General features: G+C 72.6%; 42 protein-coding genes and 1 pseudogene (1 of these 43 only partly in view). 18 read left to right on the plus strand and 25 right to left on the minus strand.

Going from position 1 to position 48,651, the window contains the following annotated elements; translation table 11 throughout:
- Together IE332_RS07195 and IE332_RS07200 are read right to left on the minus strand one after the other, a co-directional pair.
- Positions 1 to 287 carry the 5' portion of a carboxymuconolactone decarboxylase family protein gene (locus IE332_RS07195; RefSeq protein ID WP_189914302.1) on the minus strand. Its footprint begins 127 nt before the window's first position, so 287 of the gene's 414 nt are visible here — the first part of the coding sequence; it begins with the start codon at positions 285 to 287; its stop codon lies beyond the left edge, outside the window.
- Entirely contained in the window at positions 284 to 949 is a 666-nt protein-coding gene (locus IE332_RS07200; RefSeq protein ID WP_189914303.1) for a class II aldolase/adducin family protein, read from the minus strand. Before IE332_RS07200 ends, IE332_RS07195 begins: the two co-directional genes overlap by 4 nt.
- A gap of 161 nt (positions 950 to 1,110) precedes the next feature.
- Between IE332_RS07200 and IE332_RS07205 the strand changes: the two genes are divergently transcribed.
- Positions 1,111 to 1,503: a MerR family transcriptional regulator gene (locus IE332_RS07205; protein ID WP_189914304.1), complete on the plus strand. Its 393-nt coding sequence runs from the start codon at positions 1,111 to 1,113 to the stop codon at positions 1,501 to 1,503.
- Between the two features lie 85 nt (positions 1,504 to 1,588).
- On the opposite strand, the gene IE332_RS07210 is transcribed toward IE332_RS07205, so the two are convergent.
- Together IE332_RS07210 and IE332_RS07215 are read right to left on the minus strand one after the other, a co-directional pair.
- On the minus strand, positions 1,589 to 2,077 hold the full coding sequence (locus IE332_RS07210; RefSeq protein WP_189914574.1) for a phosphoribosyltransferase: 489 nt from the start codon (positions 2,075 to 2,077) through the stop codon (positions 1,589 to 1,591).
- 100 nt (positions 2,078 to 2,177) lie between these two features.
- Complete coding sequence (locus IE332_RS07215) at positions 2,178 to 5,003, minus strand: hypothetical protein (protein WP_189914305.1); 2,826 nt, start codon at positions 5,001 to 5,003, stop codon at positions 2,178 to 2,180.
- A 395-nt stretch (positions 5,004 to 5,398) separates the two neighbouring features.
- Between IE332_RS07215 and IE332_RS07220 the strand changes: the two genes are divergently transcribed.
- From IE332_RS07220 to IE332_RS07250, 7 genes are all read left to right on the plus strand, one after another.
- Entirely contained in the window at positions 5,399 to 6,322 is a 924-nt protein-coding gene (locus tag IE332_RS07220) for an alpha/beta fold hydrolase (protein WP_189914306.1), read from the plus strand.
- Positions 6,310 to 7,551, plus strand: a complete 1,242-nt coding sequence (locus IE332_RS07225) for a hypothetical protein (RefSeq protein WP_189914307.1) — start codon at positions 6,310 to 6,312, stop codon at positions 7,549 to 7,551. Before IE332_RS07220 ends, IE332_RS07225 begins: the two co-directional genes overlap by 13 nt.
- Positions 7,548 to 8,357 carry a class I SAM-dependent RNA methyltransferase gene (locus IE332_RS07230; RefSeq protein WP_189914308.1) on the plus strand — a complete coding sequence of 270 codons (810 nt, stop codon included), beginning with the start codon at positions 7,548 to 7,550 and terminating at the stop codon, positions 8,355 to 8,357. The genes IE332_RS07225 and IE332_RS07230 overlap by 4 nt, the downstream gene beginning before the upstream one ends.
- A gap of 268 nt (positions 8,358 to 8,625) precedes the next feature.
- Positions 8,626 to 9,450, plus strand: coding sequence for a M55 family metallopeptidase (locus IE332_RS07235; protein WP_189914309.1), 825 nt, complete (start codon positions 8,626 to 8,628; stop codon positions 9,448 to 9,450).
- Positions 9,451 to 9,786: 336 nt separating this feature from the next.
- Positions 9,787 to 10,680 (plus strand): ABC transporter substrate-binding protein, encoded by an 894-nt coding sequence (locus tag IE332_RS07240; RefSeq protein ID WP_189914310.1) that lies wholly within the window; start codon positions 9,787 to 9,789, stop codon positions 10,678 to 10,680.
- Between the two features lie 44 nt (positions 10,681 to 10,724).
- A complete protein-coding gene (locus IE332_RS07245; protein ID WP_189914311.1) occupies positions 10,725 to 11,525 on the plus strand; it encodes an amino acid ABC transporter permease in 801 nt (266 codons plus the stop codon).
- Positions 11,518 to 12,312, plus strand: a complete 795-nt coding sequence (locus IE332_RS07250) for an amino acid ABC transporter ATP-binding protein (protein WP_308437534.1) — start codon at positions 11,518 to 11,520, stop codon at positions 12,310 to 12,312. Before IE332_RS07245 ends, IE332_RS07250 begins: the two co-directional genes overlap by 8 nt.
- A 121-nt stretch (positions 12,313 to 12,433) precedes the next feature.
- Here the strand turns inward: IE332_RS07250 and IE332_RS07255 are convergent, their stop codons facing one another.
- Positions 12,434 to 13,297: a glutathione S-transferase C-terminal domain-containing protein gene (locus IE332_RS07255; RefSeq protein WP_189914312.1), complete on the minus strand. Its 864-nt coding sequence runs from the start codon at positions 13,295 to 13,297 to the stop codon at positions 12,434 to 12,436.
- Positions 13,298 to 13,712: 415 nt separating this feature from the next.
- Between IE332_RS07255 and IE332_RS07260 the strand changes: the two genes are divergently transcribed.
- The gene (locus IE332_RS07260; RefSeq protein ID WP_189914313.1) at positions 13,713 to 14,381 is read left to right on the plus strand and encodes a class I SAM-dependent DNA methyltransferase; all 669 of its coding nucleotides are present in this window, start codon (positions 13,713 to 13,715) and stop codon (positions 14,379 to 14,381) included.
- Here IE332_RS07260 and IE332_RS07265 read toward each other — a convergent pair.
- Positions 14,382 to 14,585 (minus strand): annotated as a pseudogene (locus tag IE332_RS07265) (NAD(P)-dependent oxidoreductase); the annotation flags it as partial. It lies immediately after the preceding gene.
- 250 nt (positions 14,586 to 14,835) lie between these two features.
- Here IE332_RS07265 and IE332_RS07270 point away from each other — a divergent pair.
- Both IE332_RS07270 and IE332_RS07275 read left to right on the plus strand, forming a co-directional pair.
- Complete coding sequence (locus tag IE332_RS07270) at positions 14,836 to 15,846, plus strand: permease (RefSeq protein ID WP_189914314.1); 1,011 nt, start codon at positions 14,836 to 14,838, stop codon at positions 15,844 to 15,846.
- The gene (locus IE332_RS07275; RefSeq protein ID WP_189914315.1) at positions 15,843 to 16,727 is read left to right on the plus strand and encodes a TIGR03943 family putative permease subunit; all 885 of its coding nucleotides are present in this window, start codon (positions 15,843 to 15,845) and stop codon (positions 16,725 to 16,727) included. The genes IE332_RS07270 and IE332_RS07275 overlap by 4 nt, the downstream gene beginning before the upstream one ends.
- Positions 16,728 to 16,731: 4 nt before the next feature.
- On the opposite strand, the gene IE332_RS07280 is transcribed toward IE332_RS07275, so the two are convergent.
- The 5 genes from IE332_RS07280 to IE332_RS07300 are packed head-to-tail and all read right to left on the minus strand — an operon-like array spanning position 16,732 to position 21,483.
- Entirely contained in the window at positions 16,732 to 17,883 is a 1,152-nt protein-coding gene (locus tag IE332_RS07280; RefSeq protein ID WP_189914316.1) for a GTP-binding protein, read from the minus strand.
- Between the two features lie 12 nt (positions 17,884 to 17,895).
- Positions 17,896 to 18,783 (minus strand): metal ABC transporter permease, encoded by an 888-nt coding sequence (locus IE332_RS07285; protein ID WP_229928391.1) that lies wholly within the window; start codon positions 18,781 to 18,783, stop codon positions 17,896 to 17,898.
- Positions 18,780 to 19,685 carry a metal ABC transporter permease gene (locus tag IE332_RS07290; RefSeq protein WP_229928392.1) on the minus strand — a complete coding sequence of 302 codons (906 nt, stop codon included), beginning with the start codon at positions 19,683 to 19,685 and terminating at the stop codon, positions 18,780 to 18,782. Before IE332_RS07290 ends, IE332_RS07285 begins: the two co-directional genes overlap by 4 nt.
- Entirely contained in the window at positions 19,676 to 20,524 is an 849-nt protein-coding gene (locus tag IE332_RS07295) for a metal ABC transporter ATP-binding protein (RefSeq protein WP_229928393.1), read from the minus strand. The genes IE332_RS07290 and IE332_RS07295 overlap by 10 nt, the downstream gene beginning before the upstream one ends.
- Complete coding sequence (locus tag IE332_RS07300; protein WP_189914317.1) at positions 20,521 to 21,483, minus strand: metal ABC transporter solute-binding protein, Zn/Mn family; 963 nt, start codon at positions 21,481 to 21,483, stop codon at positions 20,521 to 20,523. The genes IE332_RS07295 and IE332_RS07300 overlap by 4 nt, the downstream gene beginning before the upstream one ends.
- A 564-nt stretch (positions 21,484 to 22,047) precedes the next feature.
- Between IE332_RS07300 and IE332_RS07305 the strand changes: the two genes are divergently transcribed.
- The gene (locus IE332_RS07305; protein WP_444542935.1) at positions 22,048 to 24,057 is read left to right on the plus strand and encodes a putative Ig domain-containing protein; all 2,010 of its coding nucleotides are present in this window, start codon (positions 22,048 to 22,050) and stop codon (positions 24,055 to 24,057) included.
- Between the two features lie 57 nt (positions 24,058 to 24,114).
- Here the strand turns inward: IE332_RS07305 and IE332_RS07310 are convergent, their stop codons facing one another.
- The 3 genes from IE332_RS07310 to IE332_RS07320 form a co-directional block, all read right to left on the minus strand.
- A complete protein-coding gene (locus IE332_RS07310; RefSeq protein ID WP_189914318.1) occupies positions 24,115 to 25,059 on the minus strand; it encodes an alpha/beta hydrolase in 945 nt (314 codons plus the stop codon).
- Between the two features lie 142 nt (positions 25,060 to 25,201).
- Positions 25,202 to 26,206, minus strand: coding sequence for a magnesium and cobalt transport protein CorA (locus tag IE332_RS07315; protein WP_189914319.1), 1,005 nt, complete (start codon positions 26,204 to 26,206; stop codon positions 25,202 to 25,204).
- Positions 26,207 to 26,311: 105 nt separating this feature from the next.
- Entirely contained in the window at positions 26,312 to 28,345 is a 2,034-nt protein-coding gene (locus IE332_RS07320; RefSeq protein ID WP_373313682.1) for an APC family permease, read from the minus strand.
- Positions 28,346 to 28,531: 186 nt separating this feature from the next.
- Between IE332_RS07320 and IE332_RS07325 the strand changes: the two genes are divergently transcribed.
- A complete protein-coding gene (locus IE332_RS07325) occupies positions 28,532 to 28,828 on the plus strand; it encodes a cupin domain-containing protein (RefSeq protein WP_189914320.1) in 297 nt (98 codons plus the stop codon).
- 170 nt (positions 28,829 to 28,998) lie between these two features.
- Positions 28,999 to 29,799, plus strand: a complete 801-nt coding sequence (locus tag IE332_RS07330) for a DUF2182 domain-containing protein (RefSeq protein WP_189914321.1) — start codon at positions 28,999 to 29,001, stop codon at positions 29,797 to 29,799.
- Between the two features lie 14 nt (positions 29,800 to 29,813).
- Here IE332_RS07330 and IE332_RS07335 read toward each other — a convergent pair whose 3' ends face one another.
- The 3 genes from IE332_RS07335 to IE332_RS07345 all read right to left on the minus strand — a co-directional run bounded on the left by IE332_RS07335 (position 29,814) and on the right by IE332_RS07345 (position 31,974).
- Complete coding sequence (locus IE332_RS07335; RefSeq protein ID WP_189914322.1) at positions 29,814 to 30,377, minus strand: TetR/AcrR family transcriptional regulator; 564 nt, start codon at positions 30,375 to 30,377, stop codon at positions 29,814 to 29,816.
- The gene (locus IE332_RS07340) at positions 30,374 to 30,736 is read right to left on the minus strand and encodes a DUF1304 domain-containing protein (RefSeq protein WP_189914588.1); all 363 of its coding nucleotides are present in this window, start codon (positions 30,734 to 30,736) and stop codon (positions 30,374 to 30,376) included. The genes IE332_RS07335 and IE332_RS07340 overlap by 4 nt, the downstream gene beginning before the upstream one ends.
- Before the next feature lie 122 nt (positions 30,737 to 30,858).
- Entirely contained in the window at positions 30,859 to 31,974 is a 1,116-nt protein-coding gene (locus tag IE332_RS07345) for a serine hydrolase domain-containing protein (protein WP_189914323.1), read from the minus strand.
- 86 nt (positions 31,975 to 32,060) lie between these two features.
- Between IE332_RS07345 and IE332_RS07350 the strand changes: the two genes are divergently transcribed.
- A complete protein-coding gene (locus IE332_RS07350; protein ID WP_189914324.1) occupies positions 32,061 to 32,942 on the plus strand; it encodes an AraC family transcriptional regulator in 882 nt (293 codons plus the stop codon).
- A gap of 78 nt (positions 32,943 to 33,020) precedes the next feature.
- On the opposite strand, the gene IE332_RS07355 is transcribed toward IE332_RS07350, so the two are convergent.
- The 8 genes from IE332_RS07355 to hemA are packed head-to-tail and all read right to left on the minus strand — an operon-like array spanning position 33,021 to position 42,952.
- Positions 33,021 to 34,262 (minus strand): MFS transporter, encoded by a 1,242-nt coding sequence (locus IE332_RS07355; protein ID WP_189914325.1) that lies wholly within the window; start codon positions 34,260 to 34,262, stop codon positions 33,021 to 33,023.
- A 3-nt stretch (positions 34,263 to 34,265) separates the two neighbouring features.
- The gene (locus IE332_RS07360; protein ID WP_189914326.1) at positions 34,266 to 35,270 is read right to left on the minus strand and encodes an MDR family NADP-dependent oxidoreductase; all 1,005 of its coding nucleotides are present in this window, start codon (positions 35,268 to 35,270) and stop codon (positions 34,266 to 34,268) included.
- A 55-nt stretch (positions 35,271 to 35,325) separates the two neighbouring features.
- Positions 35,326 to 36,663, minus strand: a complete 1,338-nt coding sequence (locus IE332_RS07365; RefSeq protein ID WP_189914327.1) for a hypothetical protein — start codon at positions 36,661 to 36,663, stop codon at positions 35,326 to 35,328.
- On the minus strand, positions 36,663 to 38,660 hold the full coding sequence (locus IE332_RS07370; RefSeq protein ID WP_229928394.1) for a phenylacetate--CoA ligase family protein: 1,998 nt from the start codon (positions 38,658 to 38,660) through the stop codon (positions 36,663 to 36,665). The genes IE332_RS07365 and IE332_RS07370 overlap by 1 nt, the downstream gene beginning before the upstream one ends.
- The gene (locus IE332_RS07375; RefSeq protein ID WP_229928395.1) at positions 38,657 to 39,865 is read right to left on the minus strand and encodes an ATP-grasp domain-containing protein; all 1,209 of its coding nucleotides are present in this window, start codon (positions 39,863 to 39,865) and stop codon (positions 38,657 to 38,659) included. Before IE332_RS07375 ends, IE332_RS07370 begins: the two co-directional genes overlap by 4 nt.
- Before the next feature lie 11 nt (positions 39,866 to 39,876).
- Positions 39,877 to 40,836 (minus strand): 3-oxoacyl-ACP synthase III family protein, encoded by a 960-nt coding sequence (locus tag IE332_RS07380; RefSeq protein WP_189914329.1) that lies wholly within the window; start codon positions 40,834 to 40,836, stop codon positions 39,877 to 39,879.
- Entirely contained in the window at positions 40,833 to 41,711 is an 879-nt protein-coding gene (locus IE332_RS07385) for a TauD/TfdA dioxygenase family protein (RefSeq protein ID WP_189914330.1), read from the minus strand. Before IE332_RS07385 ends, IE332_RS07380 begins: the two co-directional genes overlap by 4 nt.
- Positions 41,708 to 42,952, minus strand: a complete 1,245-nt coding sequence (gene hemA / locus IE332_RS07390; RefSeq protein ID WP_189914331.1) for a 5-aminolevulinate synthase — start codon at positions 42,950 to 42,952, stop codon at positions 41,708 to 41,710. The genes IE332_RS07385 and hemA overlap by 4 nt, the downstream gene beginning before the upstream one ends.
- Before the next feature lie 568 nt (positions 42,953 to 43,520).
- Between hemA and IE332_RS07395 the strand changes: the two genes are divergently transcribed.
- The 3 genes from IE332_RS07395 to IE332_RS07400 all read left to right on the plus strand — a co-directional run.
- Positions 43,521 to 46,406, plus strand: coding sequence for an AfsR/SARP family transcriptional regulator (locus IE332_RS07395; protein WP_189914332.1), 2,886 nt, complete (start codon positions 43,521 to 43,523; stop codon positions 46,404 to 46,406).
- A gap of 155 nt (positions 46,407 to 46,561) precedes the next feature.
- On the plus strand, positions 46,562 to 46,696 hold the full coding sequence (locus IE332_RS41805; RefSeq protein ID WP_268256537.1) for a hypothetical protein: 135 nt from the start codon (positions 46,562 to 46,564) through the stop codon (positions 46,694 to 46,696).
- A 52-nt stretch (positions 46,697 to 46,748) separates the two neighbouring features.
- Positions 46,749 to 48,651, plus strand: a 1,903-nt coding sequence (locus tag IE332_RS07400; RefSeq protein WP_189914333.1) for an ABC transporter substrate-binding protein, incomplete at its 3' end; no start/stop codon positions are given.

The raw sequence follows: 48,651 nt of genomic DNA on the forward strand, positions 1-48,651 counted from the left end.
ATGGAGGCTCCGGCGTGGAGTGCGCCCCGGGCGTGGATCCGGGCGGGGTGTTCGCGGCCGAGGGCCAGCAGCTGCCCGAAGTGGACGAGCTGCTGCACCCGCGCTCCCAGCGGACTGTCGGTCAGCACGATGTGGCGCAGTTCCGCGATCGCCTCCTCGGTCGGCAGCCGGCCGAACTCCCGGGCCAGGCGCAGCCGTTCCCGCACCCCGCCGGGGACGGTGCCGAGGGTTGAGCGGTAGCGGTCGCTGACGGCCTCGGTGCGGGCGGCGAGGGTGTCGTCCGTCATGACGCGACCCGCGCGATCGAGGCGCGCACGGCCTCCTGGGCGCCCGGGGGGAAGTCCACGGCCCCGCCGATCGCCGCGGCGGCGATCTCGGCTTCGGCACTCTCCTCGATCGCCACCACGAGGTGGGCGGCGGCCGCGGAGTCCGGGCCGAACACCAGCAGGCCGTGGTTGGCCAGCAGGACGGCGGCCGTCGTCGGGCGCTGTCGCAGCACCTCGGCGATGCCACGCACCGACACATCCGATCCGCGGGGTCCCCAGGGAACCACGGGGACGTCCTCGGCCTGTCCGAAGCGCAGCATCGGCTCCGTGCGGCAGGGCAGTGGCCGGTGGGCCACGGCGAAGGCGGTCGCGGAGGGCGAGTGGGTGTGGATGATCGCGCCCACGTGCGGCCGGGCCTCGTACACGGCGCTGTGCATGGCGATGATCTCGGCGCTGACGGACCGCAGCTCGCCTTCGAGGACCTGCCCGTCGAAGCCGACGGTCGCCAGCTGTTCGGGCCTCAGGCCGCGGACGAACCCCGGTGTCAGCAGGAGCCGCCGACCGTCGAGCCTGGCGCTCAGGTTGGCGTGCCCGGAGTGGGACATCACTCCGGCCGCGAACAGCCCCTCCGCGGCTTCCACCAGCTGCTCGGCGCGTTCTTCCCGTATGTCCCGGTCGCTCATGACGGTACCTCCAAGTGTCCTGCCAGCGGCTTTCGTTCGCCGCTGTCCTCGTGCCGGCCACTCTTCTACTTGAACTAAGGTTCAAGTCAAATGCCACGTCACACGCCACGCCACATGCCACGTCACGTGCCCGGATCGACGAGGAACAGGAGGAGCGGAACATGCGCATGACGATCGGCCGGCTCGCCGAGCTCACCAAGGTGCCCGCATCGGCCATCCGGTACTGGGAGCGCCACGGCCTGCTGCCCGCACCCGAGCGCGAGAGCGGGCAACGGCGCTACCCGCCGGAGGCCGCCGAGCGGATCACGGTCCTGCGCACCTGCCAGCAGGCCGGGCTGAGCCTGGCCGAGATCGGGGAGTTCCAGCAGGAGCAGCCGCGCCGCGAAGCCATGATCCGCGCCAAGCTCACCGAGATCCGGCAGCGCATGGTCGATCTCGACCACGCGCAGCAGCTCCTGACCCACGCCCTCAGGTGCGGCGAGGAGGACATCGTCGACTGCCCGAAGTTCCGGCAGCAGATGGCCGCCTGGCAGGCGCCCGATCCGGCGCCGTGAACCACCGGCACCACGCTTCGGACCGCTGCGCTTCAGGCTTCCGCGTACCGGCGGCGGTGACCGCCGCCGGTACGCGGCGGCTCCGTCAGGCGTCGGGCACCTGGCCGCCGCGCTGGCCGACCGGCGGCTCCGTCGACCACGGGAAGTTGATCCAGTCGTCGGTCTTCTTCCACACGTACTCGCAGGTCACGAGGGAGTGCGACTTCTCGTAGATGACCGCGGACCGCACCTCGGCGACGTGCTCGAGGCAGAAGTCGCGGACCAGCTTCAGCGTCTTGCCGGTGTCCGCGACGTCGTCGGCGATCAGGACCTTCTTGTGGGTGAAGTCGATCGCCTGGGGGACGGGCGCGAGCATGACGGGCATGTCGAGGGTGGTGCCCACACCGGTGTAGAACTCGACGTTCACCAGGTGGACGTTCTTGCAGTCCAGCGCGTACGCCAGGCCGCCGGCCACGAAGACGCCGCCGCGGGCGATGCTCAGGATGAGGTCGGGCTCGTACCCGTCATCGGCGATCGTCTGCGCGAGTTCGCGCACCGCCCGGCCGAATGTCTGGTAGTCCAGCGTCTCTCGCATGTCAGTCACAGCGTTAGTCTCCTTGGCAGCCGGCCGGGCGGCGCGCACCGGCGCGCCGAGGAGCGAAAGCCTCTCACGGGCCCTGCCGCCGGCCCGGCCGTCACGTCTGTTCGCCCGCGCGCAGTTCGGTGGCGATCTGGCGCCGGCCGGCGATCAGGGTTTCCAGCACCACCCCGAGGCAGACCAGCAGCGCCAGGCCCACGGTGGGCAGCAGCACCGGCAGCAGCACGGGGGTGACGGCCTCTCCGACCTCGGCGCCGACCAGCGTCGAGATGTCGAAGGCACCGCCCAGCAGCGCGACCGCCGCCGCGGCGACCAGGCCGCCGCCGACGGCCGCCGCCAGGGTCTGCGGCAGCGCCTCGGCGACGATCAGCGCCAGCCCCTGCCGGGGCCGCAACCCCATGGTGCGCAGCCGGGCCAGCACGGCGGTTCGGTCCGGCGCGGCCCGGAAGAGCGTCAGCAGGACGGCGAGCAGGGCGAATCCGCCGCCGGCGGCCGCCGCGTACCAGAACAGCCGCCCGGCCGCGTGCTGCAACGGGTCGTCTGCGAGAGCAGCGGCGGCCTCCCGGCTGCTGTGCACCGTGTATCCCGCGGGCAGGCCGTGGGTGGCCTTGCCGACGGCCGCGGCCTCGTCCGCGATCAGCTTGGCCAGGCCGGTCGGCTGGGCCCCGCCGTTCTGCCGGAGGATCGTCCTGACCCCCTCGGGGTCGACGTCGCCGACGGCGAACCACTCGTTCACCCGCTTGGCGTCCGGCAGCCGCTCCCAGGCGGGGCCGGCGGGAACGACGACGAACGGCTTGCCGGGGTCGGGCAGTGCGGGAGTGGCGCCGACGGTCCCGGCGACGGCGACGCGCAGGTCGTTGCCGTTGGGCGTGCGCACCTGGGACGACCCCGCGGCCAGGCGCTCGGCCAGGTCGGGGCTGACCAGCGCGGGCACCGGGGTGTCCCGGCCGCCGGGGGTGCCGGCGAGCTTCGCAGGGTCGAACCCGCCGACTCCGAGGGTCCGGGCGATCTCGGCGTACGCCGCCGGATCGACCACCATCACCAGGTAGGCCTCGGTGATGGTGTGGTCGGCGCCGATGATGCGGGTCTTGGGTTCGACCCAGACGCCGGTCGAGGCCTGGACGCCCGGCAAGGACTCGGCGGCCTTGACGATCGGCCCGGTCAGGGCGGCGTAGTCCGGGAGGGAGACGCGGATGTCCCCGCCCGTGGAGATGCGAGCGGCCCGCGTCCGGACGTGGTCGACGGTGTCGAGCACGGTGGCGCCGAAGCCGGTCGTGGCGACGGCGATCAGCAGGGCGAGCAGCGGCAGCGCGGAGGGCCGACGGCGGCCCGAGTTGTCACGAGCGGCCCGGGCCAGGCCGAGGAAGCCGACCAGGCCACGGCCCCGACCGGTGAGCGCGGCCAGCCAGCCGACCACCACCGGCTCGATCCGGGCCAGCACCAGCCCGCCGGTGACGGCCAGCAGCAGCGGCGCCGCCACCAACAGCGGGTCCACCCCGGCACCGGAGTGCCCCACCCCACGGCGCCGGACCTCCGCCACGGCCGCGACGGTGACCGCCAGCACGGTGAGCTCGCCGACCACTCTGCGCCGCCCGCCGGCCGCTCGCGGGCGCGCCCAGAGCAGGGCCGCGCGGGCCGGGAAGGCCAGCAGGGCGATCAGCGTCGCGGCCAGCGCCGCCGACACCGAACGGTCCCAGCGAGGCGTGGGCAGCAGCACCAGGGCGAGCGCCGTCCCGAGCACCGCGGCCGGCAGGACGGTGACGGCTCCCTCGCCGACCAGCCGTCGCAGCACCCCGGCGACGGAACCGCCCCGGGCCCGGAGCAGCCGGATCTCGGCGGTGCGCCGGTCGGTGGTGAGGGCCGCGGCCAGGAACAGCACCACGACGGCCACACCGGCGACACCGGCGGGGCCGATCGCGCTGAGCGGCAGCGAGGCCTGGTAGCGGGCGTCCGCCCTGGCCAGGATCTCGGGCAGGAGCGAGCTGGTGCGCAGGTCCGCGCGCCCGGTCGCGCCGGCCAGGTCGGTGGCGCCGTGCCCGATCAGGAGGGAGCTGATGACGCTGCGGGTGTGGTCGAGCCGGTCGGCGTGCAGCGAGGCGGGGTCGACGGGCACCCGCCAGAAGTTGTCGGCGCTCGAACCCCAGCGAGCCATCGCCGGCAGGCTGCCGCCGTCGACGAACCCGGTGGTCGCCCAATGCTCGAAGTCGGGGAGGGTGTTGGTTCTCAGGCAGGCACGGGCCGGGCAGCCGAGCTCCTCCCAGAACGGGTCCAGCGGGTCGTTGGCCCGGTAGAGGCCGACCACCACGGTGCTTCGCGTGGCGCCCGGGCCCTCCAGGCCGTCCTTGCCGTTGTCGATGACGTCACCGAGCTTGATGCGGATGGTCTCGGCGGCCTTCTCGCTGATCACGATCGGCAGCGGGTCGCGCGCGTCACTCGGGGTCGGCCAGGTGCCGTCGGTGAGGGTGACCCGGCCGGCCAGATCGCGCAGGTAGAGCAGGCTGAGGTCCGGGAGGCCGTACTCCGAGATCCGTGCGTACCCCGGATTGCCCATGGTGTGGGAGCCCAGGGCACGGGCGCCGTAGGCCTGGCCGGCCCGGGCCGGCGTCAACTCCCGGCCGAACGCCTCGATCAGGTGTGCCTGTACCTGATCGAGCATGGCGACTCCGTCGCCGTCGCGGACCTTGGAGGTGGTCTGCAGACTGGTCCGGTTGAGGCCCTTCTGGCTGACGAAGTCCTGGAGCGCCGCGTCCGCGCCCCGGTCCGCGGCACGGGGGAAGGCCGCCGCGAGGAAGACGGTGACGAACGCGAGGGCCGCCATGAGCAGCGCGGCCGCCGGGCTCGCCCGCAGCCTGGCGCGGACCCAGCGCGCGGGGCGGTGGGTGGAGCCGCCGGTGGGCACACGGGTGCCGGCCTGGGTGGTCACATCTCCTCCACGCGGCGCAGATTGCCGACAATTGGTCACCGGATAGCGGACGATGCTGTCAGATTCGAACTGAGAACGGAAGGGACTTGCGCGAATCAAGTAAGCAATGGGCACATTCCTTGCATTGACCGGATCCCCACCGGCGGCCAGCCGCTGGAATACCATGCACACTTCACAACTCCGGCCTCACCACACGCCCTTGACCAGGGAGAATCCCTTTCGGGAATTCGCCGCTCGACACGGTGAACCCGCGAAGCTGCCGCAACCGTTGCCCCCGGGCGGAATCCGGCCCGCCGACCCGTTCACCTGCGGCCGCGCCGAAGTGCGAGAGGACCCGGGCACGGTGCGTATCATTCAGGTGACCCTCCGACACCACGGAGCTCCTGGAGCAGGCGATGGCCGCACTTGAGACCGAAGTTGTGAACGTCCCCGGTGCCCGGCTGCACGTCGAGGTCCGCGGCAGCGGGCCCCTGCTGCTGCTGGTTCCCGGCGGCGCCTCGGACGCGGCCGTGTTCGAGGCCCTGGCCGAGCAGTTGGCCGCCCGCTACCGCGTCGTCAGCTACGACCCGCGCGGCATCTCCCGCAGTCCGCTGGACGGTCCACCGGTCGACCAACAGGTGGAGGTGCAGGCCGAGGACGCACTCCGCCTGCTCGACCTGCATGCCGTGCCCGGAGAGCCGGTGCGCGTCCTCGGCAGCTGCGCCGGCGCGCTGGTGGCACTCGAACTGCTGCGGCGCCACCCCGACCGGGTGGACGTGGTGGTCGCCCACGAGCCCCCGACGATGCGCCTGCTGCCGGACGCCGACGCGCAGCTCGCCTTCTTCGAGGAGGTCCACCAGGCCTACCTGCGCGACGGAGCGCCGGCGGGGATGCGGCGTCTGGCGAGTGCCTTCGGCGGGCGGCCCGTGCCGGACCTGCCGGAGGTGCGGGACAACACCACCTTCTTCCTGGCCCACGTGATGCGGCCGACGACCGCCTTCCTGCCCGACCTGGCCGCGCTGGCGCGGCTGGCGAGCCGGATCACACCGGCCGGTGGCGAGGAATCGCGCGGCTACCTGATCCACCGGCCCGTGGCGGCGCTGGCCGCTGCCCTCCGCCGCGACCTGGTGCTCTTCCCCGGGGGCCACTCCGGCTACGCCAAGCACCCGGAGGCCTTCGCCCGGCAGTTGAGCGCCCTGCTCGAGGTGCTCCCGGACCGGGAGGCGGCCGGCCCGACCGTCACGGAGGCGGACGGCCCGGTCGCCTCGGGGGCGGACGGCCCGACCGTCACGGAGGCGGGCGGCCCGACGGTCGCGGAGGCGGCCCCGTGCGACTCGTGATGGGAGCGCAGAACTGCGGGTTCGGCCCGGCGGCCGAACTGGTGGCGGTCTCCCGGGCACTGCCCGACCACCACCGTGTCTTCGTCGGCGAGGGCGTGGCGGCCGAGTTCGCGCTGCGCAATCCGGACGCCTTCGACGAGATCCGCACCCCGCTGCCCTCGGACCAGGACCTTCGTCAACTCCTGCTCGACAGCGACCGGTTGGTCTCGGTGATGGACGCCGACCTGGTGCTGCGCGCGGTACTCGCGGACCGGCCGGCGATCCTCGTGGACAGCCTGTTCAGCTTCTGGCGCACGGACCGGCCGCCGGCCGCGATCCACCGGCTGTGCGCGACCCTGCCGCGCACCGGCTTCGCGGCCGCCGACCGGCACCTCCGTGAACTCTCCCCGCACGAACGCGTCCTCGCCGCCCACCTGCTGGCCACCCACAGCGTGGTCCAGAACTTCCCCGGCGTCCGGGAGCGGATCGCCGAGTTCGCCGCTCTCGGCACCGGTCGGGCGCCGCGCACGAGCGGCGCGCTGGTCGACCACGACGGGCTCCGCGCGGCCGGGCGTACGGACCGGCCCCAGGGCCCGGCGGCGTACGACCTGCTGGTCAACCTCGGGGGCTTCCGCAACTTCCTGCTCGACTTCGACGCCCACAACGACTACCTGCTGCTGATCGAACGCTGGCTGCCCGACCTGCTGCGCGACTGGCCGCGGTTCGGCCGGGTGCTGGTCTGCGGCGGGCCGTTCGGCGGCCGCCGGGCCCGGACCGTCACGGTGGCCGGACGCCGGGCGGACTGCCGGCTGGTGCCGCAGCGCGAACTGCTGGCGTACGTCGCCACCACCCCCCACTACCTGATGACCCCCGGCCTGACCGCCCTGCACGAGGCGCTCGCGCTGGGCCGGCTCCCGCTCGCCCTGCCCGAGCAGCACTACGCCCACCTGTTCACCATCCGCCGCCTCGACCGCACCCACTTCGCCAAGACCGCGCTCAGCCTCACCCACCTGCTGCCCGACCACCCCGTCCCGGAGGACGACTTCACGGGCACCGCCGCCCTCGTCGACATCGCCGGACGGATCTGCCGCGACGACGCGCACTACGCCCGGTTCCGCCGCCACCTCAACGAGCGGATCGAGCACTACCTCGCCCTCGACCCGGCACAACGCCGCGAAGCCGTCGAGGAGTTGCGCTCCGCGCTGGACGGCCCGCCGCTCGCCGAGGTCCTCGCCGAGGTGCTGCGATGACCGGAGCCTCGCCGGAACCCGTCGACTCCGCCGCCTACTTCGACCTGCGCGCACGCCTGCTCGGCCCCCTGCGCAACCGCCCCCTCACCTCCGGCCAGCTGTGCGAGGTCGGCCGGATCGTCTGCGGCCACCCCGACGGCCTGTCGCTCTACGGCATCCCCGCGCCCCGGATGGCCGCACACGGCATCCGGCTGCTCGGCCGCACCGCACTGGAATGCGTCAAGGACCCCCACCCCGCACTGGTCGCCGCCGCCCTGACCGACGTCCTGGCCGGCCTGCCGGTCAGCGGCGCCCGCCCAGTGATCGCCGACCTCTTCTGCGGCTCCGGCAACCTCGGCCACCAGCTCGGCCGGCTCCTCGGCCCCCGGTTCGGCCACCGGGTCCTCGCCACCGAACTCGACCCGCTGGTCCACGCCGCCACCCGGCACAACCTCACCCTGGTCGACTCGCCGGTCCGGCTCCACCACGCCGACTACCGCGACCTGCTGCACACCCTCGCCGCCCCCGCGGTCCCCGACGGGCGGAGCGAGCAGGACGTCTACCTGGTCGAACCGCCCTGGGACGCCGGATACACCCCCGCAGGCCTGGACCTGACCCGCACCACACCCCCCGTACCGCGCATCCTCGACGACGTCCGCCGCTCCCGCGGCGGCCGCCCCTGCCTGGTGGTGCTCAAGACCAGCGACCTGATCGCCCGCGACACCCTCGCCGCCACCTTCCGCGACGCAACCGCGCTGCGCACCCTCCTCCCCCGGCCGGTCCGGCGCCACGGCATGAACGCGGCCTTCCACCTCTACCGGGTCTGACGGTTCCGGACGGCCGACCTGTGTTCACCGACCCGCATCACGCGGGTCGGGGCCTCTCGCCGGCCGCGCTCGACGCCTGCCAGATGTCGACCGGCGCCGAGCCGACCGCCACCTGCCCGACTACCTCGCCGCGTTCGAGGAGAACCTCGCCAAGGCGGGTTGGCCACAGCACGCCTCTGCCCCGGGGCCATCTACCGGATCGGCCCACCGGACGCGATGATGCGGTCCTGACGTGTCCAAGTGACCACGGACGTCGAGGAGAACACCGTTGAAGATCTTCATCTCGTCCGACATGGAAGGCACCACGGGGATCGTCGACTGGGAGCAGTGCCGGCCGACGGGCTCCCAGTACGGCTACTACCGGGAGTTGCTCGAACAGGAGGTCAACGCGGCGATCGAGGGCGCCGCCGACGCGGGTGCCACCGAGTTCCTGGTCAACGACTCGCACTCCGCCATGTCCAACCTCCGACCGGACCGCCTCGCGCGCCGCGCCCGCTACCTGTCGGGCCGGCACAAGCCCCTCTACATGATGCAGGGACTCGACCCGTCGTTCGACGCGGTCTTCTTCGTCTCCTACCACGGCTCGATGTCCGGCGCCGCGTCCGCGCTGTCACACACGTACAACCCGCGCGCGATCGCCGAGGTACGGCTGAACGACATCGCGGCCGGGGAGGCGGGCATCAACGCGCTGGTCGCGCTCGGGCACCGGGTACCGGTCGTGTTGATCACCGGCGACGACGTCACCGCCAGCCAGGTCGAACCGTTCTGCCCCGGCGTCGAGGCGGTCGTGGTCAAGACCTCGGTCTCCCGGTTCGCCGCCGACAGCCTGCACCCGGAGCAGGCCCGGGAGTTGATCCGGGAGGGCGCCGACACCGCCGTACGGAGGCTCAGGGACGCCGCACCACCCGTGATCGCCCTGCCCGCCACCCTCTCCGTCCGCTTCCGCAACGCCGACCTCGCCGAGATGGCGACCTGGGTCACCGGGGTGATCCGCGACGACGACCTCACCGTGCACATCACCGATGACGACCCCATCCGCCTCTACCGTGCCTTCGTCACCGTCGTGTCGCTCACCCGGGGAATCGCCGAATAGTCCCACCTCAGGACGATCGGGCTTGCCCTCCCGCCGCTGAGTGGAAGATTTGACTCCGGCGACGATCACCACGCATAGTGCCCGCATGGCTGGTTTTCTCGTTTCGCGCAGGCACATCGACCTGCGCCGTGTGACGGCGATGAGCTGTCGCCCCAGCTGCTGACGCGCGCCCTCTTTCGGCTCTGACGCCGGGCGCTTGCCCCCTTTCTCATTTCCTTCCTTCCTCATCCGCACCTTTCCGTGCGGCTGTTCGCTGCTGCCGCCGTGCCCCGGTCCTCGCGTGACCGGGGCGGGCCGGTCGCGCGTTCCTCCTCCGTCACCAGCTCTGGAGCACTCATGGGCCCGCGCCGGGTTCTCGTCACCACCCTCACCGCTCTCGTCTCGCTCGCCTCGCTCGCCGCCTGCGGCAGCACGTCGCCGTCGGCCACCTCCGCCGACAACCCGTACCAGCTGATCGAGCCGGGGAAGATACGCGTCGGCACGCTCTCGGACGCGCCGCCGAACGTGTACCTCAAGGACGGCAAGTTCACCGGCTTCGACAACGACCTGTTCACCGCCGTCGCCGCCAAGGCCGGCCTCAAGGTGGAGTTCGCCTCGACCGACTTCTCCTCCCTGCTGTCGCAGGTCGCCAACCACAAGTTCGACGTGGGCAGTTCGTCGATCACGGTGACCGAGGCCCGCAAGAAGACGGTGGCCTTCACCAACGGGTACGACTTCGGCTACTTCGGGCTCGACGTTCCCGCCGGCTCGCCGATCACCGCCTTCGACCAGCTCGCCGGCAAGCGGGTCGTGGTCGTCCAGGGAACGGTCCAGGACGACTACGCGACGAAGCAGAACCTCAACCCGGTGCGGGTGCCCGACTACAACAGCGCGCTCAACCAGCTGAAGACGGGCACCGCGGAAGCCTGGATCTCGCCCGCCGAGATCGGCGAGAAGAGCGCCACGGACAGCGGCGGCAAGGTGGTGCTCGCGCAGAAGCAGCTCAGCCCCGCACCAACCGCCTTCGCCGTCGCGCAGAACCGGCCGCAGCTGCTCGCCGCGCTGAACAAGGCCCTCGACGAGGTGATCGCCGACGGGACCTGGACGCACCTCCAGGAACAGTACTACCCGGGCCGGCCGGTGCCGGACGGCTTCAAGCCCGGCGGCGGATCGGTCACCTACCCGCCCGTGGCCGCGGCGAGCCCGGGCCCGGCGACGAGCGCGCCGGTCAGCGCGTCCGCGACCCCCTGACCTGCTGACCACAAACACCGCAACAGACCGGACAGGAGGCTGACGTGGACCAGCTGGGCACGCTGGCGGAGACGTTCTTCAACTGGGGATCGATGCGCTCGGCGATCTCCGACCTGCTCACCACCGGCGTGCCCAACACGCTGATCCTCTCGGTGACTTCGGCGATCATCGGCACAGTGCTGGGCCTGCTCCTGGCGGTGGCCGGGATCGCCAGGACCCGATGGCTGCGCTGGCCGGCCCGCGTCTACACCGACGTGTTCCGCGGCCTCCCGGCCGTGGTCACCATCCTGCTGGTCGGCGTCGGCCTGGCGCCGCAGGGGATGCAGATCTGGGGACCGGACCCCTACCCGCTGGGCATCCTCTCGCTCTCGCTGATCGCCGCCGCCTACTTCGGCGAGATCTTCCGCTCCGGGATCCAGAGCGTGGAGGCGGGCCAGCTGGAGGCGGCGCGCGCCCTCGGCTTCTCGTACGCCTCGGCGATGCGGCTGATCATCCTTCCGCTCGGTGTCCGGCGGGTCCTGCCGGCCTGGGTCAACCAGCTCATCGCGCTGATCAAGGACTCCAGCCTGATCTACTTCCTCGGGCTGACCGCCGGTCAGCGCGACCTGTTCCGGATCGGCCAGGACTCCGCCGCCACGACCGGCAACGAGTCCGCGCTGGTCCTCGCCGGCCTGTTCTACCTCGTCCTCACCGTGCCGCTGACGCACCTGGTCAACATCGTCGACCGGCGGCTCCGGCACGGGCGCAGGGTGGACGACCAGGGCAGCGGCACGCCCGACTCCCCCTCCCCCTCCGCACCCGTGACCGCACCCGACCCCGCACCCGAAGGAGCGGCACGTGCCTGACCGGCGACTCACCGAAACCGCAGTAACCGGCACCGCGGCGACCCGCACCGGTACGTCCTTCTCCCCGGTCAGCCTGGCGACCCGGGATCTCCACCTCTCCCTGGGCGGAACCCCGATCCTGCGCGGCGTCGACCTCGACGTCCCCAGGGGACACACGCTCTCCGTGATCGGGCCGTCCGGCTCCGGCAAGTCCACGCTGCTCCGGGCGATGAACCGGCTGCTGGAACCCGACCGCGGCGACGTCCTGCTGGACGGCGAGAGCGTCCTGCGGCGCGACCCCGATCTGCTGCGCCGTCAGGTCGGCATGGTCTTCCAGCAGTTCAACCTCTTCCCGCACATGAGCGTCCTGCGCAACCTCACGTTTCCGCTCCGCAAACTGAGCAGGCTGTCCCGCGAGGAGGCGACCGAGACCGCGTACCGCCAGCTCGACCTCGTCGGCCTGCGGGACAAGGCCGACGTCCGCCCCGGCCGGCTGTCCGGCGGGCAGCAGCAGCGGGTCGCGATCGCCCGTGCCCTGGTGATGGCACCCCGGGTGATGCTCTTCGACGAGGCGACCTCCGCGCTGGACCCGGAGCTGGTCAAGGGTGTGCTGGCGCTGATGGCCGACCTCGGCCGCGAGGGCATGACCATGGTGGTGGTCACCCACGAGATGGGCTTCGCCCGCTCGGTGTCCGACAGTGTCGCGTTCATGGACGGCGGCCGCGTGGTCGAGTCCGGCCCGCCCGAGGAGCTCTTCGAGACCCCTCGGAGCCCACGGCTGCGGCAGTTCCTGGCGGACGTGCTCTGACGGGCGGGCCGGCGGGTGGCGGGTGGCGCTGCCCGGGGGCTGATCGCGGAACCGCTGATCACGAATCCGCTGATCACGGACCTGCTGATCACGGAGTCTCCGCACCAGCCCCCTCCCGCGCTCAGCCCGGCTGCAGCACCCACCGCTGGGCGTGCTCCGCCCAGTCGACGATCTGCATCGCCGCTCCCGCGGCCTCCTTGCCCTGGCAGCGGGCGTGGTGGCGGAGGGCGGTGCCGGCCAGGTCGAGGTGGCGGCCGAACGCGGGGTGTCCGGCCAGCCGGCGGGCGTAGGCCCACACCCGGGGGTGCTCGGCGATGAGCCGCACGGCGGCGGCGTCCAGGTGCCAGCGGTGCACGGTGTCCAACTGCACCAGGGTGACCCAGAGTTGTACGTCCGCGAAGGTCGGCCCCGCACCCAGCAGGTGGTCCCGGCCGTCCAGACGGCGTTCGACCACGGCCAGCCCGTCCAGCAGGGTGCGCAGGGCCGCCGCACGTTCGGCGGGAGCGGCGTCGGCCCGGCCGGCGCGCTGGGCCGGGGCGTTGACGGTCCGCTCGCAGAGCAGCCCCACCGCCTCGATCGCGGTCTCGGCGCCGGACGGGTGGAGGTCGGCCCCGGCCCCGTCGAAGCGCCGCGCCAGGTCGGTGAGGATCTCGGCGGGGTCGGTGCTGACGATCCGTCCGCTCCAGTCGTCGCTGAGCACCGGCGCGGTCGCCGGCCCGGGGTGCCGGTGCGAGCTCGCCTCGTAGAGCGGCCGGAGCACCGAGTACCCGCCGCCGTCCGTGTCAGGAACCGCCGGCAGCAGGTTCATCGGAAGGGTGTCGTCGAGGCCGAGCAGGCCGTGGGTGACGGCGATCCGCAGACCGTCCGGACAGGAGAGCGCGAGGTGGAGCCGGTAGCGGTGCGGCACGGGGAAGTACCCGCTGCGGGCATCGCGGCCGACCCGCCCGCGGAGGGCGGGCACGGCGGAGGGGAACGGGGCGGACATGGGTCTCCCGGGCGTCGAGGTACGCGGAGGCGCGTACGACGGATGAGGGTGGGGGTGAAGGACGGACTCAGGAGGGGCGACGGCCCGGTCCACTCCGACGGGAACGGCCGCCGGGCCGCGGGGAGCACGGGCTCATGCCATGCTGCTGCACACCCGCTGCAGATCGATGTGGCGACGGCACGTCAGCACCGGGAGCAGCCGGACGGCATGGGCCGCGCCATCGGCAGCCCGCTCCGCACGCTTCACGGCTCTCCCGCCCACGTTCGAGGATGTCCTCTCCGGAGTCTCTTCCCGCAGGATTGCCACGTCAAGGGTGCGGGCCGCCGGGAGTGCGCCCCGCAGCGAAGCCGGTATGTTCTCGGCAGTGGTCCGCCGGCTCTGCATCGACCTCGGCCACCGGGCTACTCTGCCGGGCATGAACGCCGACTCCTGGTTGACGGACACCCGGACCTCCTACGACACCGTCGCCGTCAGCTATGCCGACTACATCCGCGAGGCTCTGGCCGGGGCACCGTACCTTCGGGCGGCTCTGGCGCTGTTCGCCGACCTGGTGCACGCCACCGGCGGCGGGCCGGTGGCGGACGTGGGCTGCGGCCCGGGTCACATCACCGCCCATCTGGGCGAGTTGGGTCTCGACGCCTTCGGTGTCGACCTCTCACCCGTGATGATCGACGTGGCCCGGCGCGACCATCCCGGTCTGCGGTTCGAGGTGGGCTCGATGACGGACCTCGACCTTGCCGACGAGTCGGTCGCCGGCCTGCTCGCCTGCTGGTCGCTGATCCACATCCCCGACGAGGCCGTCCCCACGGTCTTCGGCCATTTCCGGCGGGTGTCGCGCCCCGGTGCGCCGCTGCTGCTCGGGTTCCACGTCGGCTCCGAGTCGCGGTTGAAGACCCAGGGCTACGGCGGTCACCCGATGAAGGTCCACGTCCACCGCCGTCGCCCTGAGCAGGTGGCGGCCTGGCTGCGCGAGGCCGGGTTCACGGTCGAGGCCCACCTCCTGACCGACCCCGACGAGAGCCTGCCGGGTGCGCTCCTCTTCGCGCGCCGCCCGCCGCTCGGCCCGCCGCCGACCCGGTCCTGATCAGTAGCCGACGGTGAACCGGCGCTGGACGAAGCGGGGCAGTTCGGCCTCGTCGACCAGGGCGACCGCGGCGTCCTCCACCGAGATCCGGCTGCGGCCGTCGGCGTCCAGGACGGGCTGGTCGCCGCCGGTCCGGAAGCGGCCGGTGCGCTCACCGGGGGCGATCTGCTCGGCGGGGCTGAAGTAGGTCCAGAGCCGGTTCGAACTCGCCGAGCTCGTCCGGACCTTGGGTCTCACCTGAGGTCTGCTCTCGGCCTCGGCGCAGGGATCACCCCAGCGCGAGCAGACCCGAAGCGGAACGAGGCAGTCGACGCAGGCTACCCATCGAAGTGGCCGCAGCGGAAGACCTAGATGAATATGATTATCACCGCTACTCTGTCCCCGCTCCCCACATGACGGTGAGCAGACAGGTTTCGCCGCGCATCGGCGGCGAGCGGGCTGAGGGGCGGTCACCTTGGTGGAGACGAGTCTCGGCAGCGCCCGGCACATCCCGGCGGCAGCGGCGGAAACCCCGCCCCGCCGGAGGCCCGCGCTGCTGATCGGGGTACTGGCGGTGGCCGGGGCGACGGCCGCCCTGGTACGGGTGTGGGACGCGGGCGGTGTGCAGACCTGGCGGACGGTCATGGTCGCCATCGTGGTGCAGGGCGTGCCGTTCCTGGTGCTGGGCACCGTGGTGTCGGCGGCGATCGGAGCGTTCGTCCCGGAGCGGGTGTTCACCCGGGTGCTGCCGAGGAATCCGGCACTGGCGGTGCCGGTGGCCGGGGTCGCCGGGGCCGTCCTGCCGGGCTGCGAGTGCGCGTCCGTCCCGGTGGCCGGGAGTCTGATGCGCCGCGGGGTGACCCCGGCCGCAGCGCTGGCGTTCCTGCTCTCCGCGCCCGCCGTGAACCCGGTGGTGCTGGTCGCCACCGCGATCGCCTTCCCCGGCAAACCGGAGATGGTGCTGGCCCGACTGCTGGCCTCGCTGCTCACGGCGGTCGTGATGGGCTGGCTCTGGGTGGCCTTCGGCCGGCCCGAGTGGCTGCGGCTGCCCACGGGGCCGGCCGGTCACGGTGAAGGGGCGCGCAACCCGCTGGAGGAGTTCCGGCGCGGCTTCCAGCACGATTTCCTGCAGGCCGGGGGCTTCCTGGTGGTCGGCGCCGCGGCCGCCGCGACCTTCAACGTGCTCGTCCCGCCGTCGGTGCTGCGGGTCTTCGCCGACCAACCCTGGCTGGGCGTACCGGCGTTGGCCTGTCTCGCGGTGGTGCTGGCGGTCTGCTCGGAGGCGGACGCCTTCGTCGCCGCCTCGCTCACCGGCTTCTCCCCCACGGCGCGGCTGGCCTTCATGGTGGTCGGCCCGATGGTCGACCTGAAGCTCATCGCGCTCCAGTCGGGTGCCTTCGGGCGCGCGTTCGCCGTCCGCTTCTCCTCCGCGACCTTCGTGGTCGCCGTCCTCGCCAGCATCCTGATCGGAGGCGCGCTGCGGTGAAAGCCACCTTCCGGGGCCTCGCCCCTTCCCTGCTCGTCGCCCTGGTGGGCGCCGCGCTGCTGCGGATCACCGTCGGCAGCGATGTGTTCCTGCAGTACGTGAAGGAGGGCCTGCGCCTCCCGTTGATCGCCTCGGGGACCGTCCTGGTCGGGCTCGGGATCGCGGGCGTGGCGCGCCGGCTGACGGAGCGGCGCCGGGAGCCGGTGATGCGCTTCGGCCGGGACGCCGAGGGCAACGCGGTCTGGCACCGGCCCGCCGAGCACGACGGGCACGAGCACGACGGGCCCGGGCACGAGCACGGGCACGATCACGGGCACGGCCCGCGGGTGGCGTGGCTGCTGGCCGCGCCCGCCGTGCTGCTGCTCTGCCTCACCCCGCCCCCGCTCGGCTCGTTCAGCGCGAACCGGGACGCCACGGACGCCGTCGTCGAGCCGGCGGCCTACGCCGACATCGCCCCATCGGCGCCCGGCCAGGGAGCCCAGAAGGCTCAGAACGCCCAGGACACCGCCGGTGCCTCGGTGTCGGTGCCGACACCGATGTCCCTGACCGAGTTCATCGGCCGCAGCCGGGACCCGCAGAAGAGCCTGGCCGGCCGCAAGGTCCGCCTGACCGGCTTCGTCTCCCCCGGCGCGCAGGCCGGCGAGTGGTACCTCAACCGCCTGGTCGTCAGCTGCTGCGCGGCGGACGCCCGTCGGCTCCGCGTCCTGGTGCACGCCACCGGCCCGGCCCCGGCCACGGACAGCTGGGTCGACCTCACCGGCACCTGGAGGCCCACCCCGGACGTCCCCGCCACCTCCGCGCCGCGCATCGACGTCGCCGACCGGCACGCCGTCCCGCAGCCGCGCGCCCCGTACCGGGACCTGCCGCCCTCGGACGGGTAGCCCCTCACACGGGGCACGCGTCGTCACCGCCCTCCCAGTCGGGGAACGGGTCCTCGCCCGGCTCGACCGGCTCGCCGTCCGCCAGCAGGCAGGCGGCGAGCCGCTGGTGCAGCGCGTCGGCCTTCAGGGCGGTGCCGATGAAGACCAGTTCCTGCCCCTGCCCGTCCGCGTGCACCCCGGCCGGTTCGAACCGGGCCACCGAACCGGCCTGCGACCAGAGGCCGGTGATGTGCGGACGGGTGGCCAGGCGGAAGAAGCCCTTGGAGCGCAGCACACCCCCGTACGCGCCGCCGTCGAGGTCCGCGGTGACGAAATCCCAGAGCCGGCCCGGGTGGAAGGGGCGGTCGGCGCGGAAGACGGTGCTGGAGATGCCGTACTCCTCGGTCTCCGGGATGTGGTCGCCGTTGAGCTCGGCGACCCAGCCCGGGGCCTGCTGGGCCCGTTCGACGTCGAAGCGGCCCGTTCCCAGCAGTTCGGCGGGGTCGACCCGTCCGAAGCGGGCCGGGACGATCCGGGCGGACGGGTTGAGCCGGGTGAGCGCGGCCCGCAGCCGTACGGCGTCCGGCTCCCCCACCAGGTCGAGCTTGTTGAGCACGATCAGGTCCGCGAACTCGACCTGGTCGATCAGGAGGTCGCTGACGGTGCGCTCGTCCCCCTCGTACTGGTCGAGCCCGCGTGCGGTCAGCTCGTCGCCGCTCGCCAGCTCCGACAGGAAGTTGGCGGCGTCCACGACCGTCACCATGCTGTCCAGCGCGGCGAGTTCGGCGAGCGTGGCGCCGTCGTCGCGGGCGAAGGAGAAGGTGGCGGCGACCGGCATCGGCTCGGAGATGCCGCTGGACTCGATCAGCAGGTAGTCGAAGCGGCCCGCCCGGGCGAGCCGGTCGACCTCCTCCAGCAGGTCGTCCCGCAGGGTGCAGCAGATGCAGCCGTTGGTCATCTCGACCAGCCGCTCCTCGGTCCGGGACAGGGCCGCGCCGCCGTCGCGCACCAGGGCGGCGTCGATGTTGATCTCGCTCATGTCGTTGACGATGACGGCGACCCGCAGCCCGGCCCGGTTGTGCAGGACGTGGTTGAGCAGGGTGGTCTTGCCCGCGCCGAGGAAGCCGGAGAGGACGGTGACGGGCAGGGGGCGTACGGGGGTGGTGCCGGTGGTCACGGGTGTGGTTCCTCATTCCTCGGTGGTACGGGTGACGGTGGCGATGCGGGTGACGGTGCTGCGGGCGACGGTGGTGCGGGTCGAACGGGACCGGGGACGGACCAGCGACGCACCGGCGTAGCAGGCCGCGGCGACCGCCATGATCGCGAAGCTCGGCGGCAGTCGCGGCACGGCGGCACTGAGCATCAGCCCGCTCCACAGCTCCAGCACGGCGAGGGCGGCGGACAGCCCGAGGGCCCGGTACGGCCGGTCGGTCAGCCTCAGCGCCGTACCGGCGGGTGCGGCGAGCAGGCCGAGCAGGAGGAGCGAGCCGACGGCCTGGGTGGCCTCGGCCGCGCAGACGCCGACCAGGGCGAGGAAGCCGAGGCCGAGCGCGCCGGTACGGACGCCGCGCGCGGCGGCGACGGCGTCGTCCAGGGTGGCGAAGAGCATCGGCCTGGCGATCAGCACGACGGCGGCGCTGACCGCGAGGGCGATCAGGACGGCGGCGGTGGTCCGGGCGCCGTCCAGCCCGTAGACGGAGCCGAACAGCACGCTGATGCCGGCGTTGCCCTGGGTGGTGCTGCGGTGGGTGGTGTAGAGGGTGAGGAAGAAGGTGCCCAGGCCCAGGATCCAGGAGAACAGGGTGCCTATGACGACGTCGTCGGGCCGCCCCCGCCTGCCGAGGACGCCGAGCAGCAGCGCGACGCCGACCGTGCCGGCGAACAGGCCGAGCCGCAGGTCGAACCCGCCGGCCAGGGCGGCCATCGCGCCGGTGAAGGCGACGTGGCCGAGCGCGTCCCCGGTGAAGGTCTGGGCGCGCAGCACCAGGAAGTAGCCGACCAGTCCGGAGGCCAGCGCGATGGCCGTGCCGGCCAGCAACGCGTGCTGGAAGAAGGGCTGGTGGAGGGCGGTGATCACGCGGGCACCCCCGTCCGGGGCGCGGCCCGGCCGAGCGCGCCCGCCAGTGCCCGGCCGAGGTGGGCGAGGAGGAAGCCGGCGAAGGCGAAGGTGGTCACGAAGAAGCCGAGCGGGTAGGGCTGGTAGAAGGCGGCGATCAGGCCCAGCCAGCAGGCGCCGAGGCCGAACGCCACGGCGAGTACGAGGCCGAGGACGGGCCGGGCGGTGAGCACCTGCGCGGTGGCGGCGGGCATCACCAGCAGCGCGAAGACCAGCAGGCTGCCGGTGATCTGGCCGGCTTCGGCGGTGGCGGCGCCGAGCAGGAGCAGGAACCCGGCACCGAGCAGCCGTACCGGCACACCGCGCGCGGCGGCGACGTCCCCGTCGATCGAGGCGAACAGCAGCGGGCGGCCGATGACGGCCAGCAGGGCGAGGACGACCGCGCCGACGGCGGCGAGCAGTCCGACCTGACCGGTGGTGATGCCGAGGAAGGTGCCGAACAGCAGCGCCTGCGGCCCGCCGAGCAGCCCCTTGTACAGGGTGACGAACAGGAACCCGCAGGCCAGCGCGAAGGCTTGGACGGTGGCGGTGGCGGCGGACTCCTCGGCGCCGCCGGAGCGGCCGCGCTCGCGCAGCGCCGCGATGACGAGCGCGGCGGTCAGGCAGGCGCCGAGGTAGCCGAGGGTGGTGGAGATCCCGAGCAGGGTGGCGAGCGCGGCGCCGGGGAAGGCGACCACCGACAGGGTGTGGCCGGCGAAGGTCTGGCGCCGCAGCACCATGAACCAGCCGACGGCGGGGGCGACGACGGCGACCACGGCCCCGGCGCGGAAGGCGTTGACCATGAACGGGTAGGCCCACATCTCCCGGAGGTCGGCGACCGGGTTCCAGGAGAAGGCGGGTGCGAGGGTCTCGGCTAGCAGCACGGGCCACAGCTCCGGCAGTCCTCGGGCACACCGACCACGACCAGCCGGCCGTCGGCGGTGCGCAGCACCTCGACGGGTGCGCCGTAGAGGCGGGTGAGGGTCTCGGAGGTGATCACCTCCGCCGGCGGACCGGCGACGGCCCGGCCCTGGGCCAGGTACACGACCCGGTCGAGGTGGTGCAGGATCGGGTTGACGTCGTGGGCGACCATGACGACGGCCACCCCGTCCTCGCGGCAGATCCGGCCGAGCAGCGCGGCGATCGCGCTCTGGTTGGGCAGGTCGAGGCTGTCCAGGGGTTCGTCCAGGAGCAGCAGGCGGGGGCGGGTGACCAGGGCCTGGGCGAGCAGCAGGCGCTGCTGCTCGCCCCCGGAGCACCGGCCGATCGGCCGGTGCGCGTAGCCGGTGGCGCCGACCGACTCGATGACCTCGTCCACGCGCCGGCGTTCGGCCCGACGGCGGGCGCGGTGCACGCCGGGGATCGGGAGGCCCCAGCGGTGCCCGTCCAGTCCGAGGCGGACCACGTCGATGCCCCGGATGCGCACCGCGGCGTCGAAGCTGCGGCGCTGCGGCAGGTAGCCGACGTCGGTACGGGCCGGGACGCGGATGGTGCCGGCCGCGCTGGGCACGGCGCCGAGCAGCGTCTTGACCAGGGTGGACTTGCCGACCCCGTTGGGGCCGAGGACGGCGGTGAACTCCCCGGCCCCGACGGTGAGATCGACGTCCGACCAGAGCGTCCGGCCGCCCGTCCGCACGGCCGCGCCGCGCAGCTCCAGGACCGGAGCGGGGACGGGGGCCGGTGGCTCGGTGACCGTGGCGTGGTCGATCGGCGCGGTGGTCACTTGCCGGTCGCCTGCTTCAACGCGGCGGCTATGCCCTGGAGTTCGGCGGTCTGCCAGTCCTGGAAGGCGGCGCCGGCGGGGGTCGGGGTCTCGGTGACGGTGGCGACCGGGATGCCCTGGGCCTTGGCGGCCTCGACCTGGGCCTTGATGTCCGGGGTGTCGTTCTGGCTGTTGTAGACGTAGACCTTGATCTGCTTGCTCCTGATCTGCTCGTCGGCGGTCGCCTTGTCGGCGGCGGTCGGGTCGGTGCCCTCGCTGACGGCGTCGAGCAGTTTCTCGGGGGTGAGCAGCTTGAGGCCGAGGCCCTCGGCGAGCGGGGTGACGATCGACTCGGAGGCACCGATCTGGGTGCCGGCGTAGCTGGCCTTGATCTGGGCGATCAGCTGGTCGTACGGCGCGAGGGTCTTGCCGAGCAGGTCGGCCTTGCGCTGGTCGAAGTAGGCGGCGTCGGCCGGGTCGAGCTTCTTGTAGTCGGCGGTGATCTGGTCGACGACCTTGTGGACGCTCTCCGGGGAGTACCACTGGTGCGGGTTGTCGCCCTCCTTGAGGCCGAGCAGGTCGCCGGCCTTGAGCGCGGTGCGGCCGGCGGCCGGGTTGGCGGCTATCAGCTTGTCCGACCAGGCGTCGTAGCCGATGCCGTTGGTGATGACGTACTGGGCGGCGGCGACGGTGCGACCGTCGGCGGCGGTGGGTTCGTAGTCGTGCGGGTCGGCGTCGGGGCTGCTGATGATGTCGGTCACCTTGGCGTGGTCACCGCCGAGTTGGCCGGCCAGCGAGCCCCAGAAGTTCTCGGCGGCGGCGACCTGGATGACCTTGCCGGAGCCACCGGCAGCGGCTGCCGCGGTCCCCTCCGAGGAGGCGTTCTTGGCCGGTGCGGTCGAGCAGGCGCTGACGGCGGCGAGCGTGGCGACCGCGACGGCGGCGAGTCTGAGCAGGCGGCGGGAAGCGGGGGAAGGCATGACGAACACCTCGTGGTTCGGGACGGGCGGGCTACGGGAGCAGCCTAGATGGAAACGATTTTCATCCTCAAGCCCTGGTGGCGACGATATGAAAATCATTGCCAAACCTTGACGAGCCCGCGGCCCGGGAGCCACCGGTAGGCGGCCGGCCGCAAGGGCCGCGACCCCGCCCACGCCCCCGCCCGCGCCGGCACGCCCCGCGCTCTGGACACCGGAGGCCAACCCGCTTCACCCGTTGGGCAATTCATGGGCAAAGCCCGGTAAAGCCTGCGAACGGCACCTTGAGCGCGTCGACAACCCGTCAGTAACGTCATGGGCACGCCGCGCGACAGGAACTGTCGGCGGTGCGGCCTTCGGCATCCCCTCAGCTGTCATGCCCCTGGCATTCCGCTTCCACCGGGGATCCCCCGCATCCCGTACAGCGCAGGCACCAGCCGGTCCACGGCCATCCGCCGGGACCGGCCCGCACATGCCGTGATCCGTCAGCACGGGCCCGAGCCCGTCCCGGCGAGCACCCCCATTGCCGGCACCGGCCGCGCCCTCACCCCCACGGAGGGTCGAACCTTGCGCTTCCACACCCCCGGCAGGCCGCGCCTGCCCAGAACCCGCAAGCTCCTCGCCGTCCTGCCCGCCCTGGCCATGGCCGCCACCGGCCTGCTCGCGGCCACCGGCCCCACCGCGACCGCCGCGACCGCCGCGACCGCCGCCAGCGCGCCGCACGCCGGCGTCGCCACCAAGCGGCTGTGCGCCGCCCCCAGCCACCCCGGCCAGATGGCCTGCCTCGCGCTCGCCCGTACCGACATCGCCCAACAGGCCACCCTGGCACCGGACATCACACCCTCCGGCTACGGCCCCAGCGACCTCGCCGCCGCGTACAACCTCCCCGTCTCGGCCGGCTCCGGCGCCACCGTCGCCATCGTCGACGCCCAGGACGACCCCAACGCGGAGTCCGACCTCGCCGCCTACCGCTCCCAGTACGGCCTGCCCGCCTGCACCACCGCCAACGGCTGCTTCAAGAAGGTCGACCAGCGCGGCGGCAGCACCTACCCGAGCGCCGACAGCGGTTGGGCCGGGGAGATCTCGCTCGACGTCGACATGGTCAGCGCCGTCTGCCCCAACTGCCACATCCTGCTGGTCGAGTCCGACGACGCCTCCATGGACAACCTGGGCGCCGCCGTCAACACCGCCGTCTCGCTGGGCGCCAAGTACGTCTCCAACAGCTACGGCGGCTCCGAGGACTCCACCGACCCGACCTCGGACGCCAGTTACTTCAACCACCCCGGCGTCGCCATCACCGTCTCCTCCGGCGACTCCGGCTACGGCGTCGAGTACCCGGCCGCCTCCCAGTACGTCACCGCCGTCGGCGGCACCAGCCTCAACCGCGCCTCCACCAGCCGTGGTTGGAGCGAGAAGGTCTGGGGCACCAGCGCCGGCGGCAACGGTGCGGGCTCCGGCTGCTCCGCCTACGACCCCAAGCCCGGCTGGCAGCACGACACCGGCTGCGCCAAGCGCACCGTCGCCGACGTCTCCGCCGTCGCCGACCCGGCCACCGGCGTCGCCGTCTACCAGACCTACGGCGGCTCCGGCTGGAACGTCTACGGCGGCACCAGCGCCTCCTCCCCGATCATCGCCGCGGTCTACGCCCTCGCCGGCACCCCGGCCGCCGGCACCACCCCGGCCTCCTACCCGTACGCCCACACCGGCTCGCTCTACGACGTGACCAGCGGCGCCAACGGCAGCTGCTCCCCCTCCTACCTGTGCACCGCCGGCGCCGGCTACGACGGCCCGACCGGCCTCGGCACCCCCAACGGCACCGCCGCCTTCACCTCCGGCACCACCGGCGGGAACACCGTCACCGTCACCAACCCGGGCAACCAGACCACCGCCCAGGGCTCCTCGGTCAGCCTGCAGATCCACGCCACCGACTCGGCCACCGGCCAGACCCTCAGCTACGGCGCCAGCGGCCTGCCGGCCGGCCTGTCCATCAACTCCGCCACCGGCCTGATCACCGGCACCGCGACCACCGCGGGCAACTCCACCACGACGGTGACCGCCACCGACTCCACCGGCGCCAGCGGCTCCACCACCTTCGGCTGGACCGTCACCGGCACCGGCGGCGGCTGCACCGGCACCCAACTCCTCGGCAACCCCGGCTTCGAGACCGGCAGCGCCTCACCCTGGACCGCGAGCAGCGGCGTCATCGACAACTCCACCGGCGAGCCCGCCCACGGCGGCAGCTGGAAGGCCTGGCTGAACGGCTACGGCTCCACCCACACCGACACGCTCAGCCAGTCCGTCACCGTCCCGGCCGGCTGCAAGGCCACCCTCAGCTTCTACCTGCACATCGACACGGCCGAGTCCGGCTCCACCGCCTACGACAAGCTGACCGTCCAGGCCGGATCCACCACCCTGGCCACCTTCAGCAACGTCAACGCCGCCAACGGCTACACCCTGCGCAGCTACGACCTCTCCTCCTTCGCCGGCCAGGCCGTCACCGTCAAGTTCACCGGCACCGAGGACTCCTCCCTCCAGACCAGCTTCGTCCTCGACGACACCGCCCTCACCACCTCCTGACCCCCACCCCACCGGAGGGGCCGCGGCGTGCGCCGCGGCCCCTCCGGCAGACACGCCCTATCGGCGCGCCGCCCTCAGCAGTGCGCCGAGCTCGGTGTACATCTCGGTGACGGCGGCGTCGACCGCCGGGGAGTGGGTGTCGTAGTTGATGAAGCCGTGGATCAGTCCCGGGTACCGGTGCCTGCTGACCGGGACGCCGGCGGCGGCCAGGGCGTCGGCGTAGGCCAGGCCCTCGTCGCGCAGCGGGTCGAGCTCCCCGCAGCCGACCACGGCCGGGGCCAGGCCGCGCAGGTCCTCGGCCAGCAGCGGGGAGGCCGGGGCCCGCTCGCCGGCGCCCGGGTCGTCGGCCAGGTAGAGCCGGATGTCGTTCTCGACCTCGTCGGTGGTCAGCAGGTAGCCGGTGGCGCACTCGGTCCTGGACGGGTAGTCGCGGCCGGTCCGCAGGTCCGTGATCGGGTACGCGAGCAGCTGCGCCGCCAGTGGCCGGTCCTCGTCCCGGAAGGCGAGTGCCACCGCGGCGGCCAGGTTGGCCCCGGCGCTGTCCCCGGCCAGGGCGAGCGGGCCGCCGCCGAAGTCCGCGGGGTGGTCGCCGACTTGGCGGGCCACGGCGAGGCTGTCGTCGTAGGCGGCGGGGAAGGGGTGCTCGGGGGCGAGCCGGTAGCCCACGCTGACCACGACGGCGCCCAGGTCCCGGCAGAGCCGGCGGCAGACCCCGTCGTGGGTGTCGAGGTCGCCGACGATGAAGCCGCCGCCGTGGAAGAACACGACCGTCGGCGCCGCACCGGCCGCCTCGGGCCGGTAGATCCGCACCGGCACTCCGGCCAGCCGTTCGTCCCGCACCGAGGCGACGTCGAGGGGCGGGCTGGGCGCGACCGCCAGGGAGAGCATCCGGTTGCCCGCCCGCATCTCCTCCACGGTGGGCGCGGTGGCAGGCGGCGGCCCGGCCACTCCGAACCGGTTCATCAGTGCCGCGATCTGGGGATCGACGGGGCCGAGCGGCATGTGCGGTCCTTCCGCTCGGGTGCCCGGGGCACGCCCGCGAATCTGCCGCTCCACCGTAAGGACGGACGCTCCGCCCCCACCCCTCGGACGACCCGAGCGGGTGAAGCCGGCCTCGGGACGGCCACGGGTCAGATCGACGGGCTCAGAGCCAGTCGTTGCGGCGGAACGCCCGGAAGATGAACACGCAGACGGTGACGGTGAAGAGCAGCACCGCCGGGTACCCGAAGGTCCAGTGCAGCTCCGGCATGTAGTCGAAGTTCATGCCGTACACGCCCGCCACCATGGTGGGCACCGCGGCCAGCGCCGCCCAGGCGCTGATCCTGCGCATGTCCGTGTTCTGCTGCATCGACAACCGCGCCATGCCGGCGTCCAGGATGCTGGACACCAGCTCGTCGAAGGCCAGGATCCGCTCCTTCGCCTGCGTGTGGTGGTCCGCGGCGTCCCGCAGGTAGGCGGCTATCGCGGCGGGGATCTGTGGCAGCGAACCGTCCGAGAGCCGCTGGAGCGGGAGTGTCAGCGGCGCGACGGCCCGCTTGAACTCCAGCAGTTCGCGCTTGAGCTGGTAGATCCGCGCGGAGTCGTCGGTCCGCTCGGCCGAGAACACCGCGGCCTCCAGCTCCTCCACGTCCCGTTCGAAGGAGTCCGCCGCCTCCAGGTAGCCGTCCACCACGTGGTCCGCCACCGCGTGAAGCACCGCCGCCGGCCCCAGTGCCAGCAGCTCGGGCGTGGCCTCCAGGTCGCGCCGCACCCCGGTCAGGCCCTTGGCGCTGCCGTGCCGCACCACGATCGCGAACCCCGGGCCCGCGAACACCATGATCTCCCCGGTGTCCACGATCTCGCTGGTCGCCGTCACCTTCTCGTGCTCGACGTACGTGATCGTCTTCAGCACCAGGAACAGCGTGTCCCCGTACCGCTCCAGCTTCGGCCGCTGGTGCGCGCGCACCGCGTCCTCCTCCGCCAGCGGGTGCAGCCCGAACGCCGCCGCTATCTCGGCGAACTGCTCCGCGGTCGGCTCGAACAGGCCGATCCACACGAACCGGCCGTCCTTCTCGCCGATCCGCTCCAGCACGTCCGACAGCTCGACCGGCCCCGGCAGCCGCCGGCCGTCCTCGTACAGCGCGCAGTCCACCACCGCTCGCGAGACCATCACCCACCACCCTCCGGAAACCCACCGTCGACGAGCCGCCAACCTACCGGGTGCGCTCCGGACGGCCACACCCACCTGGGGGAACGGCGGGGCAGGGACCGCGGGTCAGATCCTCTCCGGCTCCGGGATGTCGCTCCCGGGCGTCGGCTCGCCGCGTCGGACCGCACCGGGTGCCCGGCGGGCCGGGTGGTCGGCCCGGGGGGCGGAGGACAGCTGCCACGGCACGCTGATCACCATCACGCCCGGTGTGAACAGCAGCCGGCTCTTCAGCCACAGCGCCGACTGGTTGTGCAGCAGCTGCTCCCACCAGTGCCCCACCACGTACTCCGGGATGAAGACCGCGACCGCGTCACGCGGATTGCCCCTGCGGTACTCCCGTACGTAGTGGACCACCGGTTTGGTGATCTCCCGGTACGGCGAGTCCAGCACCTTCAGCGGGACGGCCACCTCGAACTCCTCCCACCTCGCGGCCAGTTCCCGGGTGGCGTCGCGCTCCACCGAGACCGTGACGGCCTCCAGCGAGTCCGGCCGGAACGCCTGCGCGTAGCCCAGCGCCCGCAGCGTGGCCTTGTGCAGCTTGGACACCAGGACGATCCCGTGCACCTTCGACGGCCGCACCGTCTCCTCCCGGGGGTCGACGATCGCCAGCTCGTCCGAGACCGCGTCGTAGTGCCGGCGGATGCCCCGCATCATCAGCCAGAGCAGGACGGCCGCCACCACGGCCAGCCAGGCGCCCTGGGTGAACTTGGTGATCAGCACGATGACCAGCACCAGTGCGGTGGTGACGGCGCCGACCCCGTTGATCACCCGGGAGCGCTGGGCGGCACCCCGCACCGCCGGGGCGGTCCGGGTGCGCAGGACGTCGTTCCAGTGCCGGACCATGCCGATCTGGGACAGCGTGAAGGAGGTGAAGACGCCCAGGATGTAGAGGTGGATCAGGCTGGTGACGTTCGCGTCGTAGAACCAGAGGAGGGCACCGGCCACCACGGCGAGCGCGATGATGCCGTTGGAGAAGGCCAGCCGGTCGCCGCGGGTGTGCATCTGCCGGGGCAGGTAGCGGTGCTCGGCCAGGATGGAGGCCAGCAGCGGGAAGCCGTTGAAGGCGGTGTTGGCCGCCAGGACCAGCACCAGCGCGGTGACCGCCTGGATGAAGTAGAACGGCAGGCTGTGGTCACCGCCGAGGAAGGTCGACGCCAGCTGCGCGATGACCGTCTGCTGGGTGTAGCCGTGACAGTCCCCGGAGAGCCCGACGAGCCGGCAGGCGTCGTCCACGTAGTGCACGTGCGTGGTCATCGCGAGCGCGGTGACGCCGGCGAACATCACGACCGCCGTCAGGCCCATGACGGCCATCGTGGTGGCGGCGTTCCTCGACTTGGGCTTCCGGAAGGCCGGGACGCCGTTGGAGATCGCCTCCACCCCGGTCAGCGCCGTACAGCCGGACGCGAACGCCCGCAGGCCCAGCATCAGCAGCCCCAACCCGGCCAGGGTGCCCTTGCCGTCCTGGGCGCTGACGCCGAACGCGGCGCTGGGTGACTGCGGGTCGTCGCCGAAGACCACCCGCACCGCGCCGGTGACCACCATCAGCAGGATGCCGCCGATGAACAGGTACGTCGGCGCGGCGAAGGCCTTGCCGGACTCGCGGACGCCCCGCAGGTTCATCGCCGTCAGCAGGACGACGAAGCCGAGCGCCAATGCGACCCGGTAGTCGGCGAGGCCGTTGAACGCCGAGATGATGTTGTCGACCCCCGAGGCCACCGACACCGCGACCGTCATCACGTAGTCGACCAGCAGCGAGGCCGCCACCACCAGACCGGCGTTCGCCCCCAGGTTCGTCGACACCACCTCGTACGAGCCGCCGCCGCTCGGATAGGCGTGCACCACCTGCCGGTACGACAGGACCACGACGGCCATCAGCGCGATGACCGCCGCCCCGATCCACGGGGTCAGGTACAGGAACGCGGTGCCGCCGAGGGTGAGCACCAGCAGGATCTCGCCGGTCGCGTACGCCACCGAGGAGAGCGGGTCGGACGCGAAGATCGGCAGCGCCAGCCGCTTGGGCAGCAGCGTCTCACCCAGCTCCTCGCTGCGCATCGCCCGGCCGATCACGAGGCGCTTGAGCGCCTGGGGCAGGTTGAACACAGTTGCGAGCGTAGGTGGCCGCAGTGCCGCGACGGCGCCTGTCAGCGGCGTGCGTAGGCCGTTCGAGGTGGGAACGGGCAGGTCGGCTCCCGACTCCGCCGGGGCTGCCCGCCGTGCACGGCCGGGTGCCCGGGGCTACCGTCGACAGCAGGTCAACGACCCTTCTCCCTCAGTCAGGAGGACCCCGTGGCAGCTGACGCTGTGCAGGTGGCACCCGATGTGTACAAGGTCATCTTCGAGAACGACCGGGTACGTCTGCTCGAGGCCCGGCTTCAGCCCGGTACGACGACAGCCATGCACCACCACCGGGACAACCTCGTCTACAACCTCGCGGACGGGCAGGCGGCCTTCACCGACGAGTCCGGTGAAACCGTCGAGGTCCCGCTCGTGGCCGGCGAGACGATGTGGTTCCCGGCCGTGGACCACTCCACGCACAACACCGGAAGCACCGAGGTCCGCTCGCTCCTGTTCGAGCTGAAGTAGCTGAAGTATCTGAAGGAGCGGCACCGGCGGCACCGGCGGCACCGGCGGCACCGGCCGGCTCCACCCGCGAGGACCCGGAACGACGGGCCGTGCCCCGGCGCCGCCCCGTCCTCCGGGTTTTGCCGGCGGCGCAGGTGTGCTGTCCTGGAAGGACCAGGCAGGAGATCAGCATGCGTACCGTGACCGTGGAGAAGCAGCCGCTGCGGACCGGGGTGCTGATGCCCGCCAGGGATCTGGCCGTGGCGTGGGGCCTGATCATGGTGATCGCGGCGCTGGCCTGGGTGTTCACCGTCGGGCAGGCCCGGGGCATGGGGATCGAGCCCGGCACGATGGGGATGGCGCTGCCGTTCTTCCTGGTGCTGTGGCTGGCGATGATGGCCGCGATGATGCTTCCGTCGGTGGCGCCGGTGGCGGTGACCTGGGCCCGCGGCATCGGCCGGCAGTCGAGCGGCGCGGAGCGGGCGGTGCGCACGACGGAGTTCCTGGGCGGCTATCTGCTGGTGTGGACGGCCTTCGGGCTGCTGGCGTACGGCGGGCTGGCGCTCACCGGCCACCTGGTGGAGCGCGATCCGGACGCCGGGAAGTGGATCGGCGCGGCGGCGTTCGCCCTGGCCGGGCTGTACCAGCTGGGCCCGCTGAAGTACGTGTGCCTGCGGCACTGCCGCAGCCCGATGACCCAGCTGATGCGCTACGCGGGCTGGCGGCCCCCGGTGCGGGACATGCGGGTCGGCTTGCACCACGGCGGGTACTGCCTGGGCTGCTGCTGGGCGCTGATGGTGGTGCTGGTGCCGCTCGGGGTGATGAACGTGGCGGCGATGGCGGGGATCGCGGTGGTGATCTTCCTGGAGAAGCTGTGGCGGCGCGGTCCGCTGCTGGCCCGGGTCAGCGGGGTGGCGTTCCTCGTACTGGCCGTACTGGCGCCGTTCCAGAGCTGGTTGCTGCCGGGGCTCACCCCGGGCGACATGATGTGAGGTCCGGCCGCCGCTCAGAGCCGCGGTGTGCGGTGGAGGGAGATCAGCAGCCGCCAGACCTGGTGGGCGATCCGCTCCGGGGTGGCCTCGATCCGGCCGTGCAGCCAGTCCCCCAGCACAGCGGTGAAGGTGCCGGCCACCGCGGCGGCCACCAGCTCGGGCTCCGGGGCGCCCGCGAGGGCCCGTTCGGCGCGGCTGCGCTCGCGCAGGTCGCGGGTGAGCACCAGGCCGAGCGGTCCGCCGCCGCCCGGGGCCAGCAGGGCCCGGTAGAGCGCGGTGTGCGGCGCCAGTTCGGCGAAGAACTCGGTGAGCGCGGACGGTGGGGCGTCCGGGTCCGCCACGCCGCGCCAGGCGTGCAGGGCGTCCACGGCCTCGCGGACGATGTCGGCGCAGGCGTCCACCGCGAGCGCCTCCAGGTCGGCGTAGTGGACGTAGAAGGTGGCCCGGCCGACCCCGGCCCGGCGCACCAGCGCGGCGACGCCGACCTCCGCCAGCGGGCGCTCGGCGCACTCCTCCAACAGCGCCTGCCGGAGCCTGGCCCGGGTGCGCTCCGCCCTGGGGTCCTGGGCGGCGCTCATCCGGCGAGCAGCACGGCGCCGAGCGCGAGCGCCCCGGGCAGCGCCTGGGCCACCAGGATGCGGCGGTTCGCGGTGGCACCGCCGTACAGTCCGGCCACCACCACGCAGCTCAGGAAGAACAGCTGCGCCTGGTGGCCGGTCGGGCCGCCGGCGACCAGGCCCCACACCAGCCCGGCGGCGAGGAAGCCGTTGTAGAGGCCCTGGTTGGCGGCGAGCGGCGCGGTGGTACGGGCGAGGGCGGCGTCGAACCCGGAGAGCTCGCGGCCCGGCCGCCGCTCCCACAGGAACATCTCCAGCACCAGGATGTACCCGTGCAGGGCGGCCACCAGGGCCACCAGGACATCGGCGGTCACACGCATCATCGGCTCCCGGACTTCGCGGACGGGCGCCCCATGGACAGGGGCGGCACTTCATGGACAGGTGTCCATCATAGCTGGACACCTGTCCATGAAGTCCAGTCGTCCCGGTCAGGACATGGGTGTCAGTGCAGTCCGCTGTAGGCGGCCATGATGATCTCCATACCGCGGTTGTCCTCGTGCCGGTCCCGGTCGATCATCTGGTTCATGACGTAGGCCACCGTCATCCGCGCGTCGGGGTCGCTCGCGACCAGTGAGCCGCCCCAGCCGCCCCAGCCGAAGGTGTTGCCGAACTTGCCGAAGCCCACCGTCCAGCACATCGGCGCCCCCAGGACGCGGTCCTCACCGCGGAACACCTCCTGCCACGCGGGCTCGCACCCCCGCGGGGACAGCAGCCGCACGCCGCCCGCCGTACCCCGGTTCGCCAGGACCGACTGGACGAGGGCAACGGACCGGGCGTTGCCGAAGCCGTTCACCGCGGGGATCTGCGCACGGCGCCAGGCCACCGAGTTGGCGTCCTTGACCCGGATCGCGGCGCCGGTGACCTCCCGGCGTGCGCCGTCCGGCCCGGGCGGTGCGCTGGCCGCGTACTCGTCGGTCAGCGACGGCGGCGGGATGAGCGGTGCGACGCGGTGGTCGTGCTCGGCGGAGAGCCCGATGTGGAAGTCCGCGCCCAGCGGTTCGGCCACCTCCTCGGCGAAGAACGCGCCGAGGCTGCGGCCGGTGACGCGGCGGACGATCTCGCCGATCAGGAACCCGAAGGTGAGCGCGTGATAGCCGGCGGCCGTCCCGGGTTCCCAGGCGGGCGCCTGCGCGGCCAGCCCCGCCGTCACGGTCTCCCAGTCGTAGAGTTCCTCGACCGTCGTCAGCCCGGGCAGGTCCGGCAGCCCCGCTGAGTGGGACAGCACGTGCCGTACCAGCACGTGCTCCTTTCCGGCCGCGGCGAACTCGGGCCAGTAGGCGGCGACCGGCGCGGAGAGGTCGAGTTCGCCGCGGTCTGCCAGGATCAGCGCGCACAGGGCGGTCATGTTCTTGGTCGTGGAGTTCACGCCGGTGAGGGTGGAGCGCTCCCAGTCGGCCGAGCGGTCCGCGTCGGCGTACCCGCCCCAGATGTCGACCACCGGCTCTCCGCCGAGGTAGACGGCGACCGAGGCGCCCACGTCGTCCTTGCCGAGCGACGCCGCGAGAGCGGCATGGACGGCGGCGAAGCGCGGCTCGCAATGTCCCTTAACATCGATCATGGGTACCAGCCTCGGGCAGCGCCGGGGCCTCCAGCCCGACAGTTCCCACACGAGTTCGGTCGGGCGGCGCGAAAGGACGGATGCGCGTGCTGGAGCGGCTGAACCAGGCGCTGGACCACTTGGAGGCCCGCCTCTACGGGGAGGTCGACATCGCCGAGGCGGCCAGGATCGCCGCGATGTCGGAGTACCACTTCCGCCGGATGTTCTCCACCCTCGCCGGGATGCCGCTCACGGTCTACCTGCGGCGCCGGCGGATGACGCTCGCCGGGGCCGAGGTACTGGCCGGGGAGCCGGCCCTGCTCGATGTCGCGGTGCGGTACGGGTACGGCTCAGGCGAGGCCTTCGCCCGAGCGTTCCGGTCGGTGCACGGTATCGGACCGGGCGAGGCCCGGCGCACGGGCGCGGTGCTCACGGCGCAGCCGCGCATGTCCTTCCGTGTCGTCGTCGAGGGGAGCACGGCGATGCGGTACCGGATCGTGGAGAAGGAGCCGTTCCGGGTCGTCGGCCGGAGAGCGCGGATCCCGCTCGTGCACGAGGGGGTCAACGCTGCCGCCACGGCACACCTGGAGGGCCTGGACGAGCGGGCGGTCGCCCGGATGAAGGAGCTGTCCGGCCGGGAGCCGGAAGGGATCCTGTCGGCGGCGGTACACCTGACCGACAGCCGGGAGGACGGCGCCGAGGTGGACTACTGGATCGGCGTGGTGACCGGTCCCGACGCGGCCGCCGAGAACCTCGACACCCTCGACGTGCCGGCCGGGACCTGGGCGGTCTTCGACAACCACGGGCCCTATCCGCGCGCCCTCCAGGAACTCTGGCGGGACGTGTTCACGCAGTGGTTCCCCTCGAACCCGTACGCGCCCCGGCCGGGGCCGGAGCTCCTGCTGACGCGGCCCGTGGAGATCGGCGCGGAGACCGACTCCCAGCTGTGGATCCCGGTCGAGCGCAGCGGCGGGGGCGCCGGGGCGTGAACACGGGAGTCGGCCGTGGCGGGACACGACGAGGCCGCACCTGCGGGGGCAGGTGCGGCCTCGTCCCGGGGGGAACGATCAGACCGTCGCCGGGGTGTCGGCCTGATCGGTGGACGGCTCGGCCGGCTTCGGCCTGGCGAAGTACTGGTAGGCGATCGTCGCGGCCGCCAGGGACGCCCCGACCAGGCCGGTGACCGCGAAGCCCCAGGCCGGTGCGGAGTGGTCGATGACGGCCCCGGCCAGTGGCGCGCCGATGGCACCGCCGATGGTCATCGCCGAGCCCTGCAGGCCCGCGGCCTGGCCGACCACCGACGGCGGCACCGCCCGGGTGATCTCCTCGGAGGCGGAGGCGAGGGTCGGCGCGCACATGAAGCCCGAGGGGAGCATGGCCACGGCGAGCCAGATCCAGCCTGCGTGGCCGGCGATCCCGACGGGGGCGATGGTGAGCCCCATCAGCAGCATCAGCCGCGGCAGCCGCCAGGGCCGGCTGGTGGCGCCGTGCCAGAAGCCGCCGAACATGGAGGCCGCGCACCAGATCGCGACGCAGACCCCGGCCCACTCGGTGTCGCCGACCCCGCGCAGGACGGCGGTGATCGAGATCTCGCTGCCGGCCAGGACGAGGTTCGCCGCCAGGCTGACGCCCAGCACCAGCAGGAAGCCCGGACGGAGCCAGAGGCTGCGCCCGCCCGGCTCCGTGGCCTCCGGGTCCTTCGGGCCGGCCGCCGCCCCGCCGGCCGCCGGAGCCGGGGCGAGCCGGGTGAGCAGCAGTCCGGCTCCCAGGTAGAGCACGCCGATCCCGGTCATCGTCGCGGTCGCGTCGTTCACGGCGGTGATGGCACCGACGGCGACGGCCGGTCCGACCATGAACACGACCTCGACGAGGATCGCGTCCAGGGCGAACGCCTGCCGCTGATGCTCGGAGGGGATGTTGGTGGCGATCGCCCGGCGGATGGCCGTGAACACCGGGAGCCCCATGAACCCGGCCACCACCGAGGCCGCGAGCAGCCACGGATAGGAGAGGTAGGGCGCGCCGATCCAGAACACGGCGTCGACCGCGCCGGTGACCAGCACCACCGGCCGTACGCCGAAGCGGTCCAGGGAGCGGCCCAGCAGGGGCGCGCCCACGGCCCCGCCGACCGTCAGCATCAGGTCCGCGAGCCCGGCCGCGCCGTAGCCGCGGTCCAGGTCGATGACAACGTGCAGGGCGAGGGCCATCGAGGCCGCGGTGAACGGAAGGCGGGCGAGCAGCCCGACGACGAACACGGTGCGCGCCCCGGGGAGCGCCAGGAGTCCTCGGTAGGACGCGAAGGCCTTGAGCACCGGTCACTCCTCCCCGACGCGGACGAGCATCTTGCCGGTGTTGTCGCCCCGCAGCACCCCGAGGAACGCCTCGACGACGTTCTCGAAGCCCTCGACCACCTGCTCCTCGGCGACGATCCGGCCCGCCTGGAGATGGGGCGTCAGCCAGATCTGGGCCTCCTGCTGAAGGTGCATGAAGTGCCGTACCTGGTAGCCGCGCAGGTGGATGCTGCGGTCCGACACGGCGTAGAGGTTCCGGGGCGCCGCGGGCGGCCGGTCGGGGTGGTTGTACTGGGAGATCGACCCGACCCAGGCGATCCGGCCGAACTCCCGGGTGGCGGCGATCGCGGCCTCCAGGTGGTCGCCGCCGACGCCCTCCAGCACCGCGTCGACGCCCTTCGGGGCCGCGTTCGCCAGCAGCTCGGTCACCGGCCCGTCGTGGTAGTCGAAGGCGTCGTCGAAGCCGAGCCGCTCGACCACGTGCCGCACCTTGGCCGCCGAGCCGGCGCTGCCGACCACGTGCCCGGCGCCGGCCAGCTTGGCGATCTGTCCGGCCACGCCGCCGACCGCGCCGGCGGCCGCCGAGACGTAGAGCGCCTCCCCGGACTGGACCCGGAGGATCTCCCGGACGCCGACGTAGGCCGTCAGGCCGGTCGCGCCGAGCACGGACAGGTACGTCGTCGTCGCCACGCCGGCCGCGGGCCGGATGACGCGTCCGTACCCGTGCCGGATCAGGGAGTGGGTGCTCCACCCTCCCCCGTGCTCCACCAGGTCGCCCACCCGCAGGTCGGGGTCCTCGGAGCGGACGATGCGGCCGATGGCCCGGCCGTACCCCAGCGGTTCGTGGAGCGGCCACTCCTCGTCCATGAGCTCCCGCATGTACGGGTCCACGGACAGGTAGACGTTCTCCGCCAGGGCGGTGCCGGGTTCGACGGCGGGGAGCGCGTGCTCCACGACGGCGAAGTGTTCGGCGCCGGGAACGCCGTCGGGGCGTGCCACCTGGTGCACGGCGCGGAATGTGGAAGACATCGTCTCCGTCCTGGGTTGTGGGCTGGCGGGAGTCGGAAGCGGGGCTCGGGGCGCCCTAGTCGCCCTGGTCCGGGTAGAGGAGGATCGGGGCCAGTCGCCGGTCGGTGGCGTCGGCCGGTTCACCGGAGTGCACCAGCCGTCCGCCGCCGCCGCCCAGACCGCCGGGCACCCAGTACAGGCCCAGGCAGGCGTCCCAGGACTCCGTCAGGCCGGTCTCGGTGTTGACCACCGGTTCCTCGCGGGGGACGACGCGCTGCTGGGCCACCGCGCCCTCGGCGGCGCCGCGCCGCAGCGCGTCGGCCCACTGCTCGTCGGAGACCAGCCAGCCGCAGGTGATGCCCTGGCCGCCGAAACCCCCGTCGGGCTTGAGGATCAGGTGCTCGCGGCGATCACGGCAGTCCGCGACCACCTCGTCGAGCCCCGGCGCGCCGGGCACCAGGGCGCGGGTCCACGGCAGCACCCGGTCCACCAGGGCCCGTTCGTCCGCCGACATGTGACCGCGCAGCCTGGGGTCCGACAGGTACGCCAGGAACCGCTTGTTGTCGGTCAGGTCGCACTCCAGCGGGGCCCACAGCGCGACCTGACCGGACCGGAACGCGTCCCGCAGCCGGACGGTGGTGCGCCAGGCGTCCGGGTCGTCGACGACCTGGTCCAGGTCGAACAGCCGGTACACCAGGTCCACCCGCCGGCCCTGGAAGCGCACCCCGGAGGCGGTCACCTCCAGGTCCTGGACCTCCCCGATCAGGCAGTCGAGCCCTTCGGCCTGGAGCAGGCGCCGCAGCAGGTACCAGGAGCCCTCGGCGTAGAGGTCGAGGCCGCCGGTGCCCTCGACCATGGCGATGACCGGGTCGCGGCCCGGGCAGACCGGGGCGGCGGCCGCCCGCAGCGCGCCGGCCAGCAGCGTCGTCTGGGGCAGGTGGTAGAGGCCGTGCGCCGTCCCGAACGCGCGGAACGCGTCGTCGGCCCAGAACATCTCCGCCAGCGGCTGCACCCACTCCTGGCCGCCCACGGACCCGCCGACGTTGAACTCCAGGACCCGCAGCGCCTCGCCGTCGTGGTAGGCGTCGATCCGGCCGAAGCGCGGCGGGCGCTGCTTCTCGAAGTCCCCGACCAGCTCGGCCTTGCGCGGGTCCAGGCCCAGCGCCCGGCAGGTCCGTTCGACGTCGCCGTCGAACAGCCGCGCCGGCAGGGTCGTCAGCAGTTCGACGGCGCCGAGCAGATCCGCCTCGAAGGCGCGCAGCTCCGACTCGGGGTAGACCAGCGGCCGGGGGAGGTACCGGGCGCGCTTCAGGTCGGCGAGCACGGGGTGGCGCCGGGGGTCGATCGACCGCAACGGGCTGTCCGGCCTGGTGAGTTCGGCGTTGAGCAGGGCGCTCACCGGTTCCTGGGGCATCACGACTCCACCCGCCGGTCGATGACGCCGCGGACCTTGCCGCTGACCGGGTGGCGCGGCAGCTCGCCCTCCCCGAGGCACTCCACGGCGAAGTGGAACAGCAGCTCGTCGGTCTCCCATTCCTGCTGCGAGCCGAGGAGCGAGAACTTCGACTCGAGGTGCGCCTTCACCACCGCCGGATCCAGCGGACGGGCGGACTCGGTCCGGATCACGATGGACTCGTGCCGGTCCTTGGAGGCCACCTCGACCTGCACCTGGGAGACCTCGAACGGGGCCAGCTCGGCCACGATGTCCGCGTAGAGCATGGTCTGGGCGTGGGCCTTGATCTGCCCGTCGGAGCGCCCCAGGTACTCCAGCACCCGGCCGGTGAGGCCGCAGCCGCAGCTGTGCGGGAAGATGCGGCCGATGTCGCCGATCCGGTAGCGGATGAGCGGCCCTTCGAGCTTCTGCAGGCTGGTCACCAGCAGTTCGCCGACCTCGCCGTCGGGCAGTGGACGGCCCTGTTCGTCGACCACCTCCAGCAGGTTGTAGTCGTCGCAGACGTGGTGCAGCGTCCCGCTCATCTCGGAGCACTGGTAGCCGAGTTGGGCGCCGTCGTTGGCGGCGAGGATGCTGGCCACCACCTTGGCGCCCAGCTCGTCGCGGAGCCACTGCTTGTCGGTCTCCATCATCGGGCTGCCGCCGTACAGCACCTTCTCGATCCGCAGCTCCGGGCAGGCGGCCTTGGCGGCCCGCAGCACCGGCAGCAGCAGCGCGGGCATGCCCAGGACGGCGTTGGCGTCGAAGCTGCGCACCAGCATCAGGATATGGTCGGCGCTCGCGGTGCCGCCGACGGTGTAGGTCTCCACCGGCATCCGGGAGAGCTCGTTCTGGCTGGTCACCAGGCCGCCGTAGAGCTCCCCGCCGAACAGGGTGTTGATGACCCGGTCACCCGGCCGCAGGCCCAGCGCGTACAGCACGGGGATCGCCTCGCGGATCATGTTGGTCCAGTCGGCGCGCGAGTAGACGATGTACCGGGGGGTTCCGGCGGTGGCGCCGCTGCGGAGGACCTCGCCGCTGGGGCGGTCGCCGCTGGACAGGTCGCGCGCGGTCGGCAGGGAGTGCCGCTCCAGGTCCGACTTGTTCAGGATCGGCAGCCGCTGGAGGTCGGCGCGAGCCGTCACCCGCGGCAGGTCCAGCGCCCGGTAGTACGGGGCGCGCCGGGCCCGCTCGACGAGGTAGCGCAGCCGGGCCGCCACCCGGCCGTCCAGTCCGTCGGCGGCCGCGGCCCGGGCCCGGGCCAGTGTGGTGCCCGGGAGGTACTCGCGCCGGGACAGCCCCTGGGCCCAGCCGGAGGCGCAGTCCAGCCGGAGGCGTCGGGCGTCGACGGCGTCGCGGTCGGCGTCCGGCGTGCCGGCGCCGACCGCCGGCAGCGGCGGGACGTCGACCACGAGGGCGTCCGGGAAGGTCTCGCCCGGCTCGGCGGTCCGCAGGGCGGGCAGCGGGAAGCCCGGGGACCGCAGCAGGTCCTCGACCGTCCGCCACCAATGCGGCCGCGCGGTCCGGACGACGACGTCGTCGCCGGACGCCCAGGCCAGCAGCAGGCCGCGGACGGCCGGCTCGGCGGAGCCCGGACCGGAGTCCGACGCGGAGCCCGGCGCGGAGCCCGGCGCGGAGTCGTCGTGGCCTGCCGCGCCGTCGAGGACGGCCGGGTCGTCGAGGACGACCGTGCCGACCGGCGAGAAGGCGATCACGTCGTCACTGTCCGTCAGCGGACGCCACGGGTACTGGCTCACGCCGCCGAAGAGCTCGTCGAGCCCTTCGGCCAGTTCCTCCGTCCGGAACAGGAAGCCGACGCCGGCGTCGAGCAGCGCCCGCACCGCCGGCGAGCCGGGCTCGCGCGTCAGCGCCCGCTCGACGTGTTCGACGGCCAGCAGCAGATCGGTCGGGTGGTACGGCCCGGCGCTCGCGGTCGGCGGCTCGGCCGCCGAGCGGGTCGGGGTGGTGGTGGCGGTCACGGCCTGGGACCTCCTGGGGTGTGGGCGGGCTCGGGCTGGCTCACCCGGATGGAACGGGTGCAGTCCGCGAGGAATCGGGCGAGTTCGACGGGGTCGGGGTGGGAGGCCTCGATGAAGGCGGGGACCTGCCACTCCTGGTAGGTGATCCGGGCGGTGCCGCCCTCGGTCTCGGTGCCGGGGTCTTCGAGCAGGTGGAGCCGGTCCAGCGCCGGGTGGCCGCGCAGGTGCTCGGGCACCTCGGTCCGCCAGGGCCGGGTGGGGTCCAGCCGGTGCCCGGGGAAGATGGCGAAGCCGTGGTAGCGCCCGCTCGGCGCCAGCCGGTCCGGGCGCGGCAGGCCGAGCCGGATCGCGATCTCGTGCCGGGCCAGGTGGACCCCGGTGTGCCGCAGGTGGGCGGTGACGATGCCGCCGCCGCCGAGCCGGTTCGCCACCTCCAGGAACACCAGCTCCCCGGCGGCCGTCTCGAAGAACTCCAGGTGGATGCAGCCGGCCTCGATCCGGAGCGCCTCGACCACCTGCTCGGTGAAGGCCGTGTGGCGCGGGTCGGGCGGCAGCTGTCCGGTGGCGATGGGGGCCCCGGCGGCGAAGTCGACGGGCTTGCCGATGTACCGGCTGACCACCAGGTCGCTCACCCGGCCCGCGGTCACCAGCCCGTCCGCGTGCAGGAGTTCGCCTTCGACGTACTCCTCCAGCTGGTAGCCCTCCCGGTCGGGCAGGCCGCGGTGGTGGGCGACGGCCTCCTCGGTCGTCGCGTGGATGGTGACCCCGTCGCTGGAGGCGCCCAGCCGCGGCTTGACGACCGTACGGCCGGTCCACGGCAGCCGGCCCGAGGCGGGCGGGGCCGCCACGAACCGGGGGTGGCGCACGTCGGCGTCGACGAGTGCCCGCTTCATCGCGACCTTGTCGCGGATCAGTTCCAGGCCTGCGCGGTCGGGGCCGGGGATGCCGAGGTGCTCGCGGATCGCCGCGGCTTCGAGGATCCCGAACTCCGAGAGGGCCAGCACCTGTTCCCACCCGTCCTCGCGGCGGGTGCGGGCGATGATCTGCTCGGCCGGCCCGTCCGGACCGTCGAGGACCACCCGCCCGCAGCGCAGCCGCTCCGGGATCTCCGCGATCGAGTCGGCCGTCCCGAAGTACGTGACGTCGTGGGCCTCGTGGTCGAGCCCCAGGTGGTAGTCGATCTTGCGGTACGGGACCTGATGCATCACCAGGATCTTCACGGTCGGCACTCCAGAGCAGTGATTCCCCAGCTGAACCCCATCGCGCTGGTGGCCAGCAGGATCAGGTCACCGTCCTGCACCCGGCCCTCGTCGACCAGCTCGCGCAGCGCGATCAGGGTGTCCGCGCCGCCCATGTGGCCCTGCCGGTGGTAGGCGAACACCGACTTCTCCTCGGGCAGGCCGAGGGTGGTCAGCAGCCGCCGGTGCATCCACCGGTCACCGTGGTTGATCAGCAGGTAGGCGACGTCGTCGAGCTTGGCCCCGAGGGCCCGCAGGGTCTCCTCGACCAGGGCGCCGAAGTTCTCGACGTAGGCGTCCGCCAGGCCGCGCCGGTGGGGCTCCTGCCGGATCACCACGCCGCCGGGGCGGTGCTCCCCGCGGTAGTAGTCGGCCCAGCTGCCGTCGGTGCGCATGGCGGAGTGCGCGAGGGTGAAGGGCCCGGTCCCGGCGGTGAGCAGGACCGCGGCCGCCGCGTCGCCGAAGTTGAACAGGTCCAGGCTGGCGGGGTCGGAGCGGTCGACCAGGCGGCTCAGCCGGTCGGCGACCAGGACCAGGGCGTGGCCCGAGCCCTGCGCGTCGAGCCGGTCGCCCGCGATCCGCAGGGCGGTGGCACCCGCGTTGCAGAAGTTGCCGACCTCGAAGCAGTGCGCCCGCTCGATGCCCAGCGCGTGCGCGGCCTTGGCCGCCGGGGACCAGAACGGGTGGTCCCACTCCCCCGAGCCGGCGTAGATGACGGTGCCGATCCGCTCCGGCGCGACTCCGGTGCGCTCCAGGACGGCGCGGGCCGCGTCCCGCGCCAGCTCCCAGGAGGCCTCCTCCTCACCCAGCCCGGGGAACCCCTCGGCGTGGGTGACGGCCAGGATGTCGGCCACCGGCACCCCGGAGGCGGCGTGCAGGCCCTGCACGTCGACCCGCCCCTCGGGGTACCGGACGGCGAAGTCCGCGATGGCGCTCACTGCACCCGCTCTTCGACCGGCTTCGCGTCGCCGCCGGCCGCCTCGATGCTGACGCGGTGCACGGTGCGCCCGACGCCCGGCTCGACCTCGGTGGCGATGTGGTAGGTCGTACGGGTCTTCCAGATGACCAGGTCGTGCGGCGTCCACCGGTGGGTGTAGACGTGGCTCTCGTCCGTGATCAGGTCGTCCAGCAGCGAGAAGAAGGCCTCGTTCTCGTTGGGGTCGAAGCCCTCGACGCCGTCCATGTACTCCCGGCTGCCGTAGACGTAGGACCGGCCGGTCCGCTCGTCCTTGGCGATCACGGGGTGCTGCACCGGCGGGTGCTCGTACTCGGCCTGGGCCCGGAACTCGGCCGCGGACAGGCCGACGTGCTCCGGACGGATGCGCAGCCGCTTGCTCACGGTGTGGTTGCCGGTCCGGTCGGCCAGCCGGGCCTTCCACTCCTCGGGGAGGCGGTCGTACACGTCCACCGCGCTGGCGAACTTGGTGTGCCCGCTGGTGGAGGGCACGTTGACGCCGTGCAGCATGGTGAACGGCGCGGGGTCGGCGACGAAGGTGGAGTCCTGGTGCCAGAAGTTGCCGACCCGGGCGACGCCGACCGGCTTGCCGTCCTTCTGCTCGTTGGAGGAGATCATGATCTCCTCGAACTCCGGGTGCCGGTACTTGCCGATCACGAACGGCACGGGGCGGCCGAGCCGCCGGGCGAGCTCGATCTGCTGCTCGGGCGTCAGGTCGATGGAGCGGACCACGACCACGTCGTGGGCGTGCAGCGAGTCGATCAGGTCCGCCCACAGGACCGGGTCCTGCAGGTCCTCGTAGGTGACGTCGGTGAACTCCGCGCCGACGTACGGGTTGCTCTGCTTCTTGGCGGTCATCGCGATTCCTCCGGGGTCTGGGTCGCGGGGCCGAAGGCCCGCAGGCAGTGGTGCAGCGATTCGGCGAACCGGGCGATCTGCTCCGGTGTCCGGTACGGGGCGACGGTCACGCGGTAGCGCTCGCTGCCCTTGGCGACAGAGGGGTAGTTGATCGGCTGGACGTAGATGTCGTGCTGCTCCAGCAGCATCGTGGCCACCTGGCGGACCCGCTCGGCCCCGCGCACCATCACCGGCACGAGGTGGCTGTCGGCGTCGAGGAACTCGATGCCGCGGGCGCGCAGTTCGGCCTTCAGCAGGGCGACGTTGGCGTCCAGCTCGGCACGGAGCTCGATCCCCTTCTGGACGATGTCCAGCGTGCAGAGGGTGGCGTCCATGGAGGCCTGGGGCAGCGCCGTGGTGAAGATGAACCCGGGGGCCTGCGACCGTACGTAGTCCAGGGCGACGTCCGGGCCGGCCACGTAACCGCCCACCGTGCCGAGGGACTTGCCGAAGACCCCCTGCACGAAGGTCGCCCGGTGGTCGCCGAGCTCTTCGCTGAGGCCGGCGCCGGTGGCACCGCGCACCCCGATCGAGTGGGTCTCGTCGAGCCAGGTCAGCGCGTTGAACTCCTCGGCGAGGTCGAGGATCTCCGACAGCGGCGAGGTGTCGCCGTCCATCGAGTACACCGACTCGAACACGATGAGCTTCGGCAGGTGGGCGGGGGTCGCCTCCAGCCGGGCGCGCAGGTCGTCCACGTCGTTGTGCGCGAACACCTGCTTGGGCGCGCCGGAGCGGATGATGCCCTCGATCAGCGACCGGTGGTTGAGCGCGTCGGAGAACACCACCATGCCGGGCGTGGCGGCGATCAGGGTGCTGAGCGACTCGAAGTTGGCCACGTAGCCGCTGGAGAAGACCAGGGCACGCTCCTTGCCGTGCCACTCGGCGACCCGTTGCTCCAGCTCGACGTGCGCCACGCTGGTGCCGGCGATGTTGCGCGACCCGCCGGTGCCGGTGCCGTGCCGCGCGACCGAGGCCTGTTGCGCGGCGATGGCGTCCGGGTGCTGGCTCAGGCCCAGGTAGTCGTTGCTGCACCAGACCTGCACCAGGCGGTCGTTGTGCCTGGTGTGGCCGGGCTGGGCCGCCTGATGGGCGACCGGGAGGAATTCTCGGTAGAGCCGGTTGGCCCTGAGTTCGTCGAGCCTGAACCGCAGTGGGTCCAGAATCGATGCGTCCGTGGGTGTTTCCAGGATCTCGGCAGTCATTCGGTTTCTCCGCTGGCAAGTGCGATGCGTCCGAGGCGGCGTGCAGCCGCTGCACCGCCGAGGAAAAGACTGCCGTGACCGCTTCCCGATCCGTTCCCGGGCCGCTCCCGGGGTGCTCCCGAGGCGCTCCCGGCCGGGCGGAGCGAGCCAGCGGAAAGCCTGAATTGTAACGCCAGGTAACATGGGTCGACGGCTGCACGGATTGGCTCAAAGGCCCTGCAACCTCACACTTTTGACTTTGCGGCAGGTTGTGGCACGCAGGTCGCGAAAATAGACCTACCGACCCTGCCGAACTCGGCATTCCGGCCGATATGCCGGAATTGCCACGGGCCCGTCCGGAGGCCGCCCGCAATTCCCCGGCCGGTCACCGAACGTTGCCCCACGTCAAATCCGGGCAAAATGCGGTAGACCCCGTTCGGTTGATCCACTACGGCCTTAGGATGCGGAGAGTTGTCCCGACGGTACGGCGCGTGCGGGGGGAGGGAGCATTGTGGGAAGTCCTCGGTACCTGCTGTTGGGGCCCTTGGAGGTGTGGGCCGGGGACCGGCGGATTCCGCTCGGCGGCAGGGTGAACGAGAAGGTCCTGACCCTGCTGCTGCTGGCACCGGGGCAGGTCCTGTCCGTGGCCCGGATCGTCGAGGGGATCTGGGGCGAGACCTCGCCGGAGACGGCCACCCACCAGGTCCGCAAGGCGGTCTCCAACCTGCGCACCCGGCTCCCCGGCGGCAAGCTGCTCATCGAGACCGTCGGCACCGGGTACCGCATCGCCGTGCACGACGACGACCTGGACTCGACCCGGTTCGCCGCGGCCGTCCAGCGGGCGCAGGCCCTGCTCGGCGACGGCCGGAGCGACCGGGCGGCGGAGGAACTCCGTACGGCCCTGGACCTGTGGCGCGGAGCCTCCCTCGACGACCACGGGAGCGCGGTGATCTCGGCGGCCTCGGCGGCCCTGGAGGAGCGCCGGATGGCCGCCCTCGAACAGCTGCTGGCGCTCCGGCTGGACTCCGGGGAGGGCCCGGAGCTCGTCGGCGAGCTGCGCGACCTCGTCGCGGCCAACCCGTTGCGGGAACGGCTGTACGCCCACCTGATGCTCGCCCTGTACCGGTCCGGACGCCGGGCCGACGCGCTCGACGTGTTCCGGTCCGTACGGCGGCTGCTGGGCGAGGAGCTCGGCGTCGACCCGGGCCCGGAGCTGATCGGCCTGCACGAGGCGGTCCTGAAGGACAGCCCGGACCTCCTGGCCGCCACCCCGGCGGCGCGGCCGGCGCCCGAGCCGGCCGAGCCCCCGCAGCAGCCCGCCACCGTTCCCCGCCTGCTGCCGAGCGACCTGCCGGACTTCGTCGGGCGGTCCTCGGAGCTGGCCGCGGTCGTGGCGGCCGCCGCCGAAGCCGGGACAGCGGGCGGGCGGATCGTCGCCGTCGACGGCATCGGCGGCTGCGGCAAGACCTCCTTCGCGATCCGGGCGGCCCACACCATCGCCGCGGCCTTCCCGGACGGCCAGATCTTCCTGGACCTGCAGAGCCACAGCCCGGGCGAGGAGCCCATCGGCGCGAACACCGCGCTCGACATCCTGCTGCGCTCCCTCGGCAGGCGCCCGGACGAGATACCCGACGACCTCGCGGGCCGGACCGGCATGTGGCGCAACTGCCTGACCGACCGCCGCTACCTGCTCGTCCTCGACAACGTACGGGAGGTCGGCCAGATCCGGCCCCTGCTCCCGGCGACCGCGGGCAGCATCGCGATCGTCACCAGCCGCGCCCGGCTGGTGGACCTCGACGGCGCCCGGTGGGTCTCGCTGCGCGAACTCTCGCCGCACGAGAGCTCCGCGTTCCTGACCCGGACCCTCGGCGCCGACCTCGTCGCCGCCGACCTGCCCGCCGCCCGGGACCTCGCCGAGTTCTGCGGCCACCTCCCGCTGGCCCTGCGGATCGCCTCGGCCCGGCTGCTGAACCGCCCGGGCTGGACGCTGGACCGGATGGTGCGCAGGCTCGCCGACCAGACCAGGCGGCTGGACGAACTCAGCAGCACCGACCGCAGCGTCGAGGCGACCCTCCGGTCCTCGTACGACGCCATGGAGCCGCCGGTCCGCACCGCGTTCCGGCTCACCGCCCAGCACCCGGGCGGCGCCCTCGACGTCCACTCGGCCGCGGCCCTGCTCGCCCGCGACCTGCCCGCCGCCGACTCGGCGCTGGAATCACTGATGGACGTACGGTTCCTGCAGCTGCGCAACGACGGCCGGTACGGATTCCACGACCTGGTCCGGGCGTTCGCGCTCCGGCTGCCCGACGCGGACGGCGAGGCCGGCATCGCCCTGCGGCGGCTGCTCGACTACTACTGCCAGGCCAGCGACGACGCCTGCGCCCAGGTGTTCCCGTACTGGCGCCGGCTGGACACCACCTTCCGGCCGGAGTCGCCGTACCTGCCGCGCTTCCCGGACCACGGCGCCGCCCTGGAGTGGCTCGACCGCGAGCACTCCAGCCTGATCGCCGTGGTCCGGCGGGCCGAGCAGGAGCGGCTGGACCTGCACGCCGCCTACCTGGCCCGCAACCTGGCCTACCACCTCAACCTCCGCGGCTACTTCGAGGACTACTACGAGGTCGCCAAGATCGCCGTCGCCTGCGCCCGACGGCTCGGCGACTCCTCGCTGCTGCTGCTGAGCCTGTCGAACCTGGCCGCCGTCTGCTGGAAGGTCGGCCGGCTCCCGGAGGGGGTCGCGGCCGCCGAGGAGGGGCTCGCCGCCTCCATCGCCATCAACAACGCCCACGCCGAGGCGCGTTGCCGGGGCACCCTCGGGATGCTGCTGACGACCGTGGGCGCCTACGACGCCGCCCTGCCGCACCTGGAGCGGAGCATCGCGCTGGGCACCGAGGCCGGCCTGTACCGGGAGACCGCCGAATCGCTCACCGTGCTGAGCATGCTCCACGAGAACTGCGGCGACTTCCGCCGGTCCGTCGAATCGGCCCAGGCGGCCGTGGACATCAGCCGCCGGCTGCACGCGGTCGAGATCGAGATCGCGGCCCTGACCGACAAGGCCGTCGCCCACCTGCGCTGCGGCGAACTGTCGCAGGCCCGGGCCTGCGTGGAGCAGGCCAGACCGCTGTCGGACGAGTCGAAGCTCCCCGGCAACGTCGCCCTGCTGCTGGCGGTCTGCGCCGAGGTCGCGGCCCTGAGCGGGGATCCGGCGGCGGCCGCCGAGTCGGTCGAGAGCGCCCTGCGGCTGGCCGAGGCGAGCCGGACCCCGGTGCGCCAGGCGGCCGTCGCGAACATCGTCGGCCGGGTGCGGTTCGCCGTACGGGACTTCGAGGGGGCGCTGAAGGCGCACCGCTACGCCTACCGGCACGCGAGTGCGATCGGCTACCGGATCGAGGCGGCCCGCGCCCTGGAGGGCATGGAGGCGGCGGCCACCGTGCTCGACGGCGCGGACCGGCCCAGCCCGGGGCGCATCCCGGTCTGACGCTCCGGCCCCTTCAGCACAGGACCGTCGGGACAGGACCCTCCGGTACCGATCCCCGCCGAGCGGTATCGGAACGGGAACCGCCCGGGATTGTCATGCACGAGGCTATGCCAGGTACGGGAAACGGATTCATTCACGAGAGGGCATGAAGGGGCATGGTCAAGAAGATCGCCGTCCTGGTCGGGGACGTCGACGCAGCGGTGGCACACACGGCTCACCCGGCGGCACCGCACGGGTCCTGCGCCTACGCGGGACGCTCCGGCGAAGGCGCCGACATCGGGCCCAGCTGATCCGGCAGGGCTCGTGACCACCCCGGCGTCCCGCTTCGAACGGAAGGTCCTCATGCACATCGGCAGAGTCCGCAGCTTCCTGGCGAAGGCGGGTGTCGTGGCCGTCGCCCTCGTGACCGTCGGGGCGGCCACCACGGCTGCCGCCGCCAACGCCGCCGACGACACCGGCGGCCCGGCGGCCGCCAAGCCGCACCCCAAGCACGGCGGGACGGTCCGCATCGCGCAGCGGCCGAACGACAGCCCCAACGTGATCTGGCCGTTCATGGACGTCAACCAGGTCACCTCGATCAACATCGGGGAGTTCCAGCAGTTCTTCTTCCGTCCGCTGTACTTCGCCGGACGGGACGACCGGATCGCCATCGACGACGACCTGTCGCCGGCCAAGGCCCCGGTCTGGAGCGCCGACGGACGGACCGTCACCGTCGGCCTCAAGAAGTGGAAATGGAGCAACGGCGAACCGCTCACCGGCCGCGACATCCAGTTCTGGATCAACATGTCCAAGGCCGAGAAGGAGCACGACGGCTACTACACGCCGCCGATGACCATCGCGGGGACGACGACCAACTACTTCCCGGACAACGTGGTCTCCACGGCGGTCTCCGAGCACGGCATCTCGATCACCTTCGACCAGGCCTACAACCAGACCTGGGTGCTGCAGAACGTCCTGACCACGATCACGCCGATGCCCCGGGCCTGGGACGTGACCGGCCCCGACGGCGCGCGCGGCAGATGCGCGGCCGACGCGGTGGACGCCCCGACGCTGAAGGCCGACTGCGATCCGGTCTTCCGCTACCTGAGCGCGGCCTCGGTCGACAAGAAGACCTTCGCGACCAACCCGCTCTGGCAGATCTCGGACGGCCCCTGGAAGCTCAAGTCCTACGACGCGGCGTCCGGCGCCTACGCCATCGTCCGCAACAAGGCCTACTCCGGCGTCCACAAGCCGTACCTGGACGAGGTCGACTTCGTCCCGTACAAGGACGCCGAGACCCAGTACGCGGATCTGAAGGCCGGCACGTCCAGCCCGAACGCCCTGCAGATCGGCATCCTGCCCAAGTCCCACGCGGCCCGGTACGACCCGAACGACCTCCAGGCCGGCAACCCGCTGGCCGGGCAGGGCTACCACATCGCACCGCTGACCTACCTGAACTCGATCGACTACTACCAGCTCAACTTCCGGAGCACCCGGCACGGCAAGCTGTTCCGGCAGCCCTACTTCACCAAGGCGCTCCAGGACTCCTACGACCAGCAGAGCGTCATCGACGGCGCCCGCAAGGGCTGGGGCCACCCGACGATCGGCGCCGTGCCGGCGATCCCCGCCGGGAACCCGCTGTCCCCCAACGCCCAGCAGCACACCATCAAGTTCGACCTCGCCGAGGCCCGCGGCCTGATGGCCGCCAACGGCTGGGACCTGACCACCACGCCCGCCGTGTGCCGGAACCCGGGGACGGGCCCGGGGCAGTGCGGTGCCGACATCGCCGCCGGCGACAAGGCGGAGTTCGACCTGGACTACCAGGGCGGCAACGCCGACCTCCCGGGGATCATGGCCTCCTACCGGACGAACCTCGCGCAGTCGGGGATCTCCGTGAACCTCGCCGAGGTGCCCGTCGACCACCTCCAGACCGAAGCCTCCCTCTGCACCCCCGCCAACCCCGACGGCTGCGCCTGGGACGCCGTCATGTACGGCGGCTGGGTCTACTCCCCCCAGCTCTACCCGACCGGCGACTCCCTCTTCGCCACCGGCGCCGCAGCGAACGTCTGGGGCTACTCGGACCCGCACCTGGACGAACTGATCGCCAAGACGATCACCAGCAACGACATCCAGGACATGTACGCCTACGAGGACTACGTCAACGACCACCAGCCGGTGATCTACACCGACGACGTCGTGGCCATCTTCGAGGTGGCCAACGGCCTCCACATGCCGGTCCAGGACCCCTTCGAGGGCTACCAGCCGG

This window comes from Kitasatospora xanthocidica (genome assembly GCF_014656195.1).
In the GTDB taxonomy this organism is placed as follows: Bacteria; Actinomycetota; Actinomycetes; order Streptomycetales; family Streptomycetaceae; genus Kitasatospora; species Kitasatospora xanthocidica.

Coding starts and splice junctions, on each gene's coding strand:
- IE332_RS07200 (WP_189914303.1), bottom strand. CDS start 949: ATGAGCGACCGGGACATACGGGAAGAACGCGCCGAGCAGCTGGTGGAA.
- IE332_RS07205 (WP_189914304.1), top strand. CDS start 1,111: ATGCGCATGACGATCGGCCGGCTCGCCGAGCTCACCAAGGTGCCCGCA.
- IE332_RS07210 (WP_189914574.1), bottom strand. CDS start 2,077: ATGCGAGAGACGCTGGACTACCAGACATTCGGCCGGGCGGTGCGCGAA.
- IE332_RS07220 (WP_189914306.1), top strand. CDS start 5,399: ATGGCCGCACTTGAGACCGAAGTTGTGAACGTCCCCGGTGCCCGGCTG.
- IE332_RS07230 (WP_189914308.1), top strand. CDS start 7,548: ATGACCGGAGCCTCGCCGGAACCCGTCGACTCCGCCGCCTACTTCGAC.
- IE332_RS07240 (WP_189914310.1), top strand. CDS start 9,787: ATGGGCCCGCGCCGGGTTCTCGTCACCACCCTCACCGCTCTCGTCTCG.
- IE332_RS07255 (WP_189914312.1), bottom strand. CDS start 13,297: ATGTCCGCCCCGTTCCCCTCCGCCGTGCCCGCCCTCCGCGGGCGGGTC.
- IE332_RS07260 (WP_189914313.1), top strand. CDS start 13,713: ATGAACGCCGACTCCTGGTTGACGGACACCCGGACCTCCTACGACACC.
- IE332_RS07300 (WP_189914317.1), bottom strand. CDS start 21,483: ATGCCTTCCCCCGCTTCCCGCCGCCTGCTCAGACTCGCCGCCGTCGCG.
- IE332_RS07310 (WP_189914318.1), bottom strand. CDS start 25,059: ATGCCGCTCGGCCCCGTCGATCCCCAGATCGCGGCACTGATGAACCGG.
- IE332_RS07315 (WP_189914319.1), bottom strand. CDS start 26,206: ATGGTCTCGCGAGCGGTGGTGGACTGCGCGCTGTACGAGGACGGCCGG.
- IE332_RS07330 (WP_189914321.1), top strand. CDS start 28,999: ATGCGTACCGTGACCGTGGAGAAGCAGCCGCTGCGGACCGGGGTGCTG.
- IE332_RS07335 (WP_189914322.1), bottom strand. CDS start 30,377: ATGAGCGCCGCCCAGGACCCCAGGGCGGAGCGCACCCGGGCCAGGCTC.
- IE332_RS07340 (WP_189914588.1), bottom strand. CDS start 30,736: ATGCGTGTGACCGCCGATGTCCTGGTGGCCCTGGTGGCCGCCCTGCAC.
- IE332_RS07345 (WP_189914323.1), bottom strand. CDS start 31,974: ATGATCGATGTTAAGGGACATTGCGAGCCGCGCTTCGCCGCCGTCCAT.
- IE332_RS07360 (WP_189914326.1), bottom strand. CDS start 35,270: ATGTCTTCCACATTCCGCGCCGTGCACCAGGTGGCACGCCCCGACGGC.
- IE332_RS07365 (WP_189914327.1), bottom strand. CDS start 36,663: ATGCCCCAGGAACCGGTGAGCGCCCTGCTCAACGCCGAACTCACCAGG.
- IE332_RS07375 (WP_229928395.1), bottom strand. CDS start 39,865: ATGCATCAGGTCCCGTACCGCAAGATCGACTACCACCTGGGGCTCGAC.
- IE332_RS07385 (WP_189914330.1), bottom strand. CDS start 41,711: ATGACCGCCAAGAAGCAGAGCAACCCGTACGTCGGCGCGGAGTTCACC.
- hemA (WP_189914331.1), bottom strand. CDS start 42,952: ATGACTGCCGAGATCCTGGAAACACCCACGGACGCATCGATTCTGGAC.
- IE332_RS41805 (WP_268256537.1), top strand. CDS start 46,562: ATGGTCAAGAAGATCGCCGTCCTGGTCGGGGACGTCGACGCAGCGGTG.